The sequence below is a fragment of the Burkholderia sp. YIM B11467 genome (genome assembly GCF_052952715.1).
Window position 1 is genome coordinate 101,340 of record NZ_JBQVSQ010000015.1, and the last position, 54,300, is coordinate 155,639.

Here is a 54,300-nt window from a genome sequence, read left to right on the forward strand (position 1 = left end):
CGATCGATCTGGATGCGGAACCGTGCGCGGTCGACAACGGCGCGCCGTGGCTCGTCGTGCGGCTGACGTCGGCCGACGCCTGCATCGGCCTGTCGCCCGATCCGGCCGCGCTGGAGGCGATCACGCACCGCTACGGCACGGACGGCCTCGCGGTCTACGCGCCGCATGCCGAAGGCGGCCCCGCGACGTTCGAAATCCGCTGCCTGATGACGGGCGGCAAGTTCGGCGTCGGCGAAGATCCCGTCACGGGCAGCGCAAATGCCGCGCTGGCCGGGCTGCTGACGCGCCAGGCGCGCCGCCCGGGCCCGTCTTACACGGCCCGCCAGGGCACCGCGATCGACCGCGACGGCCGCATCTTCGTCAGCTACGACGAAGACGGCACGACCTGGATCGGCGGCCACGCCGTCACGGTCGTCGACGGCACTTTCCGGTCACCTGTCTGACATTTCGCGATGTGCGATGGCGCCGGCCCGTCCGGCGCCCCTACGATTCGCCCAACTATCGCAAAAACCTTCCAGCCAGTAATATCGGGCCTAATCCGTCGTTTCGGAGGTCTGTCGCTGGTTGCGCATCCCGCGAACGAACAGACGCCGGGGCGACTCCAACCATAGCCCGCCATCCCGAAGGATGGCGCACGCGAGCAGGACGCCACCCTCTTCGATGAGCTCCGCCCGGTCCAACCACACGCCGCCGACCCGGCCGCTACGCGCGCCGCGCAAATCGCGCCGGCGTGCGCTGTTCGCGATCCCGCTGCTCGGGATGCTGGCGCTCGCGCTGCTGTGGGCCGTGATCATCGCGCGCCTGTCGGTGGAGAAGGACAGCGCGTACAAGGAGGCCGCGGCGTCCGCGGCGATCCTGTCGTCCGCGCTCGAACAGCACACGGTCAAGGCGATCCACCAGGTCGACCAGATCACCCGCTTCGTCAAGTTCGAGTTCGAGAAGTCGCCCGCGCGCTTCAACCTCGCGAGCGCCGTCGAAAAAGGCGTCGTACCGAGCGACACGCTGATCCAGGTGTCGCTCGTCAACGCGAAGGGCATCCTGTTCGCGAACACGGCCGAACTCCATCCGCAGCCGATCAACCTGTCCGATCGCGAGCACTTCAAGGTTCACCTCGCGAACAACGACGACCGCCTCTTCATCAGCAAGCCCGTGCTCGGCCGCGTCTCGAGCCACTGGACGCTGCAGATGACACGGCGCCTGAACAACCCTGACGGCAGCTTCGCGGGCATCGTCGTCGTGTCGGAAGACCCGAGCTACTTCACGAACGACTTCTACAACAACGCGGCGATCGGCAAGGAAGGCGTGATCGCGGTCGTGTCCGACACGGGCACGGTGCTCGCGCGGCGCACGGGCTCGGTCAGCAACGCGCCGGGCGCGTTTTCGGCCTCGGGTGTTTACCCGATCGCCGAGCGCGTGACGGGCACGATCATCGACCCGATCGACGGCGTGACGCGCATCGTGTCGTACCGCCACCTCGACGGCTACCCGCTCGCGGTGATGGTCGGGCTGTCGCAATCGGAAGAGTTCGCGGACTACTACCACACGCGCAACGTCTACCTGCTGATGACGAGCTTCATCACGCTCGCGATGCTCGCGTTCTTCGGCGTCGCGACGGGCCTGATCGGCAAGCTGCTCGGCCGCGAGCGCGAGATGACGCAGCTCGCGGAGTACGACCTGCTCACCGGCCTCGCGAACCGCTATGCGACGCTGCGCGGGCTGCGCAACGACGTGTCGATGCCCACGAGCCTGTCACGGCTCGGCCTGCTGTTCATCGATCTCGACAACTTCAAGACCGTCAACGACACGCTCGGCCACAACGCCGGCGACATCGTGCTGCAGATGACCGCGTCGCGCCTGTCCGATGCGGTCGGCGACGAAGGCTCGCTCGCGCGCATCGGCGGCGACGAGTTCGTCGTCGTGATGAAGGGCGACGACGTCGAGCGGCGCGCGGTGCGGCTCGCGGAAGCGATCATCCGGATGTTCGGCGAACCCTTCGACGTGCGCGGCAGTTCGTTCGTGCTGCATGCGAGCATCGGCATCGCTCTGCACAGCGTGGCGAACGAAAGCGAGATCGACCTGCTGAAGAAGGCCGACCTCGCGATGTACAGCGCGAAGGACGCCGGCAAGAACTGCTACCAGTTCTATGCGCCGCACCTGTCGCACCGTGCCGACCACCTGATGCGCTGGGAACAGCAATTGCGCGTCGCGCTCGCCGAGGGGCAGCTGTTCCTCGCGTATCAGCCGAAGATCGACCTCACGCACCGCTACATCACCGGCTTCGAGGCGCTCGCGCGCTGGGATCACCCCGAGCACGGGATCATCTCCGCGAACGAATTCATTTCGATCGCCGAATCGACGGGCCTGATCGTGCCGATCGGCGACTTCGTGATCCGCACCGCGTGCGAGCAGATCGCGCGCTGGCGCGACGACGGCCACGACACGCTGACGCTCGCGGTCAACATCTCGCCCGTGCAGTTCTGGCGCGGCGACCTGATCGAGACGATCTCGCGCACGCTGCAGGAAACCGGCATCGACGCGAACCGGCTCGAACTCGAGATCACCGAAACCGCGATGATGGAATACCCGGAACTCGTGTCCGAGAAGATCGTCGCGCTGAAGAAGCTCGGCATCCGGATCGCGCTCGACGATTTCGGCACCGGCTATTCGTCGCTGTCGTACCTGCACCGCTTCTCCGTCGACACGCTGAAGGTGGACCGCTCGTTCGTGCAGGCAATCCCGAACGATCGCAGCGTGTGCGTGATGGTGTCGTCGATCGTGCATCTCGCGCGCTCGCTCGGCCTGACCGTCGTCGTCGAAGGCACGGAAACGGAAGAGCAGATCACCTGGCTGTCCGCGCTCGGCGAGATCGAGGCGCAGGGCTTCCTGTTCTCGCGCCCGGTGCCGGCCGACGCGATTCCCGCGCTGATCGCGCGCTTCGGCGTGCGCGGCGACCATCCGAACGTCATCGCGCATCGCGCCACCGGCAGCACCGGCGCCTGAGCACCTCGCGGCCACGACGCGCGTTGCGCGCCGCCGCAATTGTTTCGTTTTCCGATCCGATTGTTTAGTCCATTAACTAGCGTTTTCGCGCATGGCAGTGTCATCGTGCGCGGCGGACAATCGGGAGGGCCAACGTGTCGGCGGGCCGCCGGCATGTCCACACATGAGAGATCAGGCCCTGCGCCGATAGCACCACCATGACAACCGTAGAAGTCGAAGCGACTGCTCCTATCGAACAGGCACAGGCCTCCCTGTGGACCTTGTTCAAGGTCGTCGCCGGCATTTCGGCGGTCTCATGGGGCGGGCTTTCGATGATGGCGCAGCTCGAACGCCACTACGTGGAACGGCTGCAGCGCATCGAGCCGCACGTGTTCGGCGATCTCGTCGCGCTCGCCTGGCTCGTGCCGGGCCCCGTCGGCTGCAATGTCGCGGTGCAGGTCGGCCAGACGCTGCACGGCCGCGCCGGCGCATGGGTCGCCGGTATCGCGAGCGTGCTGCCATTCTCCATACTGATGACGCTGTTCGCGATGTTCTATCGCACGCCGCTCGTGCGCTCGCTGGCCGATCCGATCCTGATCAATCACTTCGGGATGGTGCTCGCCGCGCTGATCGGCGTCACGTGGGTCAGGCAGTTGCGCTCGCTCGCGCGCACCCGGCTCGAACAGGTAATCGCCGCACTATCGACGATTCTGCTCGCTTTCGCGCATAGTCCGGCCGCTTTCGTCGGGATTCTTTTCGCCGCGTTTGCAGCGGGCTGGCTGACGGGGCCGCCGCAACGCAACGCGGTCGACTTCACGCTGTCGACCCGCGATCGCAACCTGCTCGTACTGCTCGGCGTACTCGTCACACTGTTCGCGGTCCCGCTGCCCGGCGATTACCAGGCGCAGTTGCTGTGGCCGCGCCTCGCGGGCGCCGGCATGACATTGTTCGGCGGCGGCTTTTCCGCGCTGCCCGTGCTCAAGACGCTGTTCGTCACGCCGGCCACCGGCATCTCGGATCACGACTTCACGCTAGCGTTCGCGCTGTCGCCCGTGGCGCCGGGGCCGCTGCTCAATGTCGTGCCGTTTCTCGGCTACCTGACCGACGGCTGGGCCGGCGCGCTGCTCGCCACGGCCGCACTGTTCATTCCGTCGGGCTGCCTCGTCGTGTTTGCGCAAAACCACCTGTTCCGCCTCAAGCGCCATTCGCGCTTCGAACACGGGATGCGCCTGCTGCGCGCGGCGACGACAGGCTTTCTCGTCGTCGCCGTCGTGAAGATCCTGCATCGCGAGCCGGCCGATCCGATTTACTGGCTGACGGGCGCGTTCGCGACGCTGTGCTTCGCGCGCTTCAAGGTGCCCGTTTATGCCGTCTACGGCGCGGTCGCCGTTGCCTGCGGCGTGTGGCTGTGGGCCGCCGCGCGCTAAAGAGCGGCGGCCGCCCCACCTGGCTCAACCGGCATCAACCAACCTCAACCCGCCTGTACCGCGACCCGGCGTGCCATCCAGCGGGCGCGCAGCGCGTCGTACGCGAGGTTGAAGCAGAACGTGTAGGGCAGGAAGAACAGCACGATGCCGAGGTCGAGCAGCAGCGCTTCGACGAGGCTCACGTTCAGCCACCACGCAGCCACCGGCACCACCATCGCGACGAGACCCAGCTCGAACAGGCCCGCGTGCGCGATCCGCATGCCGAGCGTGCGCGACAGCCCCGCGCGCCGCTCGAAGCGATCGAACAGCGTATTGAAGGCCATGTTCCAGGCCATCGCAATCAGCGACACCATCACCGTCAGCACGCCGACGTGCGACACCGGCATGTCGAGCAGCCATGCGCCGATCGGCGCGCACAGCGCGATCGCGACCAGCTCGAACGTCAGCGCATGCAGCAGCCGTTCCGTCACCGTTTTGTTCATCTGTTTCATGATTCCCTCCGATTCGTGTCCTTCATTCATGCCGACCATTTTGATCGGCATAACCGTATGAATCCAGTTTGATATCATCGGTTTTACCGATATAACGCCACCAGGAGTGCCGCATGCGCCACGCCCCCGAAGCCCTGCTCGCGTTCGCCGAAGCCGCGCTGCTCGGCTCGTTCACGGCCGCCGCGCGCAAGCTCGGCAAGCGCCAGTCGACCGTGTCGGAGGCGATCGCGAACCTCGAGATCGATCTCGGCGTGCAGTTGTTCGATCGCTCGACGCGCGCGCCGACGCTGACCGACGCCGGGCGCGCGCTGCTGCCGCAGGTGCAGCGCGCGCTCGAAGCCGGCGCGGCGATCGACCGCACGGCCGCGCGGCTTGCCGGTGGCGAAGAAGCGCGGCTGACGCTCGTCGTGTCCGATACGTACCAGTCGAAGCGCTACGAGGAAACGTTGATGGCGCTCGAGCGGCGCTTTCCGGCGCTCGAGCTCGAATGCCAGATCGCCGAGCACGAGGACGTGCTCGACCTGATCCAGCAAGGCCGTGCGCAGCTCGGGCTGATGGCCGCGCGCGCGGCCTACCCGGCCGATATCGGCGCGGCGACGGTGGCGGAGGAATCGGAGATCGGGCTGTTCGTCGGCCGCACGCATGCGCTCGCGGCGTATGGCGAGACGGAGGTGCCGCACGCGGCGCTGCGCGACGTGCGCGAACTGCGCCTCAACACCTATGTGAAAACGGAAGGCCGCGGCACCGACGACCGGATCGTCGTCGGCACGCAGCACTGGCTGGCGCCGAGCTACCTGATGCTGCTGGAGATGGCCGTGCTGGGGTTCGGTTGGGCCGAGTTGCCGCGCTGGATGGTCGAGCACTTCGCGCGCGATCGCCTGTGCGAACTGCGCGCGCGCGGCTGGCCGCGCCGCGTTCGAGTCGATGCCGTCTGGTCGCGCAACCGGCCGCTCGGCCCGGCCGGCTCATGGCTGCTCGACGCGATGCTGGCCGCGTAGCGGCGCATGCTGCTGCGCCCGCGGCCGGCGCCTGGCGGCGCCGGAAGATCAGAAGCCGCGCGACAGCACGGCCGCGCCGACCGTGACGACACCGAGCACGAGGTTCACGACGACGAGCAGGCGCACCGCGTTCACCGCGCGCGCACCGTCCGGCCAGTTCTGCGCCTGCACCGCACGGCGGATGCGCGGGAACAGCGCGAAGCGGATGTGCCCGAAGATCAGCATCATCACGACGCCAAGCCCGGCCATCGCATGCAGCGACCACGTCGCGTGCGCGCCGCCGAATTCCACGAGCAGGAAGCCGCCGGACAGCAGGATCACGATCACCGAACCCGCCACCCAGTTGAAGAAGCGGCCGAACACGCCTTCGATCAGCGGCAGCCGAAGCTGCGGCGACAGGTCGGACAGCGCCGGCCGCAGGCAAAAGTTCGCGAAGACCATCCCGCCCACCCACACGGCGACGGCCAGCAGATGAAGAAACAGCGCGACGGCAACAGCGTGGGACATGAGGGCAATCCTGTGATGGGTTGGGTGCGGCGAACGGCCGCGTCGCACGCGGCATCGAACATCGTTCGACCCGCTTGGCGCCATGCGGTTCAGACCCCGAACGGGATTTCACAATATTTTGCAAGTTCCGCGTGACGGCGTCACGCTTGCTTACCCGAATCCCGAGGCCAAAAGAAAAGGCCGCAGGCCCGCCGAAGCGGACGTGCGGCCTTCGATCGCGGCCGAACCGGACGTTCGTGCCCGGCGTCAGCCGAGCAGCGGACGCAGCTCGCTGACGACCTTGAGCTTCGACTCCGGCGCGCGGCCCTTGCGTGCGCGCTTGCCGATGTGCGGCGCGAGCCCCGCGTACGACAGCGTGTCGTCCTGCGCCTTGCCGCCGCGGCCGGTGCCGATCAGCACGACACCCGCCGGATCGATCGCAAGCGCCTGCACGAGCGTTTCCTTGTCGTCGAGCGCCATCAGGATCACGCCGCGACCGCCGCCGGACAGCGTCTTCATCTCGTCCATCCCGAACACCAGCAACCGCCCGCCGCTCGACAGGCACGCGATCTGCGTCGCATTCGGCAACACGGGCATCGGTGCGAGCGGCACCGCGCCCGTATCGATCGTCATGAACGCCTTGCCGGCCTTCACGCGGCTCACCATGTCGCCGACCTTCGCGAGGAAGCCGAAGCCGTTGCTCGACGCGAGCAACAACTGCTGGTCGGCCGGCGCCGCATAGTAGTGCATCAGGTGCGAGCCCGATTCGAGCTCGATCAGCGACGTGACCGGCACGCCGTCACCGCGCCCGCCCGGCAGCACCGACACGTCGACCGAGTACACGCGGCCGCTGCTGCCCCATGCGATCAGCCGGTCCGGCGTGCGGCACTGGAACGCCGCGTACAGGTGGTCGCCGGCCTTGAACGTGAAGCCGGCCGGGTCGAGCCCGTGGCCCTTCAGCGCACGCACCCAGCCCTTCTGCGACACGACCACAGTCACCGGCTCGTCGACCACCTTCGCCTCGAACGTCGCGCGCTTTTCCTGCTGGATCAGCGTGCGGCGCTCGTCGCCGTACTGCTTCGCATCGGCCTCGATCTCCTTGATCATCAGCCGCTTCATCGCGCTTTCGTTCGCGAGCAGTTCCTCGAGCTTCGCCTTCTCGTCGCGCAACGCTTCGAGTTCCTTCTCGATCTTGATCTTCTCGAGTCGCGCGAGCTGGCGCAGCCGGATTTCAAGGATGTCCTCGGCCTGCCGGTCGGAGAGGCCGAACGCGCTCATCAGCGCGGCCTTCGGCTCGTCCGATTCGCGGATGATGCGGATCACCTCGTCGATGTTCAGGAAGACGATCATCCGCCCTTCGAGGATGTGGATGCGGTCGTCGACCTTGCCGAGACGGTGGCGCGTGCGCCGCGTCATCGTCAGCTGGCGGAACTTCACCCACTCGTCGAGGATCGTCAGCAGCCCCTTCTGGCCCGGCCGGCCGTCGGCGCCGATCATCACGAGGTTCAGCGTCGCGTTCGATTCGAGGCTCGTGTACGCGAGCAGCGTGTTCACGAATTCCGTCTGGTCGATCGTGCGCGACTTCGGCTCGAACACGAGCCGCACCGCCGCTTCCTTGCCCGACTCGTCGCGCACCGCGTCGAGCAGGTCGAGCATCGCCTTCTTCGTGTTGAGCTGTTCCGGCGTCAGCGTCTTCTTGCCGAGCTTGAGCTTCGGGTTGGTCAGCTCCTCGATTTCCTCGAGCACCTTCTGGCCCGACGTGCTCGGCGGCAGCTCGGTGACGACCAGTTGCCACTGGCCGCGCGCGAGATCCTCGATCTTCCAGCGCGCGCGCACCTTCAGGCTGCCGCGGCCCGTTTCGTAGGCCGCCGCGATTTCCGTGTCGCTCGAGATGATCTGCCCGCCGCCCGGGAAATCCGGGCCCGGGATCAGGTTCATCAGCTCCGCGTGCGTGAGCTTCGGATTGCGGATCAGCGACACCGCCGCGGCCGCGACTTCGCGCAGGTTGTGCGACGGGATCTCCGTCGCGAGGCCGACCGCGATGCCCGACGCGCCGTTCAGCAGCACGAACGGCATGCGGCTCGGCAGCGTCTTCGGTTCCTCGAACGAGCCGTCGTAGTTCGGCATGAAGTCGACCGTGCCCTGGTCGATCTCGTCGAGCAGCAGCTTCGCGATCGGCGTGAGGCGCGCTTCCGTGTAACGCATCGCCGCCGCGCCGTCGCCGTCGCGCGAGCCGAAGTTGCCCTGCCCGTCGATCAGCGGGTAACGCAGCGAGAAATCCTGCGCGAGACGCACGAGCGCGTCGTACGCCGACTGGTCGCCGTGCGGGTGGTATTTACCGAGCACGTCGCCGACGACGCGCGCCGACTTCACCGGCTTCGCGTCCGGGCCGAGGCCCATTTCGTTCATCGCGTAGAGAATCCGGCGCTGCACCGGCTTCTGGCCGTCGCACACGTCGGGCAGCGCGCGGCTCTTCACGACGCTGACCGCGTAGCTGAGATACGCCTGCTCCGCGTAGTTGCCGAGCGTCAGCGCTTCGGCATCCGGTGCGTCGGGCGCGGCGAAGAGATCGGAAGTATTGTCGTCCATCTGAATTCCGTATTCGTAAGTGGCGTAAGGCCGGGCCGGGCGTCCTGCCCGGCCGCGCTCGGGGCGCTTATCGAGTCAAGCCTAGATATCCGCTTCGACGTCGTTGCCCTTTTCCTCGAGCCAGCCGCGCCGCGCGGCTGCCTCGCCCTTGCCCATCAACATCGTCATCCGCGCGACGGTCGCCTCGTAGTCGAGCTCGCCGAGCTTCACGGGCATCAGGCGGCGCGTGTCGGGGTTCATCGTCGTGTCCCACAGCTGCTCGGCGCTCATTTCGCCGAGACCCTTGAAGCGGCTGATGCTCCATTGGGTCTCGCGCACGCCGTCCTTGCGCAGCTTGTCGAGGATCGCTTCCAGTTCGCCGTCGTCGAGCGCATAGAGCTTCTGCGCGGCCTTCTTGCCGCGCGCCGGCGCGTCGACGCGGAACAGCGGCGGTCGTGCGACGCACACGTGGCCGCGCTCGATCAGTTGCGGGAAATGCTTGAAGAACAGCGTGAGCAGCAGCACCTGGATGTGCGAGCCGTCGACGTCCGCGTCCGACAGGATGCAGATCTTGCCGTAGCGCAGGTTCGACAGGTCGACGCTGTCGTCCGGGCTGTGCGGATCGACGCCGATCGCGACCGAGATGTCGTGCACCTCGTTGTTCGCGAACAGCCGGTCGCGCTCGGTTTCCCACGTGTTCAGCACCTTGCCGCGCAGCGGCAGGATCGCCTGGTATTCCTTGTCGCGGCCCATCTTCGCGGAGCCGCCCGCCGAGTCGCCCTCGACGAGGAACAGCTCATTGCGCGCGATGTCCTCGGTCTCGCAGTCGGTCAGCTTGCCGGGCAGCACCGCGACGCCCGAGCTCTTGCGTTTCTCAACCTTCTGGCCGGCGCGCGTGCGCGCCTGCGCCTGCTTGATCACGAGTTCGGCGAGCTTCTTGCCGTGCTCGACGTGCTGGTTCAGCCACAGTTCGAGCGCGGGGCGCGAGAACGACGACACGAGCTTCACCGCGTCGCGGCTGTTCAGGCGTTCCTTGATCTGCCCCTGGAACTGCGGATCGAGCACCTTCGCGGACAGCACGAACGACACACGGGCGAACACGTCTTCCGCGAGCAGCTTCACGCCCTTCGGCTGCAGGTTGTGCAGCTCGACGAAGCTCTTCACGGCCTGGTACAGGCCATCGCGCAGGCCCGACTCGTGCGTGCCGCCGGCCGGCGTCGGGATCAGGTTCACGTACGACTCGCGCACGAGCGAGCCTTCCTCGCTCCATGCGACGACCCACGATGCGCCCTCGCCTTCGGCGAAGGTATCGTCACCCGAGCGCGAATCGGCGAAACGCTCGCCCTCGAACAGCGGGATCAGCAGTTCGCTGCCGTTCATTTCGTCGAGCAGGTAGCCGCGCAGGCCGTCCTCGTATTTCCAGGTCTGGCGCTCGCCCGTCTTTTCGTTGACGAGCACGACCTCGACACCCGGCAGCAGCACGGCCTTCGAGCGCAGCAGGCGCTGCAGCTCGCCGAGCGGCAAATTCGGCGAATCGAAATACTTCGGATTCGGCCAGACCTGCACGCGCGTGCCGGATTTCTTCTCGCCGCGGCCCGCGCCTTGCGTCGTGAGCGGCTTCACCACATCGCCGTCGGCGAAGCCGAGCTCGGCGATCTTGCCTTCGCGCCAGACCGTCACGTCGAGGCGCGTCGCAAGCGCGTTCGTCACCGACACGCCGACGCCGTGCAGGCCGCCCGAGAACGTGTAGGCGCCGCCCGCGGCCTTGTCGAACTTGCCGCCCGCGTGCAGACGCGTGAACACGATCTCGACGACCGGCACGCCTTCCTCGGGATGCATGCCGAACGGGATGCCGCGGCCGTCGTCGTCGACCGATACCGACTGGTCGGCGTGCAGCGTGACGACGATCTGCTTGCCGTAACCGCCGAGCGCCTCGTCGGACGCGTTGTCGATGACTTCCTGGATGATGTGAAGCGGATTCTCGGTACGGGTGTACATGCCGGGCCGCTGCTTGACCGGCTCGAGACCCTTGAGCACCTTGATCGATGCTTCGCTATAGGCCGCGCTGGGTTTCTTCGTTGACATAGGCGCTGAATTTCGTCATTCATCGGGACGTTGTCCACACCTCGTGTGGATAACGTCGTGGACAAAACGTTGAGTTCCGTAAAAAAGCGAATCGAAACAACGGTGTGCTTGGACTGCTCCGAAAGCGGGCGCGCGGCATGCGCTGCGCGGCCCGGGACGCGCGGTATTCTACTGGTTCCGCGTGGCGCGCCAATCGCGAGATGGGTGCACGGCCGCCGCCGGCCGCGCGACGCGTCACGCCGGCTTGCGCTTCGCCTCGAGCGTTTCCCACCGTTCGAGCGCCTCGAGCAATTCGTCGTCGATCGCCGCGAACCGCTCGGTCAGGCGCGTGCCTTCCTGCGGATCCTTCGCAAAAATCGAACCGTCCTCGAGCTGTGCATTGATCGTCTTCTGCTCCTCTTCGAGCGAAGCGATCTTCTCCGGCAGCGAATCCAGTTCGCGCTGCTCGTTGAACGACAGCTTCACCGTGCGCTGCGCGTTGCGGCCCGCGGCGCTCTTCGCCGGCTCGTCCTTGACGGGCGCCGCTTCCTTGACCGCGCGCTTCGCGGCTTCCTGCTGCGCGAGTTGCTGCGAGCGCTCGCTCTGGATCTGCCAGTCGGAGAAACCGCCGACATATTCGCGCCACTTGCCGTCGCCTTCTGCCGCGATCACCGACGTCACGACGTTGTCGAGGAACGCGCGATCGTGGCTGACGAGCAGCACCGTGCCGTCGTAGTCGGCCAGCAGCTCTTCGAGCAGTTCGAGCGTCGGGATGTCGAGGTCGTTGGTCGGTTCGTCAAGCACCAGCACGTTGGCCGGGCGCGCGAACAGGCGCGCGAGCAGCAGCCGGTTGCGCTCGCCGCCCGACAGCGACTTCACCGGTGAGCGCGCGCGTTCCGGCGCGAACAGGAAATCGCCGAGATAGCTCATCACGTGCTTGCGCACGCCGCCGATCTCGACCCATTCGCTGCCGGGGCTGATGGTATCCGCGAGGCTCTTCTCCTGGTCGAGCTGCGCACGCATCTGGTCGAAATACGCGACCTGCAGGTTCGTGCCGGTGCGCACCGTGCCTTCGTCAGGCTTCAGATCGCCGAGAATCAGCTTGAGCAGCGTGGTCTTGCCCGCGCCGTTCGGGCCGACGAAGCCGATCTTGTCGCCGCGCATCACCGTTGTCGAGAAGCAGTCGACGACCGTGCGGCCGCCGTAGCGCTTCGTCACGTCGGTCAGTTCCGCGACGATCTTGCCGGACTTCTCGCCCTGCGCGACGTCGAGCCTCACGTTGCCCTGCGAGTTGCGGCGCTCCGCGCGCTCGTGACGCATCTGCTCGAGCCGCGCGATGCGGCCGACGCTGCGCGTGCGGCGCGCTTCGACGCCCTTGCGGATCCACACTTCTTCCTGCGCGAGCAGCTTGTCGAACTTGTCGTTTTCCACGCGCTCGACTTCGAGTTGCTGCGCCTTGCGCGTCTGGTACGCGGAGAAATTGCCCGGGTACGACAGCAGCCGTCCACGATCGAGCTCGACGATGCGCGTCGCGACGCGGTCGAGGAACGCACGATCGTGGGTAATGAACAGCAGGCCCGCGCGCTGCGCGACGAGCAATTCTTCCAGCCAGCGGATGCCGTCGAAGTCGAGGTGGTTGGTCGGTTCGTCGAGCAGCAGCACGTCGGGCTGCAGCACCAGCGCACGCGCCAGCGCGACGCGCTTCTGCATCCCGCCCGACAGTGCGTCGACGCTCGCGTCGCCGTCCGTCAGACCGATCTGCGCGAGCGTCATCGACACGCGCGTACGCCAGCTCCACGCGTCGTGCGCGTCGAGCGACGACTGCAGTGCATTCATCCGCGCGAGCAGCGCATCGTGCTCGGTGCCTTCGGGCGTGTCCGCGAGGCGATGCGCGATCGAATCGTATTCCTCGAGCAGTTCGCGCGTGTGCGCGAGCCCCGACGCGACCGCGTCGAATACCGTCGCGCCCGGCTCGAATTCGGGCTCCTGCGGCACATAGACGGTCACGAGTTCCTGCTGGCGCGTGACCAGCCCGTCGTCGGGCTTCGCAAGGTCAGCGACGATCTTCAGCAGCGACGACTTGCCCGCGCCGTTGCGGCCGATCAGGCCGACGCGCTCGCCTGCTTCCAGCGAGAAATCCGCGTGATCGAGCAACGCGACGTGACCGAACGCGAGCTGCGCGCCGGTAATGGAGTAGAGCGACATGGGGAGACGGCGGAGAGAGGAATCGGAAGCGCCCATTGTACCGGTCGCGGACGCCGCCACCGGCATGGCCGGATGGATAATGCCGCAAGATCGGCCGCGACGGCCGGTGGGCGGCCGCCGCGCGCGGGTCGCAGGCACCCGGCAGCGGGCGGGCGCATCCCTGTTGCAGGGATGGCCGGGACGCCCGCGCGGGTGTGACCGCTTATTTGACGTTGACGCTGATGGTCTGGCTCAGTTCGGGGCCGTACGACCGATGTGCGCCGTCGCCGAGCTGCAGCGTCAGCGTGTGCTGGCCCGGCGGCAGCTTGATGTCGGTTTCGGTCTGTGCCTTGCCGAAGTGCAGTGAACGTTCGCTCGCGGGAATCACGTCGCCCTTCGGGATCGGCCGGCCGTCGATCAGCAAGTGGTGATGGCCGGTGTTCGGCGTCATGTCGCCGGCCGGCCGAAGCTCCATGCCTTCCAGACCGAACTTCACGTGCACCGGGTTCGACACCGTCGCGCCGTCCGCCGGCTCGACGAAAAACACGCGCGCTTCGGCCCGCGCGACCGTCGACACGGCCATCGCCGCCACGCACATCGCACCCGCGATCCACTTTCTGTTCAGCATCGCATTCTCCTTATGATTGGACAGCCCGGGAAGGATACACCGCACACACGGCATGCGTGTTTCGGTTGCCTTGTTCGCGATGCGTACGTTTAAAACGACGTTGCGCAGGCGTTCGGCGAAATTCCGGTACCATTGCGCCTTTCGTCCGCCGGCGAGGCTGCGGACGGCATCACCTAGTTTCCAATATCCCGAGCACCACATGAGTGAAGTCACCGAATACCAGAGCTGGGTCTGCCTGATTTGCGGGTGGGTCTACAACGAAGCGGAAGGGCTGCCCGACGAGGGCATCGCAGCCGGCACCCGTTTCGCCGACATTCCCGCCGACTGGCGGTGCCCGCTGTGCGACGTGGGCAAGGAAGATTTCGTCGTCGTCGATTTCTGATCGCGGCTGACCGCGCGACAAGCGCGTCGGCGCGCATTCCGCCCGCCGATGCGCCACGCGTTTGTTATACTCTGCGCGCTGTCCACATCGCCGTCCGGTTCGCGATTTTTCGCGCGATCATCCGGGCATGGCTCTCCCCGTAGTTCAGGGGATGGAATGATAAGCGGAAGCCTTGCCCCGCAAGCCTCCACTACAATGCTGTAGCAATTTTGTAGCAACAATACGAACCGACCGGGGCCGCCAGCCAAGCAAACCATTCCGCTTGGCAACCGTGCGCGATATCCTATAAGATATAGAAATTCTGGTAATGGCCTTCCTTGAACTTCACCCGGACGCAAAGGCAAATCTTCGAGAGCTGGCCAAGACCGAGCGTGAGTTCGTGGCCAAGTTGCTGGCCCTTATTCAGCAGCTCAACTGTGACGCAGAACTGCGCGACCGCCTGCTGATGCACGGCTATGGTCAATCTGAAATTGACGTTGTTAACGTTAAGAAGTGGCTCCGACTCTTCAACAAGGAACAGAAAGACCTTTGGCGGTTCAAGCCCCTTGGCCTTGGCCAGGTCGGGCTAGGCCATCGGGTGTTCTACGCCTATCATTGGCGCAGCCGATGTTTCCATGTCTTGGCCATCGTGCCCCGAAAACTGGTAGATTATGATTCCCCCGCTCATCCTTTCGCTCAACGTATTCGGCGGGCTTACGACAGCCTGTAACGATGTCGATCGATTCGCGAGCTACGGCGCGAAGACGTACGTGCTTGGCGAATCGGCTGAGCTGTGCGCGCAATCCTCGAGTGTTGATGACTTCATCGCGGAACTCGAGCAAGACTTCGGCGAAGACTTTTTAGCTGACGGCCGAAAGTGGGTCGCAGACTCCTTCTACACGGACGAACCCCGCTCCATTGCAAAGCTTCGGCTGAGCAAGGGATGGTCACAAGGTCAACTGGCCCAAAAAGTTGGCACTACTCAGGCTCAAATATCCAAGATTGAACGCGGCGTTCAAAATGTCGGGATCGATACCATTGAGCAACTGGCGATCGCATTAGAAGTAGAACCGACCGAAGTGTTCAGACTGATATTCGCTCAACGCACGGTAGCTGGATAAGATGTCACATAGCTCAGATCGTCGACTGCATGTTCTTTGGGCGGACAATATTCAAAGCGGCCCCAACGGGAAAGTCGACTTGTTCGGCGTGTACGGTGTAGAGATGCGCCTTCCGGAGCCGACAACAATCTCGCAAATGTACGCATTTGTCGAGGTGTCAACGCCAGTCGATCGGCCATTTCAATCCATCAGCTTATTGGTCCAGGCTGATGATGAAGAGATGGTTAATTTTAATGTCCCGGCTACGGTAATCGCCCAGGCGAAAGAATCATCTGGTGAAGGCGCTGGTGGCGAAGTGCATCCCGGCGTAATGGACGTCCGCACGGCACTCCGGATCGGACTTCCAATTTCCGGAGTCAAGGTGACCGGTCGCCGCTTCCTAATGGTCCGGGCCACTACCGAAGAAGGCTCAATGGTGGGCGAGTCTCTCATGATCAGCGTCGCGCAATCGGCACGAGCTGACAATGTGCGCGAGTAGTTCAGGGGATGGAAGATAAGCGCAAGGCTTATCCAGCAAGGCCCTCTCCCCGTGCTGTAGCAAATCTGTAGCACATAAAAATGCCCGCACGCAGCGGGCATTTTTGCTTCGCAACGTCAATTCCCTGCGCTCCAGTTGCAAAGCACATTTGTATCTCGGATGATTCAAGGTCTTGAGTGGATGCACGCGACTCACACGATTCGTAGTCTCCGCTCATGTTACGAAGACGCGGATTTAGCATCGCGCCCACAATCACAATGCGACCAAAGCCACCTGACAGCGAATCCTTCGGAATCTTCTTATCCGGTAAGATTAGAGTGATTACCTGACGTCATGGCGTAAACGGAAAGTTTTGCGAATTTTTTCAACCTCGACGCACGCCTTGGCTTTATTTCGATGAGCCCAAAATGACACTTCCAAACGGACCTGACGATTCCGAGTCCCCTCCCATGATGCGGATCGGTCCTACTCACGTGTACAGATATACAGCACCACCGTCCTCCGAGGAGCCCGATTACCCATTGTTTATCCAGCTCAGCGCGGCCCCCGCGTTCCGATGCCGCGCTCAGGGAGTCCAACTCAAGTGCGAACATTGTGGAAACGTACTGGTGGACGGATATGAGCCCAGGCGTTTGATCGCAATAGACATCCAGTGTTACTCGTGCAAGAGAATAACGAGAACTCCATCATGGCCCGACGAGGAGTCTCTTCCTATTCCGTTGCTCACGGTCGGTCGCAATGGAAGCCACGGGGTCGTTACGGTCGACATGACGATGGGGGCGCTAGCGTTCACTTGCGACCAAGAAATTGACCGTGTACGCGCTCTCACTGGAGCAGAGCGAATTCCGCAGCCAGCGCCGTTTCCCCTAGATACGGAGTCACTGGACGCTCTCGCGGAAGAACTCGACCGGCTCACCGCGCAATCCTTCAAACCCGCGATAGCGTCCGTTCAGCGAGCGGCACAAGCAGGAAACCACAACTTCGTCCAGTGCCCACCCGCGTGGGCAATTGTGCGCTTGAAGGAGCGGTTGAAGGCCGGCGAAATTGGTGGTGTAGAGGACAACCACGCATTGGGATATCTGCAACTAGTGCGTCAAATTTGTGCTCGATGGATCCACCATCCTCTTTTTTCCGTCATCGGAAAATCGTTATGCAACGAATTCAACCATGCAATGACCATGCTGAGCATTGCAAGTTACCTAGCTGATCACGGGAACGCAATAGGGATTACTGCCCCGATTCACGAGGGACAGTCGCCCGACCTCTACATCAATACCACGGTAAACGACCGCTTATCCATTGAGGTTAAAGCGCCGAAAGCGCTGTTTTGGCCGTCTGCCGCCCCATCAAAAGATGATATCGAAAGATGCATCAGAAAAGAACTCAACGGAGCACGCGATCAACTCACCGGGTCCGCCGGCGGGCTTGTGGTCATCGGTTGCAGTCATCCCGATCCTGCAGTCGGGCAGGCATTCACAGAATGTATTCGGGAAATCATGGAGGGAAAACGGCACGTTTCATCACGCATAGCAGCGGTCGGCGGTGTTTCTTTTACAAACACCCTGGATAACGGCTCAACGGATGATCGACCGATTTTGCGACATTGGTTCGACGTATCTGTCCAAGCGAATCCACGATTCGAAGGCCCGAACCCTGTCAATTCAACATCGAGTCCGCATCAGGCACCTTTCGAGGGCTATGTCCGTCCGGCGCATGACTAATGTCCAGCGAAAGTCCAGACGCATGGTGTGAAAGTAATAGCGCGATAATTCGGCTAGGAGCGGGCTCACGGCGTCTCAACGCGCCTGCAATTCGTCTTGACCGCTTGCCCGAAGGGCCGTGGTCGGCAAAGACAGCTTGCTAAATCACGGTGTTCATATATGTGCACACTGGCCGCCCCCAATTATTGAGACTTGACGGCTCCATCTTACCGCGAGATAAACTGTATATTCATACAGTATTTTTGCGCACATCATGATTCTGCCCCCATTCGATCCGCCACAGTTCGACACGATGTCGAAGTGGTGGCACAAGTGCACGTATGCCGACGTCCACCGGCTGATCCTCGAAGTGCTACACCTGCGAATCACGCTGCGGGAGATGGGCACCCTCACCGGCAACGCTACTCGTATGATCGCCTACCTCGATCGGGCCGACGAATTGCAATACGCAGCGCCATTGCGCCGCCTGTCGAACAAGATCGACCGAGAGATCACACGTGCTGGCCCTATGGGCAACCCACGCCCCCCCCATTGCACCGTTCTCCGACGAGTGGAGCGCACGCGAAGCCATGAAATGCCGGCTCCATGACACTCCAGACGAGCCAGATCCCGGCTCCGACAAGGCGACGAAGTTGCCCGAGTTCCAACGCCTGACATGGGAAGAGTTACGGGAAGCGTGGAGCGCAGCCAACTTCAGGAAAAATCGTTCACTGACGCTCGAACAACGCTTCGTCCTGGAAGTCGTGCATGTCCGCCGAACACTGCCGACTCATGGAGAAAATGGTCTGCGCGGCCGAGCTGGAATTGAAGAAGAATGGCTATCCCGACTCGTTCGCGCTCGACCAGCTCCGCCGCATGATTGACGGCGCTCGCTTCGATTGATAGCAGTTGACTGAGTGCGAGATAGCCAACGGCCGACCCCTCTCACGGAAATGGTAAATTCATACGAAAATCACACCTACGAGAGAACATATGGCCCGAGCCATGATCTGCGTCGGCGACACGACGACGCATGGCGGCCGCGTGCTGGAGGGCAGCGCGACTGCGACCATTGACGGGAAACCCATTGCAGGCGTCGGGCACAAGGTACTTTGCCCGCAGTGCAAGGGAGTCTTTCCGATCCTGCCCGCGACGGGGCGGCGGTATCCACACACATTTGACGGGCGAGAAACCGCCATCGAGGGCATGAAGACCGCGTGCGGGGCGACACTGATCGCTTCGCAGTCTTCCGCCACGCTCGACGACGTCGGATCTGGCGAAGCGACGACTGGCGGCGCAGTCGCTGCCGTCGCAGCATCTGCAGCAGCGCTTGCCCCCTCGCCCACGCTCTGCCTCGAATGCCTGAAAGCTGCGGCCGAGAACGCCGCGACGATGATCGCGCGCGGGTAGCACATGACCGAAAATTCGATCGAAGCTTTTTTCTTCAAGCGGCAACAGCAGTTGACCATGCGGGTGCATCTCTATGCGCTTGTCGACGGCCTTCTTTACGCCGACGCGGCCAATGGGGCAGCCCCTCAACGATCTAGGTCGGCCATAGCTGTATTCGACGGCACGCAGGACGCGTCACTCGCCGACGCTGGACCGTGGCTTTTTGCCTACGACGCTACGGCCGGCAATACCCGGCGAACTCTCTCCACAATGGCCAGCAGCTCCACCGGCGTGTCCTGGCTGATCAGCGCATATCCGATCGAATCACTCGCTGACGAGCTGCGCAGCCGCCTCGACGTACGCTTGCCGGACGGGAGCACGGCCCTGCTCCGCTTCTACGATGCCCGCATCATGACCGACATGGCGTCGCTGATGGAATTCACGCAGCGCATGCAGTTCTTCGTCTCGACATTCGACTGGCTCGTCGAAATGAATGGAAAACTGAAGGGAGTACACCCGCATGCTTGAGCTGACGAGCGAACAGGTTGCCGGACTTGCCGAGATCGACGCACGCGGATACGTCGAACGCACCCGACAGGATCTCGTCAAAGCGGATCCAAAGTTGGCCGACGACGGCACCCTACCCACGCGCCTTTGGAACGCATACATCGCTGCTCGACGGCTCGGCATTCAGTCCGATGAGAACGTCGCGGCGTTTCTTCGGATCGAGGCATACGCTCCGAAGTTTTACGAGAGGCCTGCGACGCGCGCGTGGCTGACTCGGCCCGGACGCTCGGCCGACGAACGTTTTCACGATTACCTACGCGTCATGCAATGGCGTATCGAACATCAGGACGACAAGGGAGGGGCTGAGCATGGGGGGATTGTTGGTGCCGGCGATCGAAGCGGCGATAGTGGAACTTGGACCAGTCTTGGCTCGCGCTGGAACCGCCTTATTGGGCGGGGCCGCAGTGGCCGGGACGGCTAGTCTGTCGGGAGACACATCGAAAGACGCAAGTAAGGCAGAGCCTGCCGTCCGTGCTATACCGCGCACCGGAGAGAGCTGCAAGAAGTGCCCACCGGAGGCGGGGGGCATGCAGCGCCGCAACTGGAGCATGAGTGACAACTCCCGAGAGTACCAAGGGCGAATTACGGGCTTCCCCTATAGCGTTGAAGAGGCCTGGAGCATGGAGTGGGTCTGGCAGCGCGACTTCGACGGCTTTCGACCGGAAAGCTGTTTGTTGATAGAAGCGAAGGCAAAGTACGATCAGTTCTTGGATAAGGCCAATGTACCGTACACCAAGACCTTTGATGAAATGGAGGAGCAGGCTGCAGGTCAGGCCGCGGTTGTAGAGGATCATCCTCCTGCGAGGTTGAAATGGTATTTTCAAACGGAGCGGACTTGGAACTACATGAGATCGCCGCTTATCCGTCTTAACGTCGAATCAGTATGGGTGCCGTGACAAACATGGAAATAGTTACGCAATTTCGTAGCCCTACCGACTTCGCCCAGCTTGGCGATTTTGCGGCTCATCTTGTCCGTCTATGGCCGGTGGTTGAGGCCATGTCACGCGAGGACGAACGCTTAGGGCAATGGTGGCTGAAGGCGGACACCGAAGAAGAAGCCCGTCTATATCCCATGTATGAAGCGCCCGGCATACCTTCGACAGCCGTTTTGGCGGTGTTGGCGCAACGGTACGAAAAGAAGATGGACCTTCCTAAAGTATTTGGCTTCTGGAATGGTCGGATGGACGCGGCCGACAGCGCGAGGCTGAAGTTAGCCATCGATGCGAAGAGGCGGCCCAGCGAGGTAGAAATTGGGCTACCGGCACAGAGCGCAGTCTCGGCGGCCGAGCGCAGCTATGAGGGTGTGGCGAAGATAGTGTCCGCGATGGTCTCGGTTTATGACCCGATGTATGTCTCTGTTTCGCCACGCGAGTATTTTCCCCGGCAGGTGTTTGATGACAAGCCGGGCGTTGGCTGGATGCTGTATCTCCCGAAGCTCCTCACGGTACAGCAAGTCCCGGAAGCACGCGAATTGATTCCAGTTCCTGAAGCCGGTCGGAAGCAGACCGGGACGATCATTGTGAGCGTCCCAGATGCCGTTTTTTCAGTGGACAACTCCGAACACGTCGAGGTTGCCAACCGTATCGAGATTCGGCTCGTCGACCAGGACCTTCTGCCCAAATTCGCTGACCTGTAAGCACGATGCCGGCGCGAGAGTCCGCGCCGGCATCGTCGGTTAGAACAGCCCCACAGGCTGCGCAGCGTCGTCCCAACTGAAGATGATCAACTCGCTTCGCTCGACGCCCTTCCCACCACCGACCGTGTATTGAATCGGCACGGTCTCGATATGAAATCCGTCGAACACGCGCCGAATGTCGGGATGATCGTTGAGGCTCACGATCGCGTGCCCCTTGATCGACCGCAGACGCTGCGCCATCTTCTCGTACTCCGAGAACGGAAACGCCACGCCGTACCCCTCCGTCTCGTAATACGGCGGGTCCAAGTAGAACAGCGTATGCGGCCGGTCATATCGATCGATACAGGCCACCCAATCTAGACGCTCCACGAACGTATTCGCCAAACGTAGGTGTGCCGCAGACAGTTCCTCCTCGATGCGCAGCAGGTTCAAGGCCCGGCGGGGTTGTCGTCGCCGTGCCGAATATTTGCCCTTCAAGCTTTCTGCCAAAGCAACTTTTCTGCAGGTAGTAGAAACGTGCAGCACGCTGGATATCGGTGGGCGTTTCCGGGACCGTCTGCTTGAGACAAGCGAACACCTGCCGACTAGTCAACGCCCATTTGAACTGCCGCACAAACTCCTCGTCGTACCGTGAAACGGCCGACTGATCAAGGCCGAGGTGCTCGGCGATCTGCTGTTGAGCCGGCATGAATATGCCCCCTATGCAGACTCGCCAGTAGAGAAAAAGCAGGTCTGCAGCCCCGCGTGTCGGCCGCCTCTCAGGGTCTCCGCTGCCCGCACGGACCCAACACCAACAAAGCCGTCGTGAATGGGGCACTTTGTAGCCCGTGCTAGGATCTTCACACCCGGCAAGCGGGCATAACAACGAGGAAGACCTATGAGCTTCATTCATTCGAGAGAGCATCTCAACGAGGGCGACGTCGTCGTAGTCAATTGCGACTACCAATGCAACGTCATGCTGACAACAGATAGCAATTTCCAGCGCTATCGATCCGGACAACGCTTCGAGTATTTCGGCGGGAATTTTAAGAGGTTGCCCGCTCGAATCGCCGCGCCCTCAACGGGCTATTGGAATATCACGATCGACCTCGGCGGAGGTAGCGCCAACATTCGCTACTCCATCAACGTCGTGAAGAACAGCTAATTCGCCAACTGCCTGCTGCCGGGCACCCTCAAGTGCGTTAGCGACGTGCTTGAGGGTTCCATCCGTACGGTAGATCTGACTCGTCACCCCATCACCACATCCAGTGTTCCGTCAAGCGGCCCAAATCAACTTCCCCGAGTCATCACGAATTTCGACACGCATAGCTCGCACCGACGTTAGAAACCGATGTGGACCCACGCATACATACTTGAAAAGTACGGCCCTCGCATGACGCTTGCGCAACTTGCTCAGATACTGTTGATGTCCGAATGGACGATTCGAAACCAGATCAGCGCCGTGACGTTTCCGATCGCAACGTACAACGAGGGCGGCGGACGATTCGCCGCGTACGATGCAGTTGCCGACTACCTCGACGAAAAGTCGGCACAGGCCAGAAAGCTAGCGGCGCAACTACTTTGCAGGGCCGGTCGATCTCGCCGGCTCTGCTGCAATTGCGGTATCGACTTTCGCGGCGGACCCATCACGCTTTTCGATTGCGGCCTTTGCTCCCTCGGGAAGAGTCTTATAGTATCCGGCGATACGCTGCGGCTGCGCGATCTGCTGATCCACAATCACGTTTAGCATCTCGAACAGTACGATGGCCGTCTCCGGCGTCTCGTCGAGATTAATTTCCAAGGGATGGACAGCGTTGTTCCCAATCACGCGGCAGTAGTCGAGAGCCTGCTGTACGAACACAGGCAAGCCTTTCTGGACCAACGCACCGATGTCATCGTTAATATTCTTGCCCTTCTGCCCCAGCTCGACGAGCAACTTTTGTAGACATAGCCGCAGCAACGCACCTGCAGCCTTGGGTGAGCGAGCAAAGATCTCTCGCGCCTCATCATAGTCTCCACGCGCAGCAGCGGGGAACAATTCATGTGCTGGCGCTACAGTTGCAACCGATGGTACTAGCAGTTTGTCCTGATACCAGTACGAAACTCCACTGCAGTGGCCGCAGGAACACACATCCCAATCCTTGTTCTGCGACAAGGCGATTGTCGTCTTCCCCAAGTACCAGAAAAAGCTTGACCAGTGCTGTACCGCGTACACTCCGCAGTGCAAGCAATTGAACTCGTCGCCCCGGTAAACCGCTGGATAATGCTTTCCCATTGTGACCTCTTCGCTTCTGTTATTCGGTCGTCACTTCGGGCGTCGTGCTCGGCCCGAGTATCTACCGCCCTTTCTGCACCCCCTTTCAGGTGACAAGTTAGTGTACCGCTTCAGATTGCGCCAATCTTTGTGGCCAGTTACAGCGACCACCTCCGGGATGTTCCACCCATCCTCAAACGGCGCGCTCGTCGCCTAATGTCGAAGGTCGAAGGTCGAGCAACCGCAGATCATCGATCCCCTTGTCGATACCGCCTTCGATCTCGCGCGCTCATGCTTCAGCCGCGCCCTTGGTTCGAAATGTCTTTGCTATACTCTGTCCCCGCTGGCGGACTTGAGCCCGCCAGCTGTCGCCGATCTTGAGGATCGAAGCCATGAAATTCCCCGTTTGTGGACTGAAGCAATGCGTCATCCACATACGCTGCTACAGGGTCGATTTGTAGCAAGCGGGGCGTTAAACTATGCTTCACAGCCTGTCACTCCGCGTCATGCGCGAGCAGGTAGAAATCCCGGAAACGCACACGGGACAAGACTAAGAGCCTGATTCACAAGGGTTCGTCCTCCCCGCTCAAACTATCCGCCCCCCGTAGTTCAATGGATAGAACAAGCGCCTCCTAAGCGCTAGATACAGGTTCGATTCCTGTCGGGGGGACCAGAAATTCTCCATCGCTTCACCCACTCCCCCACGATCCGCTACCGCGCCGGCGGCAACCACAAGCGCGTGACGTCGAAGCAGATCGGGAAGCGCAAGCATCCAACGTCGACATCCACAATCAAGCCACCGAACCCCGCGAACCCCACGCCCCGTTCAACAAGAATCACGGATTGATTGACTCTGCGCAGCGATGCGAGATACACTTCGCGCCGCGGGGTGGAGCAGTCTGGCAGCTCGTCGGGCTCATAACCCGAAGGTCGTAGGTTCAAATCCTACCCCCGCAACCAATACCGAAGCCCGCTCTGCGAAAGCAAGCGGGCTTTTTGCTGTCTGGGGCCCTGCACGCGTGCACCGTCGCGCACGAGAAGCGCGTGACACCAGCTACGACATGCGACACACAATCGCACCTCACCCGATCACCCCGAACCAGCGCCGCACATTGCGTAGAATTCCGAACCTTCTTCAGCATACGGATTCAGACAATGATTCGAGCGATCGCGGCACTGGCCGCGCTTTCCGCCATGACGGGCACGGCGAACGCCGCCGATGCCGGCACCGCACCCGCCAAGCAGCGCTATGTCAGCCCCGGCATCGCCAACGTCACGGGTGCAGCCGCACCGCGCCCGGAAAACGCATCCTCTGATGCACGCTGCAGGGAACTGGCCGCCGGCATCGATGCGGTAACGCATACCCCCGACCGCGGTCAGAAGGTCGTGCGCGGGATCGGCCCGGACGGCAAACCGCGCAATGAACTGCGCGCTTACGACAAGCGGGCCGACCTCGAAGCCGCGCATCAACAGCTCGGCTGCCGATAACGCACGTCACGCCGCCCGGCCGCATCACGCTGCCGGGCATCGGCCATCACGCATTCGCGCCGCCATCGATCGTCAACCCGGTCCCGTTGATCGACCGCCCTTCCGGCCCGACGACGAACGCCACGAGCGCCGCCACGTCATCTGCCTTGCCGTACTGCGGGATCGCCATCCGCGAACGCTGCGCACTTGCATGGTCGCCGTCGGCCGGATTCATGTCGGTATCCGTCGAACCCGGATGCACGATATTGACCGTGATGCCGCGAGAACCGAGATCGCGCGCGAGCCCCTGCGTCCAGCCGATCAGCGCGGCCTTGCTCGCCGCATAGAGGCTCATCCCCGCATCGGGCACGCGCGTCGCAAGGCAACTGCCGGTCGACACGATGCGCCCGCCCGCCCCGAGATGCCGCGCCGCCGCCTGCGACGCGACGATCACCGCGCGCACGTTCACGTCCAGCGTCGCGTCGATATCGTCGAGCGTCATCGTTTCCAGCGTCCCGGCGCGGAAAATCCCCGCGTTGTTGACCAGGATGTCGAGACCGCCGAGCGCCTCCGCGGCTCGATCGACCGCGGCGCGCACGGCAACCGGATCGGCGCTGTCGGCCTGGATCGCAACCGCGCGACGGCCCAGCGCCTCGATGCCGGCAACGACCGCCTGCGCCCGCTCGGCCGATTTTTCATAAGTGATCGCGACGTCCGCACCGTCGGCCGCCAGCCGTTTCGCAATGGCCGCGCCGATGCCGCGGCTGCCGCCCGTGATGAGTGCACGCTTGCCCTGAAGTCGATTCATGTTCGTTCCTTTCCTCATTTATGTAACGGTCGACACAGAATGTGGCAAGTTGCGCGGCACAGTCAATTGATTTATTTTATCGATCGATACAGATATCGACGAAGGATTGGATGCCATGGCTGAACGGGGCCGACCGAGAAGCTTCGACAAGGAAGCGGCGCTGGATCGCGCGATGGAGGTGTTCTGGCGCCTCGGCTACGAGGGTGCGTCGATGGCGGACCTGACGGCCGCGATGGGCATTGCGTCACCGAGCCTGTATGCGGCGTTCGGCAGCAAGGAAACGCTGTTCCGGCAGGCGCTCGAGCACTACCGCGCTACGGAGGGACGGGAAATCTGGGATGGTGTCGAACAGGCCGGCAGCGCGCACGACGCCGTGCGGAACTACCTGATGGATACCGCGCGCGTGTTCACGCGGCGCTCGAAGCCGGCCGGCTGCCTGATCGTGCTGTCGGCGCTGCATCCGGCCGAGCGTTCCGATACCGTCCGGCAAACGCTAATCGCGATGCGCGAGCGCACGGTCGACGCGCTGCGGGAACGCCTCCGGCAAGGCGTCGCAACCGGCGAGATCGCGGCGCATGCGAACCTCGACGCGATCGCGCGGTACTACGTGACAGTTCAGCAGGGAATGTCGATTCAGGCGCGCGACGGCGCGAACCGTCGCGATCTGGAGGCCATCGCGCAGGCCGCGCTGGCCGCGTGGCCTGCGCTCGTCGGCGCAAGCGGCGCGTAGCAGCCAGACGCCGCCGCGCGCGGCCGCGCCGGCACGTTACTGCTTCGCTGCGTGCTGCACGTCCTTCGACGCGTGCCACACGCGATAGCGCACCTCGAAGCCCTCAGGCACATAGACGACGAGCGGCAGGCGGCTGTTGTAGCGCAGCAGCTGGCCGTCACCGCGCACCTGCACGAAGCGTTGCTGCGGCGCCTGGCCCGGGCACGCCATCAGCGTCGACGCGGGACCCTTCACGTCGGTGAGCTGGTAGTACGTATAACCCCACCCCTTCACATCCTCGGCGGTCAGCTCGCCACCGAACCACTGCTGGTTGCAGTCGGTCTGCAGCGTCTTGCCGATCATCAGCTCGACACGCGCATCGCCTTCGTTCTCGAGCGCGGGCAGCGCGATCACGACGCGCTGCTGGCCGGTCGCTGCTTGCGGAAACATCTTGATCGACTCGGCCGGCACGGCGGGCGCTGACGCCGGCCCGGCCGCATACGCTGCGGCAGTCGTTACGCAGAAGGCGGCCAGCACGGCCCGGATCGCGAATTTCATCGATGTGCTCCTGAAAAACAAATGAGCCCCGGATGCTAACACTTTCGCATCAGGACCTTACGGCGCTGTAATTTGACGACACAATTCCGAACAGCCGGCAATCCCCTTGCGCGGTACTTATAGGGGAACCAACGGAGAACATCATGCTGAAGCTCATCACCGCCGCCGGAGTCGCGACCCTGCTGGCCGGCTGCGTCGTCGCTCCCGACGCCGGATACGGCTACGGGCAGCCCTACTATTCCAGCCCGGGCTACGCGTACGGCCCGTCGCCCGTGTACGGCACGGTCAACATCTGGGGTGGTGGCGGCGGACGCGATTGGGATCGCGGCCGGCGCGACTACCACCACTGGGACAGCGATCGCGGCAATCGCGGCGGCAACGGATGGCACGGCGGCGGACGCGGCGGCGACTGGAACGATGGCGGCGGTCGCGGCGACGGTGGTGGCGGTCATCGCCACTGACGTGCAATTGCAACCGTTTGTATCCACGCACGGCCCGCCGATGGCCGATGCATCACGCAAACAAACGGACGGCCGCGCAAACGACAAAGGCCCTCGCACGAAGCGAGGGCCTTTTGTTGTCCGGTCAGGCGAAGCGAACTCCGATTGGTGCCGGGCGTCCGGCACCGAACCCGCTCAAGCGTCGCGCGCTCGCCTGCTTACCAGCCGGCCGGTTGCGCGTAGCCGCCCGACACCGGCGCACCGCACACATACGCGCGCTGGTAGCGGTCGTAGCAATAGTTCGGGCCGTCGTCCTGGTACTGCGCCTGCTGGTAGGTCGGATAGGCAGGCTGCTGGTACGCGGGCGCCTGGTAGTACGTCGGCGGCTGATAGGCCGGTGCCTGGTACGCGGGTGCCTGATACGCGACGGGCGGATTCATCGCGGACGTCACGATCGCGCCCAGCACCGCGCCGCCGATCAATGCGCCGATGACGGCGCCGCCGTCGTGGCCATGCGCGGACGCCGGGCCCGCCACGGCGAGCGAACCGGCGAGAACACACACTGCGGCAATCTTTTTCATGATGGACTCCCACGCGAAGTGGTACTGGATGCGATGCATTGTGGCGGCACGCGGCCGTAATAGATGCAGCAAGTGGTAACGCGCCATTACGCGTGTCACGCACGCCGAAACGTGGCGTCGCCGTGCTACGATTTTCGGCACACAGGAGACGCCTTCATGCAGCCCGAAACCGCCCGCCGTTTCGATACCGAATTCGCGCCGCGCATCGCGCAGGCCATCGCCGCCTTCTTCGCCGATCACGTGCTGACCGACGTCGTCCCGTACGGCGGGCACGGGCACCCGACACGCGTGCAGATCCGCAGCGCGCCGCACGAGCACGTGAGCGGCTTCGTGCATCCGCTGAATCTCGAGCTGACCTGGGACACCGACGAAATCGAGCGGCTGATGGAATCGGACGGCCTGCAGCGCTTCGAGCATTACCTGGCCGCACTGCCGAAAAAGCTGGGCGCATGGCAGGGCGCACGCGACATCGATCTCGCGTCGCGCACGCAGGCCGACCCGCTCGTGCGGCTCGGCGGCCTCGACTTCGAAGGCTGAGTGTCCGCGCCGGCCGGCAACCGGGCGTGCCGGCGTCGCGCATTGCGGCCCGGTGATACACTCGACCGGCCCCGTCCCGGCGCAGCCGCACCGGCCGGGCCGTTCATCGCCGCCTCCACCCTTCCGCATGGTTGCGCACGCAACCGGCAACCGGGCGTGCGGACAACCACGCTTTCGTTCCCGCCATGAACGCCGATACCGGCCTGCCGCTTCCGCAACGCTACTGGGCGATCGTCTGCGTCGCCCTGGGCATCACGCTTGCCGTGCTCGACGGCGCCATCGCGAACGTCGCGCTGCCGACGATCGCGCGCGACCTGCACGCGTCCGACGCCGCATCGATCTGGATCGTCAACGCGTACCAGCTCGCGGTCACGATCACGCTGCTGCCGCTCGCGTCGCTCGGCGAGCGCATCGGCTATCGCCGCATCTACATCGCCGGGCTCGCGCTGTTCACTGCGGCGTCGCTCGGCTGCGCGCTCGCCGGCTCACTGCCGATGCTGGCCGTGATGCGCGTGATCCAGGGGTTCGGCGCGGCCGGCATCATGAGCGTCAACGCGGCGCTCGTGCGGATGATCTACCCGTCGTCGATGCTCGGGCGCGGGCTGTCGATCAACGCGATGGTGGTCGCGCTGTCGTCGGCGATCGGGCCGACGGTCGCGTCCGCGATCCTGTCGTTTGCTTCGTGGCCGTGGCTGTTCGCGGTCAATGTGCCGATCGGCATCGCCGCGGTACTCGGCAGCCTGCGCGCGCTGCCGGCCAACCCGCTGCACGACGCGCCGTACGATTTCCCGAGCGCGCTGATGAACGCGTGCGTGTTCGGCCTGCTGATCACGGCGGTCGACGGGCTCGGCCACGGCGAAGGCCATGCGTACGTCGCGGCCGAGCTGGGCATCGCGTTCGTCGTCGGTTATTTCTTCGTGAAGCGCCAGCTGTCGCAGCCGGCGCCGCTGCTGCCCGTCGACCTGATGCGCATCCCGATGTTCGCACTGTCGATCTATACGTCGATGGCATCGTTCACGTCGCAGATGCTCGCGTTCGTCGCGCTGCCGTTCTGGCTGCAGAACTCGCTCGGCTTCTCGCAGGTCGAGACGGGCCTCTACATGACGCCGTGGCCGCTCGTGATCGTGTTTGCCGCGCCGCTCGCGGGCGTGCTGTCGGACCGCTATTCGGCCGGCATCCTCGGCGGGATCGGGCTCGCGCTGTTCGCGGCCGGGCTGCTGTCGCTCGCGACGATCGGCGCGCACCCGGGCACCGTCGACATCGTGTGGCGCATGGCGCTGTGCGGCGCGGGCTTCGGGCTGTTCCAGTCGCCGAACAACCGCGCGATGTTGTCGTCCGCGCCGCGCGAGCGCAGCGGTGGCGCCGGCGGCATGCTGAGCACCGCGCGGCTGACCGGCCAGACGCTCGGCGCCGCGCTCGTCGCGCTGATTTTCGGACTCGCGCCCGATCGCGGGCCGACGATCGCGCTTTATGTCGCCACGGCATTCGCGGCGGTGGCCGCCGTCGTGAGCATGCTGCGCATCACATCGCCGCGGCCGGACACCGCAACCTGACGCCGCCTTGCGCCGCACGTCATGCGGCGTCGAGCGCGTCCATCACGAAGCGCACGCGCGCCTTCACGTTCACGCACGGCAACTCGATCAGCCGATAGCCGTATGACGTGTAGCACTCGACCATCGCGTCATAGGTGCGCACGGCTTCCGCGAAATCCTGCCGGCGCTCGGTGTCCTGCGCATAGATGTCGGGCCACGGCGGCGCGATGAACACGCGTCGGTGATAGCGGAAACGGCGGGCCGCGGCTTCCGCGTGCGCGGGCACCGCCAGCCCGGTCAGCCGCAGGTAGCCGACCACGTCCGGCACGCCGCGGTCGAAGAACACCGGCCCGCGCGCGTGCCGCGCGAGATGGTACGAGCGCATCTCCCAACTCAGCATCAGTTCGGCGAACGCGGCCGGGTCGCGCCACGGCAGCGCGTGGCCGTCGACGGCCATCTGGTCGCGGATCACGCCTCGCCCGGCCTCCTGCGAGCGCGCGAAACCGGCACGCTCGAGCGCGTCGAGCAACGTGCTCTTTCCCGAACCCGGGCCGCCCGTCACGACGAAGAAACGGCCGGTTGCGTCGTCGGCCGCGTCGTCCCCGGCACCGGCCCGCTGCGCGGACTCACACATGCGCGGCCCGCCTGCCCGCACGCCGCGTGACCGACGCGGCCGCCGCGACGCTGCGCAAGTCGGCGACGAACGTATCGCGCCAGACCGACAGGTCGTTCTCGCGCAGCCGCGCGAGATTCTCCTCGTGACGCGCCTGCCGCTCCGCGAGCGGCATCGACAGCGCGCGTTCGAGCGCCTCGGCCATCTGAGACAGGTCGTACGGATTGACGAGCAGCGCGCCGGTCAGCTCGGCCGCCGCGCCCGCGAACTCCGACAGCACGAGCACGCCCGGATCGGCCGGATCCTGCGACGCGACATACTCCTTCGCGACCAGATTCATCCCGTCGCGCAACGGCGTCACGAAGCCCACCTGCGACATCCTGAAGAATGCCATCAGCAGGTTGCGTTCGTACTTGCGGTTCAGATACTGGATCGGCGTCCAGTCGAGTTGCGAAAAGCGGCCGTTGATGCGGCCGGCCTCGCCTTCGAGCGTTTCGCGAATGTCCTGGTAGGTCTTCACGTCGGAGCGGGTCGGCGGCGCGATCTGCACGAGCGACACGCGCCCCTGCCAGCCCGGTGCGTTCGCGAGCATCCGCTCGAACGACTGGAAGCGCTCGACGAGCCCCTTCGAATAGTCGAGACGGTCGACGCTCATCACGAGCTTGCGGCCGTCGAGCGCCTCGCGCAGCATCTTCACCGGCTTGCGCGTGCCGTATTGGACGGCCACCTGCGCGATCGCATCGGGATGCACGCCGATCGGATAGGCGGCAACCTTCACGACGCGGCCGTGTGCATGCAGCATCCCGTCGTCGCTCGCCGCGCCGATCCCGCGCCGCTCGATGTAGTCGGTGAACGCCTGCTTGTCGGTCTCGGTCTGGAAGCCCGCGACGTCGTACGCGCACATGAACTTCACGAGTTCCTCGTGCGGCGGCACGAGGCGCAGCATGTCCGGCGACGGAAACGGGATGTGCAGGAAGAAGCCGATCGGGTTCTTCACGCCGAGTTCGCGCAGGTAATGCGCGAACGGCAGCAGGTGGTAGTCGTGCACCCAGATCAGGTCGTCGGGCCGCAGCAGCGCGGCGAGCTGCTTCGCGAGCATCGCGTTCACGCGCAGATAACCCGCGTATTCCTGCCGGTCGAAGCGTGCAAGGTCGCCGCGGTAATGGAACACCGGCCACAGCGTCGCGTTCGAGAAACCGCGGTAGTACTGGTCGTAATCGCGCCGGGTCAGCCCGACCGTCGCGTACGTGACGTTGCCGTCCCGCTGGATCGCCGGTTCGGCGTCGGGCGCACCGACGATCTCGCCATTCCAGCCGAACCAGACGCCGCCGGTTTCCTTCAGCGCGTCCATCACGCCGACGGCGAGGCCGCCCGCGCTGGGGCGCGTGTCCTCTCCGGCCGCGACCCGGTTCGATACCACGATCAATCTGCTCATCCGGCTTCCCCTCCTCGATTCGATTGACTGGCGCGCGACGCACGCCAACGCTGATGCAGCGGCCCGAGGGCAGCCGCGCGGCGATTCAGATCTGAGAAATGCAGTGAAATGCGACGGCGGAATGCGACGACGACGGGATCAAGCGTCCTGCTCCTGACCCAGGTCGCGTTGATAGCCGAGCCCTTCCGGGCGGGCGCCGCCCTGGTTGTGATCGCCGTCGGACGGCGACTCGCCGGGCGCGCCGGCAGGCGGTGCGGTTGGCGCGTCGGTCTGCGGACGCGCACGGTCGGCCTCCGCGTCGGGCGACCGGGGTGACGACCGTTTCGAACGGCGCATGGCTGGGTGTCTCATATTCGGTGCGGCTCGAGGCCGTCGTAGAAACATTCCATAACAAAACAGTCTAGGTCGGTTCCTCGCACGCCGAGGTAACAATTGCCTTCAATTTGTAACGTTTCGACCCTTCGTCAGCCATCTGCCCGAGAATAGCGCCGCGCGCCCGCGCGACAAGCCGTTCGGCGATTTGTCAAAGCTTTGCATTTTTCCTATGACAATTGCGAAACAATGACGCGGCATGGAGGCGCGCATGCGTCGCCGCTCACCCAGACAGGACTTTTACTCAGGGATGAACATTCGTTTCGAATCGACGCGCCGGGCCATGCCGGCGCGCGTCGTGCTGGCCGCGATCGCCACGGCCGCACTGTTGTCCGGCTGTAACTCGCTGTACAGCGAAGGCGCGACAGCCGGCGCCGGTATCGCGGGCGCCGCGATCGCTTCCAAGGTCACTAACAACGCCGCCGTCGCGACGGGCATCGGCCTCGGCGCCGTCGCCGGCGCACGGGCGGGCGTCCAGTACTCGCAGCGCGTCGCGCATCGCTACACGCAGGAACAGATCGCGAAGGCGGCCGGCCCGCTCGACGTCGGCGGGGTCGCGCCGTGGTCGACGCACCACTCGTTCCCGATCGAGGACGACGAGCAGGGTCGCGTGACGGTCAGCCGGATGATCAGCATCGGCCCGCTCGACTGCAAGGAAATCGTGTTCGCGGTCGACACGCCCGCGAAGCCCGACAAGGCCGCGCAAGCGGCGTTCTACGTCGCCACTATCTGCCGCGACGGCCCCGTGTGGAAATGGGCGTCGGCCGAACCCGCGACCGAACGCTGGGGCGCGCTGCAATGAGCGTCGCGATCCGTATCGCGGCGATCGGCGCGCTGTGCGCGGCGGCGGCTTCGCTGTCGGGCTGCGGGTCGGTCGGCGCGGCGAGCGGTGCGCTTGCCGGCGCGGCGACGGGGCTCGTTACCGCGAACCCGGCGGTCGGCGTCGGCGTCGGGATTGCCGTGCAGGCCGCGACCGACGAGGCCGTCAACCGCACGATGAAGCAGCTCCATCAGAACCAGCAGGACGCAATCGCGAAGGTGGCCGGTGGCCTGGCCGTCGGCGAAGTGAAACCGTGGAAGGTGAAGAACACGCTGCCGCTGGAAAACGGCGAGGGCGAAGTGCGCGTCACGCGCGCGTATTCGTCGGCGCTCGCGCTGTGCAAGGAATTCGCGTTCTCGGTGAAGGACGGCGACAAGGCCGACTGGTATTTCGCGAATGCATGCCAGCAAGGCATGCACTGGAAGTGGGCGTCGGCCGAACCGGCCGTGGACCGCTGGGGCAACCTGCAGTAACGGCGCGCTGCGCAGCGCAGCGCGCGCGGATGCCGGGCCTCGCGGCCCGGCGCATCGATCAGGACTCGACGTCCTCGAGGCTGAAGATCTCGGTCTGGTCGTTGTACGAGAAGATCTCGCCGTAACGGCCCCAGTCGATCACCGCGTCGAGCGTTTCCTCGGCCGCGCCGTCCGACAGCGAATCCTCCAGCTCCTGCTCGAAGCGCACGCGCGGCGCGCGATGGCCCGGGCGCTCGTTCAGCACCTTCTTGATCCGCGCGGCGAGCGGCACGTGCTTCAGCAGGTGATCCGCGAACATCAGCTTGCGCTCCTGCGTGCCGAACTCGGCGAACACGCGCCCCGGCGGCGTCAGGAACACGTCGCCTTCCCGCACGTCCGCGAAACCGAGGTACTGCAGCACTTCGGCGATCGGGAACAGGTCGTCGACCTCGAGGTGCAGCGTGCGCGCGATTTCCGGCATGTCGGCGCGGCCGTGGTACGGCGCCATCGCGAGCGTTTCGATCAGGCCGGCCATCAGGTTGGTCGACACCTGCGGCAGCCAGCTGCCGAGTTCGAGCCCCTTCTTCGTCGCCTCGTTGGTCTGGCGCGCGGTCATCTTCGCGTAGATGTCGTCGACCAGCTTGCGGAACGCCGGGTCGAGCCGGTTGCGCGGGTGCTTGAACGGCACCTTGATCTCGGCGATCACGCGGCCCGGATTCGACGACAGCACGAGGATCCGGTCGCACATGAACACGGCTTCTTCAATGTTGTGCGTGACGATCAGCACCGACTTGATCGGCATCCGGCCCTGCGTCCACAGATCGAGCAGGTCGGTACGCAGCGTTTCGGCCGTCAGCACGTCGAGCGCCGAGAACGGTTCGTCCATCAGCAGGATCGTCGGGTCGACGACCAGCGCGCGCGCAAAACCCACGCGCTGGCGCATGCCGCCCGACAGCTCGCGCGGATACGCGTTCTCAAAACCGTCGAGGCCGATCAGGTCGATGGCCGCGAGCGCACGCTCGCGCCGCTCGCGTGCGCCGACACCGAGCGCCTCGAGGCCGGCTTCCACGTTCTGCAGCACGGTGAGCCACGGGAACAGCGCGAAGGTCTGGAACACCATCGCGACGCCTTCGGCCGGGCCGCTCAGCGGCTTGCCGAGATAGCTCACTTCACCGCCGGTCGGCTCGATCAGGCCGGCGATGATCCGCAGCAGCGTGGACTTGCCCGAGCCGGAACGGCCGAGCAGCCCGACGATCTCGCCTTCGCGCAGCGACAGGTTCGCGTCGTCGAGCACGAGCAGCTCGCCTTGCGTCTTGTTGAAGCCGCGGCAGACGTGATCGACGCGCAGGATTTCCTCGCCGAGGCGCGGTGGCTGGGACGTCTGGATGGGGGCGTTTACAGCATTCGGATTGTGCATCGCGTTTCGCTCTCAATCGGTCTCAGTCGAGCCGCAGCTTCGCTTCGGCAAAGGCATACAGCGGGCGCCACAGCAGGCGGTTGAACAGGGTGACGAACAGGGACATCACGGCGATGCCCAGGATGATCTTCGGGAAATCGCCGGCGGCGGTCGTCTGCGCGATGTAGGCGCCGAGGCCGTGCGCCTCGATCTTGGTGTTGCCCCACTGCACGGCTTCCGACACGATGCTCGCGTTCCATGCGCCGCCCGATGCGGTGATCGCGCCGGTCACGTAGTACGGGAAGATGCCGGGCAGGATCGCCTGCCGCCACCACTGCCAGCCACGAATGCGGAAGTTCGTCGCCGCTTCGCGATAGTCGTTCGGGTAGGACGTTGCACCGGCGATCACGTTGAACAGGATATACCACTGCGTGCCGAGCACGATCAGCGGCGACAGCCAGATATCGGCGTTCAGGTGGAAGCGCGCGATCACGATCACGAACACCGGGAACAGCAGGTTGGCCGGGAACGCGGCGAGGAACTGCGCGAGCGGCTGCAGCTTCTCGGCCAGCCTCGGGCGCAGCCCGACCCACACGCCGATCGGCACCCAGATCACCGACGCGATCGCGATCAGCACGACCACGCGCAGCAGCGTGATGAGCCCGAGCACGAACACGTGGCCGACCTCGGCCATCGTCACGCCGGACGACACGAAGGTGACGACGCGCCACACGATATAGGCCGTGCCGATCAGCACGAGGATCGCCCACGCGATGTCGACCGTGCGCGACGCCTTCTTCTCGACGCGCGGCAGCGCGAAGCGCATCGCGCCCGACAGCGGCAGGCGCAGCGGAATCCGCGCGGCCTTCGCGAAGAACCAGCCGGCCGGCACGAGCAGCTGATGGATCAGGCGCGTGCGGCGCACGAGGTCGAGCAGCCACGACTCCGGCGCGTTGCCCGAGCTCGTGTTCTCCATCCGGAATTTGTCGGCCCACGCGACGAGCGGGCGGAACAGGAACTGGTCGTACGCGAGGATCACGACCGTCATCGTGACGATCACCCAGCCGATCGCGCCGAGGTTCTTGTCCGAGATCGCCTGCGCGAGATACGCACCGATCCCCGGCAGCGTGATGGTCTGGTTACCGACGGTGATGGCCTCCGACGCGACGACGAAGAACCAGCCGCCCGACATCGACATCATCATGTTCCAGATCAGCCCCGGCATCGAGAACGGCACCTCGAGCTTCCAGAAGCGCTGCCAGGACGTCAGATGGAAGCTCCGCGACACCTCGTCGAGATCGCGCGGCACCGTGCGCAGCGACTGGTAGAAGCTGAACGTCATGTTCCACGCCTGGCTCGTGAAGATCGCGAAGATCGCCGCGAGCTCGGCGCCGAGCACGCGGCTCGGGAACAGCGCGAGGAAGAACGTGACGGTGAACGAGATGAAGCCGAGCACCGGCACCGACTGCAGGATGTCGAGGATCGGGATCAGCACCATGCCCGCGCGGCGGCTCTTGGCCGCGAGCGTGCCGTAGACGAGCGTGAACACGAGCGACGCGACCATCGCGGCGAGCATCCGCAGCGTGGTGCGCAACGCGTATTCGGGCAGGTTCGACGGGTCGAGCGAGATCTTCTGCGTCTGCAGGACACCGATCGGCGCCATCGTTTCGTGGAAACCGACGATTGCCATCGCCAGCAGGCAGATGATCAGCGGAAACGCGATGAAGTCCCACCGGTTCGGCAAAACGCGCCATGCGGACGCGTTGGCGGTCCGGTTCGGATTGAAGAATCCGACGTCCATCAGGCGCCCTCCCCGGTAAGGCCGAACGAAGCCGGCAGTCGATGTTGATTCATGGCAAAGCGCACGGGCGCGGTAATTCGATTGACTGACGATCTCGCGCAGGCGCGATGCGCCGTGCGTGCAAGCTGCTTCCCGCGCGGTCCCGGTCGAGTCGGCCCGCGACGGCACGACACTACACCAACCTGTATTTCAGGTACAACCGTCCGGGGACGGCCAGCCGGCGCACGGATCGTGCCCGGCGCGCGGGCGGACGGCGGGTGCGCGGTAGGAGCAGCCCGGCCGCAGTCCTTCGGCCGGCATGCAGGCCCGAATTATGCCGTGATCCGGCCCGGCCGTGAACCCGCCAGCCGCACGCGGGCGCAAACCGTGTCGGGCGTCAGCAGCCGGAAACGGCGAAGCGGGTATGATCGGGGCTAGCCCCCTGGGGATCGATCGACGAGCGGGAGGAAGGGAATGGCAGGAAACTTGGTGATCGTCTGCCGCGATCAGGATGCCGACGCGTTCTACGAACTGATGCAGGAGTATGGATCGTTCCAGACGCGGCTGTCGTCGACTGCGTGGTACCTGAACATGAACGTCGTGCCGGAATCGCTGCAGGAGGAAATCCTGGAGCGCCTCGGCCGATATACGACCGTGTACATCTTCGAGGCCACCACCGTGACCTACAACACGATCGACAGCAACGCAGCCGAGACGCTCGGCACGCTGTTCGGCGAATGATGCCGCGCGGCGCCCGTCCGGCCGGGCAGGCGCCGCATGCAACCCTTACGCAGCCTGTGCGTGGGGTTCGTCCTTCGGCACGACCTCGAACGGGAACGTCATCGCGACGCGCAGGCCGCCTTCCGGGCGGTTGCCGATGTCGCACGCCCCGCCCAGCCTGAGCACGAGCCGCTCGACGATCGCGAGCCCGAGCCCGCTGTGGCCATTGCCGCCGCGGGCCGGGTCGAGCCGCACGAACGGCCGCGTGGCGGCCGCGAGGTCGCGCGGCGCAATCCCGCCGCCGCTGTCGCTGACCGACAGCACATAGCCGGTCGGCGTGCGCGCCGTCTCGATCAGCACGGGCGGCGCGCCGTACGCATGCGCGTTGTCCAGCAGGTTCGACAGGATCCGGTCGAGCGTCGCCGTCGGCAGCCGGAAGCCCGGATCGGCATCGAGCCGCGTCTGGACCGTCGGCGCGTTCGGCGCGACCGCACGATAGCTGCGCGCGATCCGCTCGCACGCCTGGTCGACCGGCACCGGCTCGCTGCGGTCGGACCCGCCGTGCGCAAACACCAGAAACTGGTCGACGATGTGCGACATCGAGTCGACGTCGCGCACGACGCCGTCGCGCAACCGCGCGTCGTCCATCATTTCCGCACGCAGCCGCATCCGCGCCAGCGGCGTGCGCAGGTCGTGCGCGACGCCCGCCAGCATCACCGCGCGGTCGCTCTCGGCCTGCGACACCTGTTCCACCATCTGGTTAAAACCATGCGTGAGCTGGCGCAGCTCGCGCGGGCCGCGCTCGCGCAGCGGCGGCACCGGCTGCCCGCGGCCGAAGCGCGCGACCGCGCGCGCCAGCGAGCGCAACGGCTGCTGCAGCTGCCACGCCGCGAACAGCGCGGCGATCACGCCGGCCGAGAAGATCGTGCCGAGCCACAGCAGCATCCGGTCCAGCGAGCGCGGCGGCCGCAGCGGCTGCACGGGCACCACGATCCAGTTGCGGTCGGCCGGCTCCTTGACCCACAGCACGGGCGGATGGCCGGGCGCGCCGATCTCGACGCGCGTGCCGGGCGGCATCCGCTCGCTCACGTCGTCGCGGAACCGCTTGAGCGCCGCCGGCAGGTTCGACACGTCGTTCTTCGGCACGTCGGCGCTGTCCGGCGTCACGAGCCGCACGCGGGACGGCAAAGGCTGGTCGGGCGTGCGCTCGACGTGCTGGCGCACCGCATCGACCAGGAACGCGGCCTCTTCGACCGCGTAACGCGTCTGCATCTGGTTGCGCTCGAGCCGCATCGCGAAAAACCACGCGAAGTGCGACAGGAGCAGCACACCGACGACGAGCAGCGCCAGCCGCCCGAACAGTGAATCAATGGGTTTGCGCATGGGCCTCGCCGTCGGGCACGAATACGTAGCCGCGCCCGCGCACCGTCTGGATGAAACGTGGCGTCGACGGATCCGTTTCGAGGATGCGGCGCAGGCGCCACACCTGGACGTCGATGCCGCGGTCGGTGCCGTCGTACTCGGGCCCGTGCAGCAGCTCGAGCAGCCGCTCGCGCGTGAGCGTGCGCAGCGCATGGTTCACGAAGATCTTCAGCAGCGCGAATTCGCTGCTCGACAGCGTGGCCGGCTTGCCGTCGACCGACAGCGTGCGCGCCTGGAAGTCGAGCACGAAGCGGCCGAACGCAAACGGTTCGCGCTGTTCGGGCGCGGCCGCCGACGGGGTCGCGCGGCGGCGGCGCAGCACGGCCTGCACGCGCGCGAGCAACTCGCGCGGGTTGAACGGCTTGCCGAGGTAATCGTCCGCGCCGAGCTCGAGCCCGACGATCCGGTCGACGTCGTCCGCCCGCGCGGTCAGCATGATCACGGGAATGTCGTCGCCGGCCGCGCGCAACTGGCGCAGCGCGGTCAGGCCGTCCACGCCCGGCATCATCAGGTCCAGCACGATCAGGTCGGGGCGCTCGCGCTCGAGGCGTTTCTCGAGCGTCGCCGCGTCGTGCAGCACGGACACTTCCATCCCCTGGCGCACGAGATAGTCGCGCAGCAGGTCTCGGAGTTCTTGGTCGTCGTCGACGATGAGGATCTGGGTAGTCATGGCTCGAAGTTTACCGCGCGAGGGCGGGGTCAAAGAACGAAACAAAGGGACGAAAGGGTTACTGCGGGTTACCGCGCAAGGGAACTGTAATGCACCGTAACCGGGCCACCTCCCCGCGTAACACCGGCCGGGGCCTGCATCGCTAACCTCCGTCTTACCGGATGCGGTACGCGGCTTTCCAAATACCGCATCGCCGGACCCTTTGGATACAAGGAGTTTCTGAAATGTATAAGAAGACTTCCCGCGTGGCCATCGCGGCCGCCACTGTGCTCGCTCTCGCATTCGGCACCGCGCATGCCGCGCAGCCCAACGACATGCCGCCGCCGGGCGGCCCCGGCGCCCACCAGATGCACGGGCACGACGGCGGCCCGTTCGGCGTGATCATGAAGCTGCACGACCAGTTGAAGCTCAACGCGTCGCAGGAACAGCAATGGCAGACGGCCATCAACACGATGAAGCAGAACCGTGAAGCGATGCGCAAGAGCCACGAGCAGATGGGCGAACAGTTCAAGGCGCAGCAGAACCAGCCGATCCTCGACCTGAACGCGATGCACGCCGCACGCCAGCAGGCCGAGCAGCAGAACGCGCAACTGCGCGAGCAGACGTCCACCGCCTGGCTCGCGTTCTACAACGGGCTGAACGACCAGCAGAAGACCACGGTCAGCACGGCGCTGAAGCAGCAGTTCGCGAAGATGGCACAGCGTCACGAGAAGATGAAGGAACGCTGGGAGCAGCATCGCGCGGCCAAGGCCGCGTCGGCGCCGGCGCAGTAAGCCGGCCGGCCGCTCCCCGGAGCGGCGCCGAAGGGGACGCGGGCGGGTGCTCGCGTCCCTTTTTTTACTTCAGGCGACGTCGAACAGCAGCACCTCGGCCGCACGGCCGCGCGCGAACGCAACCGCGTCCACGCCGCCGATCCGCGCGCCGTCGCCGGCGGCCAGCGCGTGGCCATTGACCTCGACGTCGCCGCGCACCACGTGCACATAGGCGCTGCGCCCGGCCGGCAGGTCGAACGCCGCCGCCTCGCCACCGTCGATCAGCCCCGCGAAAATGCGAGCGTCCGCACGCATCGACAGCGCACCGTCGCCGCCGTCCGGCGCCGCGACCAGCCGCAGCCGGCCGCGTTTCTCGTCGTCGGCGAAGCGCCGTTCCTCATAGCCGGGCCGCCCGCCCCGCTCGGCCGGCTGCAGCCAGATCTGCAGCAGATGCAGCGGCCGGTCGCGCGACGCGTTGGTTTCGCTGTGCATGAGCCCCGTGCCGGCGCTCAACCGCTGGATGCCGCCGGCCCGGACGATCGCGCCGCAGCCAAGGCTGTCGCGGTGCGCGAGCGTGCCGTCCAGCACATAGGTGACGATCTCCACGTCGCGGCGCGGCTGCATTCCGAAGCCGCGCGTCGGCGCGATCAGGTCCTCGCTCAGCACGTGCAGTGCACCGACCGGTGGATGCGCATTTGCGGCGCGGCCGGCGGGCGCAAAGCTGTGACGCGACTCGAGCCAGCCGTGGCGCGTGTGGCAGCGGTCTTCGGCGCGGCGGATCTGGAACATGGGGCGGACACTCCGGGAGGCGGGTTCTCTTTGCGGGTTTACCTCCACTGTAGGGGGGCGCCGATGGCGCCACAATCCGCCACCGGCGCACCGCATCGTTGCAATCACGCGCCCAATTACCGGAATACTCGTTGCGAATACCACGATTGCCGCAACAGCCGAATCGAAGAGTCGAAGAATCGATCGATCGCGCCGGATTGCCGTTTTCCGGGTATCGCGTTCGGGTAAAATACCGCCCTTTTGGCGATCGCCCTTTCGGCGGCCGCCATCGCCAGAGCGCCGATCGGCGAATTTTGGCCGTCTAGAATACGCCGCGGTGCCCGGTCCGACCGGCCGCGCGCGCCCCGGAAAGTCAGCAACAGAAGGATGGAAATGAAGAAGGCCGCCCTGTGCGCCGCCCTCGCCCTCGTGGCGGGCAGCGCCTTCGCGAAGGAGTGGAAGACCGTGCGGATCGGTGTCGATGCCAGCTACCCGCCGTTCGAGTCGACCGCACCGAGCGGCGAGATCGTCGGTTTCGACGTCGATCTCACCAAGGAGATCTGCAAGCGGATCAACGTGAAATGCGTGTGGGTGGCGCAGGATCTCGACGGGATCATTCCGGCGCTGAAGGCGAAGAAGTACGACGTCATCGTGTCGTCGCTGACCGTCACGGACAAGCGCCGCGAGCAGATCGACTTCTCCGACAAGGTGTACGACGCACCGGCGCGGATGATCGCGAAGACCGGCTCGCCGCTGCTGCCGACGGTCGCGTCGCTGAAGGGCAAGCGCGTCGGCGTCGAGCAGGGCTCGACGCAGGAAACCTACGCGAAGGCGTACTGGGAACCGCAGGGCGTGACGATCATTCCTTACCAGAACCAGGATCAGGTCTATGCCGATCTCGGCTCGGGCCGTCTCGACGCGACGCTGCAGGACGAGTTGCAGGCCGACTACGGCTTCCTGCGCACGCCGCGCGGCAAGGGCTTCGCGTTCGCCGGGCCGGAAGTGAAGGATCCGAAGACGATCGGCGACGGCACCGCGATCGGCGTGCGCAAGGACGATACGGACCTGAAGCTCAAGATCAACCAGGCGCTGGCCGACATGCACAAGGACGGCACGTACGACCGGCTGTCGCACAAGTATTTCTCGTTCAGCGTCTATTCGGCCCGCTGAGCGCCGACCTTGAGAAGCAACGGATGCGGGGGCGGCCCCGCGTCCGGGCAGTAAAAGCAGTCAACCACGCGCCGCCCGCCCCCTTGCCCGCCGCTCGCGCGACGGGCTGGCCCGGCATCGTTGCCGGGGCGGACGGTCATGATACGCACGGGGCGTTCCGCGCAGCTTGGCGGGCGCGTCTTTCGCGGCGCACCGCGTGCGCCGTCAAGGACCACATATGTTTCTACAAGGTTACGGCCCGCTGATCCTCGCAGGCACCTGGCAAACCGTCAAACTGGCGGTGCTTTCGCTTGCGCTGTCGTTCCTGCTGGGTCTGCTCGGCGCGGGTGCGAAGCTGTCGCGCAACCGCGTGACGCACGGCATCGGCACCGTCTACACGACGCTGATCCGCGGCGTACCCGACCTCGTGCTGATGCTGCTGCTGTTCTACAGCCTGCAGATCTGGCTGAACATGGCGACCGACGCACTCGGCTGGGACCAGATCGACATCGACCCGTTCCTCGCCGGCGTGCTCGTGCTCGGCTTCATCTACGGCGCGTACTTCACCGAGACGTTCCGCGGCGCGTTCCTGTCGGTGCCGCGCGGCCAGCTCGAGGCCGGCAGTGCATACGGGATGACGAACTGGCAGGTGTTCACGCGGATCATGTTCCCGCAGATGATGCGCTTCGCGCTGCCGGGCATCGGCAACAACTGGCAGGTGCTCGTGAAGTCGACCGCGCTCGTGTCGATCATCGGCCTGGCCGACGTCGTGAAGGCGTCGCAGGACGCCGGCAAGGGCACGCTGCGGTTCTTCTTCTTCACGCTGATCGCGGGAGCGGTCTACCTCGCCATCACGACGATCTCGAACTTCGTGCTGATGTGGCTCGAAAAGCGCTACTCGACCGGTGTCCGCAAGGCTGACCTATGATCGAACTCATCCAAGAATACTGGCGCAACTATCTCTTCACCGACGGCTACCGCATCACCGGCGTCGCGATCACGCTGTGGCTGCTCGTCGTGTCGATCGGCCTCGGCTTCTGCCTGTCGGTGCCGCTCGCGGTCGCGCGCGTGTCGAAGCGGAAGTGGCTGTCGAGCGCCGTGTGGCTCTACACATACGTGTTCCGCGGCACGCCGCTCTACGTGCAGCTGCTGCTCTGCTACACGGGCCTCTACAGCCTCCAGGTCGTGCGCGGCACGCCGCTGCTCGATGCGTTCTTCCGGGACGGGATGCACTGCACGCTGCTCGCGTTCACGCTGAACACCTGCGCGTACACCACCGAGATCTTCGCGGGCGCGATCAAGGCGACGTCGTACGGCGAGATCGAAGCCGCGCGCGCGTACGGGATGACGCCGTTCACGATGTATCGCCGCGTGATCCTGCCGTCGGCGCTGCGCCGCGCGCTGCCGCTGTACAGCAACGAGGTGATCCTGATGCTGCACGCGACGACGGTGGCCTTCACCGCGACCGTGCCGGACATCCTGAAGATCGCCCGCGACGTGAACTCGGCGACCTACATGTCGTTCCACGCGTTCGGCATCGCCGCCCTGCTCTACCTCGTGATCTCGTTCACGCTCGTGTGGCTGTTCCGCCAGGCCGAGCGCCGCTGGCTCGCGTATCTGCGCCCGCAAGGCAAGTAAGTTTTCGCAGGACTATTGATGAATTCCCAGACTCAAAAGCTTTTCGTCGACGATCTGCACAAGCGGTACGGCGACAACGAGGTGCTCAAGGGCGTGTCGCTGAAGGCGAACTCGGGCGACGTGATCAGCGTGATCGGCTCGTCCGGCTCCGGCAAGAGCACGATGCTGCGTTGTATCAACTTCCTCGAGCAGCCGAATGCCGGCCGCATCGTCGTCGACGGCGAGGAAGTGCACACGAAAGCGGACAAGACCGGCGCGCTCCGCGCGGCCGATCCGAAACAGCTTCAGCGCGTGCGCACCAAGCTCTCGATGGTGTTCCAGCACTTCAACCTCTGGTCGCACATGAACGTGATCGAGAACGTGATGGAAGCGCCCGTGAACGTGCTCGGCATCCCGAAGAAGGAAGCCGAGGATCGCGCACGCGAGTATCTCGAGAAAGTCGGCCTCGCACCGCGCGTCGAGAAGCAGTATCCGTCGCACCTGTCGGGCGGCCAGCAGCAGCGCGTGGCGATTGCGCGCGCGCTCGCGATGCATCCGGACGTGATGCTGTTCGACGAGCCGACGTCGGCGCTCGACCCGGAACTGGTGGGCGAAGTGCTGAAGGTGATGCAGAAGCTCGCCGAGGAAGGCCGTACGATGATCGTCGTCACGCACGAGATGGGCTTTGCGCGCAACGTGTCGAACCACGTGATGTTCCTGCACCAGGGGCGCGTCGAGGAAGAAGGCGTGCCGGCCGAGGTGTTTGCCAACCCGAAGAGCGAACGCCTGCGCGGGTTCCTGTCGGGCAGCCTCAAGTAACGCACGACACGCACGACGTGCGAACGGGCGCCCCGCGGCGCCCGTTTTGCGTTTACGCGGCGCTCGCCGGCACGCTGTCGGCGAACGCGCGCAACGCGTCGCCCGTGAGCCGGTAACGCACCCACTCGCTCTGCGGCGCGGCGCCGACGCTCTCGTAGAAGCGGATTGCCGGCTCGTTCCAGTCGAGCACGCTCCATTCGAACCGCCCGCAACCCGACTCGACCGCGATCCGCGCGAGCGTCTTCAGCAGCCGCAGCCCGGCGCCCGCGCCACGAAAGCGCGGCGACACGTACAGATCCTCGAGATACAGCCCCTGCCGGGCGAGCCAGGTCGAATACGAGAAGAAATACACAGCGAAGCCGGCCGGCTCGCCGTCGACCTCGCACACCAGCGCACGTGCCGGCGATCCCTCGCCGAACAGGCTGCGCTCGAGCGACGCGGGCGTCGCGACCACTTCATGCTCCGCCTTCTCGTAGACGGCCAGCTCGGTAATGAAACGCAGGATCAGCGGCACGTCGGCGACGGTGGCGGAACGGATGTCGATTTGCACGGGTTGAGCCCTCCTCCGGCCCGGATTCGAAACGGCAGGCGCCGCCGCGCAACCGCGCTGGCGCCCATCAGACCGTCATGCTACGTTCACGCGGTGCCTGCAGGAAGTGCAGTTTCTTCATCCAGACCTGAACATGATGCATCCCGACCTGCGCCGTCTCGACCTGAACCTGCTGCTCGTGTTCGACGCGCTGTACCGCCACCGGTCGGTCGCCGCGGCCGCGCACGAGCTCGCGATGAGCCCGTCCGCGCTGAGCCACGCGCTTGCGCGGCTGCGCGACGCGATCGGCGACGCGCTGTTCGTGCGGCTCGGCAACGAGATGCAGCCGACCGTGCGCGCCGACGATATCGCCACGTGGGCCGGCGACGCGCTCGACGCGATGTCGAAGGGGCTCGCCCGCGCGCGGCGCTTCGATCCCGCGCAAAGCGACCGCACGTTCGTGTTCGCCGCGACCGACTACACGGCGTTCGCCGTGCTGCCGGCGTTCGTTGCGCGCATTCAGCACGTCGCGCCGCGGCTGCGGATTCGCGTCGTCCATTCCGACCGGAAGATTTCCGTCGACGAGCTCGCGGCCGGCCGCATCGATTTTGCGCTCGGCTATCACGAGGAATCGGCAGCCGACGCGCCGGGGATCGAGGATTTCGACTGGTTCTCCGACGACTACGTCGTGATCGCGAGCGCCGCGCATCCCGACATCCGCCGGCGACTGACGCTCGACCAGTACCTGGCGGCACGCCACGTGGTCGTCACGCCGTGGAACGAATCGCGCGGCGTCGTCGACTACGTGCTCGACCGGCTCGGCCTCGCCCGGCAGGTCGCCGTGCAGCTGCCGACCGTGCTCGCCGCCCCGTTCGTGATCGCGGAATCCGCACTCCTGATGACCGTGCCGAACCGGGCCGCGCAGGCGCTGCGGCACGCGGCGCCGATCCGCATCTTCCCCGCGCCGTTCGAGATCCCGCGCTACACGGTGAAGGTCTACTCGCACGCGAAGCATGCGCGCACCGATGCGCACCGCTGGATTCGCGCGCAGTTGCTCGACGCACGGCCGAGCCCCGGCTGAAACCCGGCGCGCGTTGCAGGACGGGCGTTGCAGGCCTTGGAAAGCGGCCGCAACCGGCCGCCGATTCATTACGAATTACTTACCAATTTCGCATCTTTCGCGCTTACGCCCACGCTTTTGCAACGTCAATAGTGGCAATCCTTGACCCATGCTCGAAAAATTCGTGTCTCCCTTATGGGACAAGGGTTTTCCGGTAGTTGCGAACCCTAGGCGCACCTGTTGCGCACTGTGTTGCATGGCAATTTGGCGACAGGTGTTAGTCAAACAACGATTTCCGTCGCCACAAAATTGTATTTTTGCTAAATTAGTAACCAAAGTAGCAAAACGAAGTTCGTGAAATGTAGTTTAGCTTCACGACACTACAAGGAGACCCCGCAGGCCGACCCGGCTGTGCGCGGGACCGCTCAACGGCATTTCCGTCCGCTTGCCCGCGTGCTGCGCTTACCGGCCCTGCACGAGGTCTCCCTGGTTATCCCGCTTTTGCCCGGCGCTCGTCGCTCCGGGCATCTCGTGCAGTTCTGGGTTGACTTTTTGACAGGGTATGGAGGAGACGATGAAGAAAGCTTTGGTCGCGGCCGCGCTGATGGCTGCTGGGGTGGTGACGGCGCACGCGCAGAGCAGCGTCACGCTGTATGGCCGCCTGGATGCAGGCATCGAGTACATGAACGGCCTGCAGAACGGCCACCAAGTGCGCGCGGAAAGCGGCGACTGGGGCACGAGCCTGTGGGGCTTGAAGGGTAGCGAGGACATCGGCGGCGGCAACAAGGTCCTGTTCCACCTCGAAGGCGCGTTCAACACGATGACCGGCGGCTTCAGCGGCTCGATCTGGGATCGTTTTGCGACGGTCGGCATCTCGAACGACCACTACGGTACGCTGCTGTTGGGTCGTGAGCTCGCGATCGCCAACGGCGTGTGGGACTTCGACCCGTTCGGCCAGTCGGCCTGGTCGACCGCATCGCTCGTCCGCGGCCGCAACTGGAACAAGACCAGCAACAACGTGTCGTACCAGTCGCCGCAGTTTTACGGCCTCGACTTCTACGGCCAGTTCTCGTTCTCGAACTCGACCAGCTTCAACGGCAACACGACGGCCGGCCAACCGGGCCGCGCAATGGGCGGTCAGGTCACCTATACGAACTCGCTGTTCCAGTTGCGCGGCATCTACGACGAAACGCGCGACAGCAACGGCCGCTTCTCGGACGTGTTCAACTACTCGCGTGAATACTTCGCGGGCGTGAACGTGTTCCTGGGCCAGTTCAAGGTGCAGGCGGCCTACCAGGCATCGCGCGCGGACGGCAGCGGCGGCCCGGCAGTGAACGCCGGCGTCACCGGCACCCAGCAGGTCTGGGGCGGCGTGACGTGGCAGGCAACGCCGGCAGCGGCGCTGATCGCAGCCGTGTATCACGTGAACGCGAACCATGGCGGCGGCAACGCGAACATCTACACGATCGGCGGCTCGTACAACATCTCGAAGCGCACGCTGTTCGACCTGCAGGCTGCGACGGTGCGCAACAGCTCGTCGGCCAACTTCGGCCTGAACGCGAACGGCGCAGGCACGGCCGTGTCGACGGGCAACCCGCATCCGGGCGGCAGCCAGACCGGCGTCTACGCCGGCATCCAGCACCTGTTCTGATCGGGCGCTGCCGGACAACGATTCGACAACACTTTCCACGCTGCTGCGAGAGGCGCGTATCGGTGCGGTACCCAACCGGGTATCGCACCGTTTTTTATTGGCGGGCGGGCTTGGTGCTCAGGGCCCGCTGCCGAATGCGGCGCTCAGACGGCCGCTTCGTTCTCTTCGCCGGTGCGGATGCGGATCACGCGCTCGACGTCCGACACGAAGATCTTGCCGTCGCCGATCTTGCCGGTGCGTGCCGCGCCGATCACCGCGTCGATCACCTGGTCGACCTGCGCTTCCGCGACAACGACCTCGATCTTCATCTTCGGCAGGAAGTCGACGACATACTCGGCGCCGCGATACAGCTCGGTATGCCCCTTCTGGCGGCCGAAGCCCTTCACTTCCGTCACGGTCAGGCCCGTGAGACCCACTTCGGCGAGCGCTTCGCGGACTTCGTCCAGCTTGAACGGCTTGATGATGGCGGTGATGCGTTTCATGGTGGTTGTCCCCCAATGCTCGTATGGATGAAAAATCGCGATCCCGATTGTAAGCCTGCGAGCCGCGTACGGCTCGACACGGCTCAATCGAGACGCTCGGTAAAACGTGACGTGATCGGGTAGCGCCAGTCGCGCCCGAATGCGCGATGCGTGACGCGAATGCCGATCGGCGCCTGACGGCGCTTGTATTCGTTGATCTTGATGAGCCGCGTCACGCGTTCGACGTCGGCTTGCGCATAACCGGCCGCGACGATCTCGGCGAGCGGCCGGTCTTCTTCCATGTACATCCGCATGATCGCGTCGAGCACGTCGTACGGCGGCAGGCTGTCCTGGTCGGTCTGGTTCTCGCGCAGCTCGGCCGACGGCGCGCGCGTCAGGATCCGCTCGGGAATCACGTCGCGCAGCGTGTAGTCGGCCGTTTCGTTGCGATAGCGGCAGAGCCGGTACACGAGCGTCTTCGCGATGTCCTTGATCACCGCGAAACCGCCGGCCATGTCGCCGTACAGCGTGCAGTAGCCGACCGCCATCTCGCTCTTGTTGCCGGTCGTCAGCACGATCGAACCGAACTTGTTCGACAGCGCCATCAGCAGCGTGCCGCGGATGCGCGCCTGGATATTCTCCTCGGTCGCGTCTTCCGCACGGCCCGCGAACTCGCCCGCGAGCGACGCGCGGAACACGTCGAACATCGGCGCGATCGCGATCTCGTCGTAGCGCACGCCGACGCGCCGCGCCATCTCCGCCGCGTCGGTGGTCGAGATGTCGGCCGTGAAGCGCGACGGCATCATCACCGCGCGCACGCGCTCGGGCCCGAGCGCATCGCACGCGACGGCCAGCACCAGCGCCGAATCGACGCCGCCCGACAGCCCGATCAGCGCGCCGGGAAAACCGTTCTTGCCGATGTAGTCGCGCACGCCCGTGACGAGCGCGCGGTACACCTGTGCATCCGTCGACAGCTCGCGCGCGATCGTGCCGGGCAACGGCCGCGCGCCGTCGAACTCGACGATCGCGTGCCCTTCGTCGAACTGCGGCATCTTCGCGACGAGCGCACCCTGCGCGTCGAGCACGAACGAGCCGCCGTCGAACACGAGCTCGTCCTGGCCGCCGACGAGGTTCACGTACACCATCGGCAACCCGGTCTCGCGGATCCGCGCGCGCAGGATGTCGAAGCGCACCGCTTCCTTGTTCATGTGATACGGCGAGCCGTTCGGGATCAGCAGCACCTGCGCGCCGGCCGCCTTCGCGATCTGCGCGGCCGATGCATGCCACGCGTCCTCGCAGATGATCACGCCGTATTTCACGCCGTTCAGCTCGAACACGAGTGGCTCGGCGTCCGTCGCGAAATAACGCTTCTCGTCGAACACCTCGGCGTTGGGCAGATCCTGCTTGCGGTAGGTGCCGACGATCTCGCCGCCGACGATCAGCGACACCGCGTTGAAGGTGTCGGTGGGCGGCACGCCGCGCTCGATCGGGCGGTTTGCATTACCATCGACGGCTGGCGCGCGGGAAGCGTCGCCCGGCGGATCGCCGCCCGCGCCGCGCAACGGATGGCCGACCAGCACCGCGAGCCCGTCGAACGCCTTCAGCGCATCGGCGAGCGCGTCGAGCGCGGCGGCCGCCGCCGCGTAGAACGCGGGCCGCAGCAGCAGGTCTTCCGGCGGATAGCCGGACAGCGCGAGTTCCGGCGCGACCATCAGCTGCGCACCATCGTTGTGCGCGGCGCGCGCGGCCGCGACGATCCGTGCGACGTTGCCGGCGAAATCGCCGACGGTGACGTTGATCTGGGCGAGAGCGAGTCGGGTCTTCATGACGGGATCGGCGCAGCCCGGCGGCGCGCCCTGAACGGCTGACGAAATCGTCCCGGGCGCGGGCCACGGCGGCACGCGTCCGGCAACATCCAACGTACGGATTCACGCTTGAAACACGAACGCATCGATTATCGCACGGGCATCCTGTCGTCCCCCGCGGAGGTGCCGGCCGACGAATGGAACGCGCTGCTCGCGCGCGACGCGCAGCCGACGCCGTTCCTGCGCCACGAATTCCTCGACGCGCTGCACGTCGCGCGCTGCGCGGTCGACGACACCGGCTGGTCGCCGCACTTCGTCACGCTGACCGACGCGCGCACAGGCCGCCTCGCGGCCGCCGCGCCCGTCTACGCGAAGCAGCATTCGTACGGCGAATACGTGTTCGACTGGGCGTGGGCCGACGCGTACCAGCGCAACGACCTGCCCTACTACCCGAAGCTGCTGTGCGCGGTGCCGTTCACGCCCGTGCAGGGCACGCGCCTGCTCGCGGCCGACGACGACGCGCGCCGCCGGCTCGCGGCCACGCTGCTCGCGTTCGCCGAGCAGAGCGACGTGTCGTCGCTGCACGTGCTGTTCCCCACCGGCGACGAAGCGCGGCTCCTCGAATCGATGGGGATGATGCTGCGCGAAGGCGTGCAGTTCCACTGGATCAACGACGGTTACCGCCACTTCGACGATTTCCTCGCCACGCTCGAGCAGAAGAAGCGCAAGAACATCCGTGCGGAACGGCGCAAGGTGCACGACGCGGGCGTGACGTTCCGGCGGCTCACCGGCGACCGGATCAGCGACGCCGACTGGCGCTTCTTCTCGCGCTGCTACCGGCAGACCTACCGCGAACACTTTTCGAGCCCGTACCTGAACCTCGACTTCTTCCGCGCGATCGGCGCGACGATGCCCGAGAACCTGCTGCTCGTGATCGCGGAAGCCGACGGAAAGCCGATCGCGAGCGCGCTCGCCGTCTACCGGCGCGGCGAGCACGGCGGCGGCACGCTGTACGGCCGCTACTGGGGGGCGATCGAGCACGTGCCCTGCCTTCATTTCGAAACGGCCTACTACCAGTTGCTCGAATTCTGCATCGAGGCCGGGCTCGACACGTTCGAAGGCGGCGCGCAAGGCGAGCACAAGCTCGCGCGCGGTTTCCTGCCGACCGTCACGCACTCCGCGCACTGGCTCGCGCACCCGGCGTTCTCGGACGCGGTCGCGCGCTTTCTCGAGCGCGAGACCGAGCATATCCACGCGTACGTCGACGAATTGCGCGAACACGATCCGTTCCGGCGCGGCACCGAGTAGTGGCCGACGCCGCGCCGCTTCTGCGACGGACACGGCGCCGGTGGCGTTGACGCACGCGTTTTCTGAGACACTGGCGGCTTCGCATCCCGCCGCCCTGCCATGTCCTGGTTTCTGTATCTGATCGAATGCGCCGACGACAGCGTCTACACGGGCATCACGACCGACGTTGCCGCGCGCTTCGACGAGCACGCCGCCGGCAAGGGCGCGCGCTACACGCGCTCGCGCAAGCCGCGCGCGGTGCTCGCATCGTTTCCGCTGCCCGACCGGTCGAGCGCGTCGCGCGCCGAATACTGGGTGAAGCGACTCACGCCCGTGCAGAAGCGTGAGCTGGCGGCCGGGTTGCGTACGCTGGAATCGGTGCTGCCGGTCGTGGTGACGCTCGACGAGAGCGGCGAAGCAGCGGGTTTGCAGGCGGGCACGCGTGGGCGGAAGAAGGCGAAAGCAAAGACGGAGAACGCTGAGAGCGCGACGAAGACGGCGGAAACGGAAAAGACTGCCGGGAAGAGCGCGAAGACCGGCAACGCCAAGAAAGCCGTCAAACCCGCGAAGACCGCGAAAACCAAACAAGCCGACAAAGCGCCCAAGGCGGCCAAAGCCGCGCCGGTCGCGAAACGCGCAAAGACCGACGGAGGGGATGCGGTCGCGAAAAAGACCGCGTCGCGCGGCACACCGGCAAAAAAAGACAAGCAGTCCGCATCCCCTGCGTCGAAAAGGAAAGCACCGGCCGTTGCCGGAAAGCCCGTCGCAAACGGGCGCGACAACGACGCTTCCGCGCCGGCCCGCGATCGTCCGTCGACCAGGAAAGCCGACGAAGCCACCGCGATCTCCGCTGCTCCTCGCCGCGCCAAACGCACGCAGGGCGCTAAGGACGCGCCAACCACTACCGCCCCACCCGCTTCCACTTCCGCACGCAAGAAAACCGCGCGCGCAAAACAAAACCGCGCGGCCTCCTGAGGAGACACGCGCGGTTTGCGTTTCGCACGAACCGGCCGTCGGGCCGGCACGCTGCTTACTTCTTGTAGTTCGCGGCGCCGTCGGTGATTTCCTTGTGCGCGGCTTCGATGCCGGCCCAGCCTTCGACCTTCACCCACTTGCCCTTCTCGAGCGCCTTGTATTGCTCGAAGAAGTGCTTGATCTGGTCCTTCAGGTACTCGGGCACGTCGTCGATCGACTTCAGGTTCGCCGTCATCGGGCAGACCTTGTCGTGCGGCACCGCGACCAGCTTCGCATCGACGCCCGACTCATCGGTCATCTGCAGCATGCCCAGCACGCGCGAACGCACGATCGAGCCGGCCAGCAGCGGGAACGGCGTGATCACCAGCACGTCGACCGGATCGCCGTCGCCCGACAGCGTCTGCGGGATGTAGCCGTAGTTCACCGGATAGCGCATGCCCGTGCCGATGAAGCGGTCGACGACGAGGAGACCCAGCTCCTTGTCCGCCTCATACTTCACCGGATCGCTTTGGGCGGGAATCTCGATGATCACGTTGAAATCTTGCGGCAGGTCCTTGCCGGCCGGAACATGATTGAAGCTCATGAGCGCTCTCTGTAGGTCGATGGGAATTCGGGACAGGGCGCCGCGACCGATGCAGCGCCGCGGGCGTCCCCCAAGGGAATGCGCCATTATAGCCAATCGACCGGTGGCATCCGGGTGACGATCGGCGCGATAATCGGTTCCGGATGTCCGGCCGTCGAACGACAGGCGGCGTTGCATGACGACAGGAGCAGGCATGGAAGAAGCTAAGCACTTCATCGCAGGCGAATGGACGTTGCCCGCGCAACTGGAAACGATCGCGGTCGTCGATCCGTCCGACGGCCAGCCGTTCGCGACGATCGCGCGCGGCACCGCGCCCGACATCGAGCGCGCGGTCGCCGCGGCCCGCGACGCATTCGCGGGCGCATGGGGCGCCGCGAGCGCCGCCGAGCGCGGCCGCGTGCTGATGCGGCTATCCGCGCGCGTGACCGATTCGCTGGAGGAACTCGCGGCGATCGAGGCGCGCGACACCGGCAAGCCGCTGAAGCAGGCGCGCGCCGACGCAGCCGCGCTCGCGCGCTACTTCGAGTTCTACGCGGGCGCCGCCGACAAGCTGCACGGCGAAACCCTTCCCTATCAAGCCGGCTACACGGTGCTGACGGTGCGCGAACCGCACGGCGTCACCGGTCACATCGTGCCGTGGAACTACCCGATGCAGATCTTCGGGCGCAGCGTCGGCGCGGCGCTCGCGGCCGGCAACGCGTGCGTCGTCAAGCCGGCCGAGGATGCGTGCCTGTCGGTGCTGCGCGTCGCCGAGCTGGCCGCCGAGGCCGGGCTGCCGGCCGGCGCGCTCAACATCGTCACCGGCTACGGCCATGAAGCCGGCGCCGCGCTCGCGCGCCATCCGGGCATCGACCACATCTCGTTTACGGGCTCGCCGGCCACCGGCAAGCTGGTCACGCAGATGGCAGCCGAGAACCACGTGCCCGTCACGCTCGAACTCGGCGGCAAGTCGCCGCAGATCGTGTTCGCCGATGCCGATCTCGAAGCGGCGCTGCCGGTGCTCGTATCGGCGATCGTGCAGAACGGCGGGCAGACCTGCTCGGCCGGCAGCCGCGTGCTGATCGAGCGCGCGGTCTACGAGCCGCTCGTCGAACGGCTCGCCACCGCGTTCAACGGGCTGCGCGTCGGCCCGAGCCGCGCCGATCTCGACTGCGGCCCGCTGATCAACGCGAAACAGCAGCAGCGCGTGTGGGATTTCCTGTCCGACGCGCAGCACGACGGC

At 65.2% G+C, this 54,300-nt stretch carries 57 protein-coding genes, 2 tRNA genes and 2 pseudogenes (2 of these 61 running past the window's edge); 38 read left to right on the forward strand and 23 right to left on the reverse strand.

The genetic code is table 11. The features are described 5' to 3' along the window. From ACTRWB_RS34350 to ACTRWB_RS34360, 3 genes are all read left to right on the forward strand, one after another. Positions 1-443, forward strand: partial view of a PhzF family phenazine biosynthesis protein gene (locus tag ACTRWB_RS34350; protein WP_446904489.1) — the 3' portion only. The gene continues 439 nt to the left of window position 1, outside the view; the window shows 443 of its 882 coding nt (coding positions 440-882); its start codon lies off the left edge, out of view; it ends in the stop codon at positions 441-443. Positions 444-660: 217 nt separating this feature from the next. Then, positions 661-3,000, forward strand: coding sequence for a bifunctional diguanylate cyclase/phosphodiesterase (locus ACTRWB_RS34355; protein ID WP_193098815.1), 2,340 nt, complete (start codon positions 661-663; stop codon positions 2,998-3,000). 197 nt (positions 3,001-3,197) lie between these two features. Beyond that, positions 3,198-4,406 (forward strand): chromate transporter, encoded by a 1,209-nt coding sequence (locus ACTRWB_RS34360; RefSeq protein ID WP_446904490.1) that lies wholly within the window; start codon positions 3,198-3,200, stop codon positions 4,404-4,406. A 44-nt stretch (positions 4,407-4,450) separates the two neighbouring features. Here ACTRWB_RS34360 and ACTRWB_RS34365 read toward each other — a convergent pair whose 3' ends face one another. Beyond that, on the reverse strand, positions 4,451-4,897 hold the full coding sequence (locus ACTRWB_RS34365; protein WP_048249421.1) for a multidrug/biocide efflux PACE transporter: 447 nt from the start codon (positions 4,895-4,897) through the stop codon (positions 4,451-4,453). A 113-nt stretch (positions 4,898-5,010) separates the two neighbouring features. Here ACTRWB_RS34365 and ACTRWB_RS34370 point away from each other — a divergent pair, with 113 nt between their 5' ends. After that, positions 5,011-5,895, forward strand: a complete 885-nt coding sequence (locus ACTRWB_RS34370; RefSeq protein WP_048249217.1) for a LysR family transcriptional regulator — start codon at positions 5,011-5,013, stop codon at positions 5,893-5,895. A 48-nt stretch (positions 5,896-5,943) separates the two neighbouring features. On the opposite strand, the gene ACTRWB_RS34375 is transcribed toward ACTRWB_RS34370, so the two are convergent. The 5 genes from ACTRWB_RS34375 to ACTRWB_RS34395 form a co-directional block, all read right to left on the reverse strand. Continuing rightward, positions 5,944-6,402 (reverse strand): CopD family protein, encoded by a 459-nt coding sequence (locus ACTRWB_RS34375; RefSeq protein WP_047898700.1) that lies wholly within the window; start codon positions 6,400-6,402, stop codon positions 5,944-5,946. Between the two features lie 246 nt (positions 6,403-6,648). Further along, complete coding sequence (gene parC, locus ACTRWB_RS34380) at positions 6,649-8,970, reverse strand: DNA topoisomerase IV subunit A (RefSeq protein WP_412023289.1); 2,322 nt, start codon at positions 8,968-8,970, stop codon at positions 6,649-6,651. A gap of 81 nt (positions 8,971-9,051) precedes the next feature. Beyond that, complete coding sequence (locus tag ACTRWB_RS34385; protein WP_129512683.1) at positions 9,052-11,034, reverse strand: DNA topoisomerase IV subunit B; 1,983 nt, start codon at positions 11,032-11,034, stop codon at positions 9,052-9,054. A gap of 234 nt (positions 11,035-11,268) precedes the next feature. Continuing rightward, entirely contained in the window at positions 11,269-13,218 is a 1,950-nt protein-coding gene (locus ACTRWB_RS34390) for an ATP-binding cassette domain-containing protein (RefSeq protein WP_446904491.1), read from the reverse strand. 202 nt (positions 13,219-13,420) lie between these two features. Next, on the reverse strand, positions 13,421-13,825 hold the full coding sequence (locus ACTRWB_RS34395) for a DUF4399 domain-containing protein (protein ID WP_193098819.1): 405 nt from the start codon (positions 13,823-13,825) through the stop codon (positions 13,421-13,423). Between the two features lie 199 nt (positions 13,826-14,024). Here ACTRWB_RS34395 and ACTRWB_RS34400 point away from each other — a divergent pair, with 199 nt between their 5' ends. The 12 genes from ACTRWB_RS34400 (at position 14,025) to ACTRWB_RS34455 (ending at position 21,077) form a co-directional block, all read left to right on the forward strand. Beyond that, the gene (locus ACTRWB_RS34400) at positions 14,025-14,207 is read left to right on the forward strand and encodes a rubredoxin (protein WP_034190709.1); all 183 of its coding nucleotides are present in this window, start codon (positions 14,025-14,027) and stop codon (positions 14,205-14,207) included. A 307-nt stretch (positions 14,208-14,514) separates the two neighbouring features. Beyond that, positions 14,515-14,916, forward strand: a complete 402-nt coding sequence (locus ACTRWB_RS34405; RefSeq protein WP_446904492.1) for a hypothetical protein — start codon at positions 14,515-14,517, stop codon at positions 14,914-14,916. Then, a complete protein-coding gene (locus ACTRWB_RS34410) occupies positions 14,858-15,307 on the forward strand; it encodes a helix-turn-helix domain-containing protein (RefSeq protein ID WP_446904493.1) in 450 nt (149 codons plus the stop codon). The genes ACTRWB_RS34405 and ACTRWB_RS34410 overlap by 59 nt, the downstream gene beginning before the upstream one ends. Before the next feature lies 1 nt (position 15,308). Then, positions 15,309-15,785 (forward strand): hypothetical protein, encoded by a 477-nt coding sequence (locus tag ACTRWB_RS34415; protein WP_446904494.1) that lies wholly within the window; start codon positions 15,309-15,311, stop codon positions 15,783-15,785. Positions 15,786-16,552: 767 nt separating this feature from the next. After that, complete coding sequence (locus tag ACTRWB_RS34420; RefSeq protein WP_446904495.1) at positions 16,553-17,506, forward strand: hypothetical protein; 954 nt, start codon at positions 16,553-16,555, stop codon at positions 17,504-17,506. A gap of 253 nt (positions 17,507-17,759) precedes the next feature. Then, positions 17,760-18,095, forward strand: a complete 336-nt coding sequence (locus ACTRWB_RS34425; protein WP_446904496.1) for a hypothetical protein — start codon at positions 17,760-17,762, stop codon at positions 18,093-18,095. A 158-nt stretch (positions 18,096-18,253) separates the two neighbouring features. After that, the gene (locus tag ACTRWB_RS34430; protein ID WP_446904497.1) at positions 18,254-18,388 is read left to right on the forward strand and encodes a hypothetical protein; all 135 of its coding nucleotides are present in this window, start codon (positions 18,254-18,256) and stop codon (positions 18,386-18,388) included. A gap of 90 nt (positions 18,389-18,478) precedes the next feature. Continuing rightward, entirely contained in the window at positions 18,479-18,895 is a 417-nt protein-coding gene (locus ACTRWB_RS34435) for a PAAR domain-containing protein (RefSeq protein WP_446904498.1), read from the forward strand. Between the two features lie 3 nt (positions 18,896-18,898). Then, the gene (locus ACTRWB_RS34440) at positions 18,899-19,402 is read left to right on the forward strand and encodes a DUF4123 domain-containing protein (RefSeq protein ID WP_446904499.1); all 504 of its coding nucleotides are present in this window, start codon (positions 18,899-18,901) and stop codon (positions 19,400-19,402) included. Beyond that, positions 19,395-19,862 (forward strand): hypothetical protein, encoded by a 468-nt coding sequence (locus ACTRWB_RS34445; RefSeq protein ID WP_446904500.1) that lies wholly within the window; start codon positions 19,395-19,397, stop codon positions 19,860-19,862. Before ACTRWB_RS34440 ends, ACTRWB_RS34445 begins: the two co-directional genes overlap by 8 nt. 106 nt (positions 19,863-19,968) lie before the next feature. Next, complete coding sequence (locus tag ACTRWB_RS34450; RefSeq protein ID WP_446904501.1) at positions 19,969-20,337, forward strand: Tox-REase-5 domain-containing protein; 369 nt, start codon at positions 19,969-19,971, stop codon at positions 20,335-20,337. Between the two features lie 5 nt (positions 20,338-20,342). After that, complete coding sequence (locus tag ACTRWB_RS34455) at positions 20,343-21,077, forward strand: immunity 52 family protein (protein ID WP_446904502.1); 735 nt, start codon at positions 20,343-20,345, stop codon at positions 21,075-21,077. A gap of 39 nt (positions 21,078-21,116) precedes the next feature. On the opposite strand, the pseudogene ACTRWB_RS34460 reads toward ACTRWB_RS34455, so the two are convergent. Further along, positions 21,117-21,714, reverse strand: a pseudogene (locus ACTRWB_RS34460) (DNA adenine methylase); the annotation flags it as partial. Positions 21,715-21,954: 240 nt separating this feature from the next. Here ACTRWB_RS34460 and ACTRWB_RS34465 point away from each other — a divergent pair. After that, positions 21,955-22,221 carry a DUF1883 domain-containing protein gene (locus ACTRWB_RS34465; protein ID WP_446904503.1) on the forward strand — a complete coding sequence of 89 codons (267 nt, stop codon included), beginning with the start codon at positions 21,955-21,957 and terminating at the stop codon, positions 22,219-22,221. Between the two features lie 186 nt (positions 22,222-22,407). Then, a pseudogene (locus ACTRWB_RS34470) lies at positions 22,408-22,629 on the forward strand (hypothetical protein); the annotation flags it as partial. Between the two features lie 3 nt (positions 22,630-22,632). Here the strand turns inward: ACTRWB_RS34470 and ACTRWB_RS34475 are convergent. Further along, entirely contained in the window at positions 22,633-23,211 is a 579-nt protein-coding gene (locus tag ACTRWB_RS34475; RefSeq protein ID WP_446904519.1) for a DUF4145 domain-containing protein, read from the reverse strand. Positions 23,212-23,908: 697 nt separating this feature from the next. Between ACTRWB_RS34475 and ACTRWB_RS34480 the strand changes: the two genes are divergently transcribed. The 3 genes from ACTRWB_RS34480 to ACTRWB_RS34490 all read left to right on the forward strand — a co-directional run bounded on the left by ACTRWB_RS34480 (position 23,909) and on the right by ACTRWB_RS34490 (position 24,798). Then, positions 23,909-23,983, forward strand: a tRNA-Arg gene (locus tag ACTRWB_RS34480). 210 nt (positions 23,984-24,193) lie between these two features. Next, positions 24,194-24,270, forward strand: a tRNA-Met gene (locus ACTRWB_RS34485). A gap of 195 nt (positions 24,271-24,465) precedes the next feature. Beyond that, entirely contained in the window at positions 24,466-24,798 is a 333-nt protein-coding gene (locus tag ACTRWB_RS34490; protein WP_446904504.1) for a hypothetical protein, read from the forward strand. 46 nt (positions 24,799-24,844) lie between these two features. Here ACTRWB_RS34490 and ACTRWB_RS34495 read toward each other — a convergent pair whose 3' ends face one another. Continuing rightward, positions 24,845-25,585, reverse strand: a complete 741-nt coding sequence (locus ACTRWB_RS34495) for an SDR family NAD(P)-dependent oxidoreductase (protein WP_446904505.1) — start codon at positions 25,583-25,585, stop codon at positions 24,845-24,847. Between the two features lie 115 nt (positions 25,586-25,700). Between ACTRWB_RS34495 and ACTRWB_RS34500 the strand changes: the two genes are divergently transcribed. Beyond that, positions 25,701-26,315: a TetR/AcrR family transcriptional regulator gene (locus ACTRWB_RS34500; RefSeq protein ID WP_048249205.1), complete on the forward strand. Its 615-nt coding sequence runs from the start codon at positions 25,701-25,703 to the stop codon at positions 26,313-26,315. Positions 26,316-26,351: 36 nt separating this feature from the next. On the opposite strand, the gene eco is transcribed toward ACTRWB_RS34500, so the two are convergent. Further along, positions 26,352-26,852, reverse strand: a complete 501-nt coding sequence (eco, locus tag ACTRWB_RS34505) for a serine protease inhibitor ecotin (RefSeq protein WP_193098824.1) — start codon at positions 26,850-26,852, stop codon at positions 26,352-26,354. A 143-nt stretch (positions 26,853-26,995) separates the two neighbouring features. On the opposite strand from eco, the gene ACTRWB_RS34510 reads away from it, so the two are divergent. Next, entirely contained in the window at positions 26,996-27,313 is a 318-nt protein-coding gene (locus tag ACTRWB_RS34510) for a hypothetical protein (protein ID WP_446904506.1), read from the forward strand. A gap of 197 nt (positions 27,314-27,510) precedes the next feature. Here the strand turns inward: ACTRWB_RS34510 and ACTRWB_RS34515 are convergent, their stop codons facing one another. Beyond that, positions 27,511-27,912, reverse strand: a complete 402-nt coding sequence (locus ACTRWB_RS34515) for a hypothetical protein (protein WP_129512691.1) — start codon at positions 27,910-27,912, stop codon at positions 27,511-27,513. Between the two features lie 117 nt (positions 27,913-28,029). On the opposite strand from ACTRWB_RS34515, the gene ACTRWB_RS34520 reads away from it, so the two are divergent. Both ACTRWB_RS34520 and ACTRWB_RS34525 read left to right on the forward strand, forming a co-directional pair. Further along, positions 28,030-28,410 (forward strand): DUF5594 family protein, encoded by a 381-nt coding sequence (locus tag ACTRWB_RS34520; protein ID WP_446904507.1) that lies wholly within the window; start codon positions 28,030-28,032, stop codon positions 28,408-28,410. A gap of 185 nt (positions 28,411-28,595) precedes the next feature. After that, positions 28,596-29,963 carry an MFS transporter gene (locus ACTRWB_RS34525; protein ID WP_129512693.1) on the forward strand — a complete coding sequence of 456 codons (1,368 nt, stop codon included), beginning with the start codon at positions 28,596-28,598 and terminating at the stop codon, positions 29,961-29,963. Between the two features lie 19 nt (positions 29,964-29,982). Here the strand turns inward: ACTRWB_RS34525 and ACTRWB_RS34530 are convergent, their stop codons facing one another. From ACTRWB_RS34530 to ACTRWB_RS34540, 3 genes are all read right to left on the reverse strand, one after another. Next, positions 29,983-30,576 (reverse strand): AAA family ATPase, encoded by a 594-nt coding sequence (locus tag ACTRWB_RS34530; RefSeq protein ID WP_446904508.1) that lies wholly within the window; start codon positions 30,574-30,576, stop codon positions 29,983-29,985. After that, positions 30,569-31,990 carry an alpha,alpha-trehalose-phosphate synthase (UDP-forming) gene (gene otsA / locus ACTRWB_RS34535; protein ID WP_343493644.1) on the reverse strand — a complete coding sequence of 474 codons (1,422 nt, stop codon included), beginning with the start codon at positions 31,988-31,990 and terminating at the stop codon, positions 30,569-30,571. The genes ACTRWB_RS34530 and otsA overlap by 8 nt, the downstream gene beginning before the upstream one ends. A gap of 138 nt (positions 31,991-32,128) precedes the next feature. Beyond that, positions 32,129-32,326, reverse strand: a complete 198-nt coding sequence (locus ACTRWB_RS34540) for a hypothetical protein (protein WP_446904509.1) — start codon at positions 32,324-32,326, stop codon at positions 32,129-32,131. Between the two features lie 286 nt (positions 32,327-32,612). On the opposite strand from ACTRWB_RS34540, the gene ACTRWB_RS34545 reads away from it, so the two are divergent. Together ACTRWB_RS34545 and ACTRWB_RS34550 are read left to right on the forward strand one after the other, a co-directional pair. Continuing rightward, complete coding sequence (locus tag ACTRWB_RS34545; RefSeq protein WP_048249196.1) at positions 32,613-33,164, forward strand: hypothetical protein; 552 nt, start codon at positions 32,613-32,615, stop codon at positions 33,162-33,164. Next, on the forward strand, positions 33,161-33,655 hold the full coding sequence (locus ACTRWB_RS34550) for a hypothetical protein (RefSeq protein ID WP_129512697.1): 495 nt from the start codon (positions 33,161-33,163) through the stop codon (positions 33,653-33,655). The genes ACTRWB_RS34545 and ACTRWB_RS34550 overlap by 4 nt, the downstream gene beginning before the upstream one ends. A 58-nt stretch (positions 33,656-33,713) precedes the next feature. Here the strand turns inward: ACTRWB_RS34550 and ACTRWB_RS34555 are convergent, their stop codons facing one another. Together ACTRWB_RS34555 and ACTRWB_RS34560 are read right to left on the reverse strand one after the other, a co-directional pair. Then, the gene (locus ACTRWB_RS34555) at positions 33,714-35,051 is read right to left on the reverse strand and encodes an ABC transporter ATP-binding protein (RefSeq protein ID WP_048249194.1); all 1,338 of its coding nucleotides are present in this window, start codon (positions 35,049-35,051) and stop codon (positions 33,714-33,716) included. A gap of 22 nt (positions 35,052-35,073) precedes the next feature. Further along, a complete protein-coding gene (locus ACTRWB_RS34560; RefSeq protein WP_129512698.1) occupies positions 35,074-36,831 on the reverse strand; it encodes an ABC transporter permease in 1,758 nt (585 codons plus the stop codon). 453 nt (positions 36,832-37,284) lie between these two features. Between ACTRWB_RS34560 and ACTRWB_RS34565 the strand changes: the two genes are divergently transcribed. Continuing rightward, positions 37,285-37,551 carry a double-stranded DNA-specific endonuclease gene (locus ACTRWB_RS34565; RefSeq protein ID WP_011545926.1) on the forward strand — a complete coding sequence of 89 codons (267 nt, stop codon included), beginning with the start codon at positions 37,285-37,287 and terminating at the stop codon, positions 37,549-37,551. Between the two features lie 45 nt (positions 37,552-37,596). Here the strand turns inward: ACTRWB_RS34565 and ACTRWB_RS34570 are convergent, their stop codons facing one another. Further along, positions 37,597-38,913, reverse strand: coding sequence for an ATP-binding protein (locus tag ACTRWB_RS34570; protein ID WP_446904510.1), 1,317 nt, complete (start codon positions 38,911-38,913; stop codon positions 37,597-37,599). Next, the gene (locus tag ACTRWB_RS34575; protein WP_009693256.1) at positions 38,897-39,622 is read right to left on the reverse strand and encodes a response regulator; all 726 of its coding nucleotides are present in this window, start codon (positions 39,620-39,622) and stop codon (positions 38,897-38,899) included. Before ACTRWB_RS34575 ends, ACTRWB_RS34570 begins: the two co-directional genes overlap by 17 nt. A gap of 224 nt (positions 39,623-39,846) precedes the next feature. On the opposite strand from ACTRWB_RS34575, the gene ACTRWB_RS34580 reads away from it, so the two are divergent. Then, positions 39,847-40,395 (forward strand): periplasmic heavy metal sensor, encoded by a 549-nt coding sequence (locus ACTRWB_RS34580; protein ID WP_343493642.1) that lies wholly within the window; start codon positions 39,847-39,849, stop codon positions 40,393-40,395. 69 nt (positions 40,396-40,464) lie between these two features. Here the strand turns inward: ACTRWB_RS34580 and ACTRWB_RS34585 are convergent, their stop codons facing one another. Next, positions 40,465-41,163: a pirin family protein gene (locus tag ACTRWB_RS34585; protein WP_193098833.1), complete on the reverse strand. Its 699-nt coding sequence runs from the start codon at positions 41,161-41,163 to the stop codon at positions 40,465-40,467. 372 nt (positions 41,164-41,535) lie between these two features. Between ACTRWB_RS34585 and ACTRWB_RS34590 the strand changes: the two genes are divergently transcribed. From ACTRWB_RS34590 to ACTRWB_RS34605, 4 genes are all read left to right on the forward strand, one after another. Beyond that, positions 41,536-42,312 (forward strand): ABC transporter substrate-binding protein, encoded by a 777-nt coding sequence (locus ACTRWB_RS34590; RefSeq protein WP_048249409.1) that lies wholly within the window; start codon positions 41,536-41,538, stop codon positions 42,310-42,312. A gap of 217 nt (positions 42,313-42,529) precedes the next feature. Continuing rightward, positions 42,530-43,219 (forward strand): ABC transporter permease, encoded by a 690-nt coding sequence (locus ACTRWB_RS34595; protein ID WP_129512701.1) that lies wholly within the window; start codon positions 42,530-42,532, stop codon positions 43,217-43,219. Then, on the forward strand, positions 43,216-43,929 hold the full coding sequence (locus ACTRWB_RS34600) for an ABC transporter permease (protein WP_129512702.1): 714 nt from the start codon (positions 43,216-43,218) through the stop codon (positions 43,927-43,929). The genes ACTRWB_RS34595 and ACTRWB_RS34600 overlap by 4 nt, the downstream gene beginning before the upstream one ends. A gap of 18 nt (positions 43,930-43,947) precedes the next feature. Beyond that, positions 43,948-44,727, forward strand: coding sequence for an ABC transporter ATP-binding protein (locus ACTRWB_RS34605; protein ID WP_129512703.1), 780 nt, complete (start codon positions 43,948-43,950; stop codon positions 44,725-44,727). 52 nt (positions 44,728-44,779) lie between these two features. Here ACTRWB_RS34605 and ACTRWB_RS34610 read toward each other — a convergent pair whose 3' ends face one another. Then, positions 44,780-45,277 (reverse strand): N-acetyltransferase family protein, encoded by a 498-nt coding sequence (locus ACTRWB_RS34610; protein WP_446904511.1) that lies wholly within the window; start codon positions 45,275-45,277, stop codon positions 44,780-44,782. 133 nt (positions 45,278-45,410) lie between these two features. Here ACTRWB_RS34610 and ACTRWB_RS34615 point away from each other — a divergent pair, with 133 nt between their 5' ends. Both ACTRWB_RS34615 and ACTRWB_RS34620 read left to right on the forward strand, forming a co-directional pair. Next, positions 45,411-46,337, forward strand: a complete 927-nt coding sequence (locus ACTRWB_RS34615; RefSeq protein WP_446904512.1) for a LysR family transcriptional regulator — start codon at positions 45,411-45,413, stop codon at positions 46,335-46,337. Positions 46,338-46,890: 553 nt separating this feature from the next. Further along, positions 46,891-47,967 (forward strand): porin, encoded by a 1,077-nt coding sequence (locus ACTRWB_RS34620; protein ID WP_446904513.1) that lies wholly within the window; start codon positions 46,891-46,893, stop codon positions 47,965-47,967. Between the two features lie 143 nt (positions 47,968-48,110). Here the strand turns inward: ACTRWB_RS34620 and ACTRWB_RS34625 are convergent, their stop codons facing one another. Together ACTRWB_RS34625 and ACTRWB_RS34630 are read right to left on the reverse strand one after the other, a co-directional pair. Beyond that, entirely contained in the window at positions 48,111-48,449 is a 339-nt protein-coding gene (locus ACTRWB_RS34625) for a P-II family nitrogen regulator (protein WP_006398637.1), read from the reverse strand. Positions 48,450-48,532: 83 nt separating this feature from the next. Continuing rightward, positions 48,533-50,254, reverse strand: a complete 1,722-nt coding sequence (locus tag ACTRWB_RS34630) for an NAD+ synthase (RefSeq protein ID WP_446904514.1) — start codon at positions 50,252-50,254, stop codon at positions 48,533-48,535. 108 nt (positions 50,255-50,362) lie between these two features. On the opposite strand from ACTRWB_RS34630, the gene ACTRWB_RS34635 reads away from it, so the two are divergent. Next, positions 50,363-51,541 (forward strand): GNAT family N-acetyltransferase, encoded by a 1,179-nt coding sequence (locus ACTRWB_RS34635; RefSeq protein ID WP_446904515.1) that lies wholly within the window; start codon positions 50,363-50,365, stop codon positions 51,539-51,541. Positions 51,542-51,640: 99 nt separating this feature from the next. Then, a complete protein-coding gene (locus ACTRWB_RS34640) occupies positions 51,641-52,495 on the forward strand; it encodes a GIY-YIG nuclease family protein (RefSeq protein ID WP_446904516.1) in 855 nt (284 codons plus the stop codon). Between the two features lie 55 nt (positions 52,496-52,550). Here the strand turns inward: ACTRWB_RS34640 and ppa are convergent, their stop codons facing one another. Then, on the reverse strand, positions 52,551-53,078 hold the full coding sequence (ppa, locus tag ACTRWB_RS34645; protein ID WP_011352863.1) for an inorganic diphosphatase: 528 nt from the start codon (positions 53,076-53,078) through the stop codon (positions 52,551-52,553). Positions 53,079-53,271: 193 nt separating this feature from the next. On the opposite strand from ppa, the gene ACTRWB_RS34650 reads away from it, so the two are divergent. Continuing rightward, positions 53,272-54,300: the 5' portion of an aldehyde dehydrogenase family protein gene (locus ACTRWB_RS34650; protein ID WP_412023217.1), read on the forward strand. Its footprint extends 411 nt past the window's final position; only the first 1,029 of its 1,440 coding nucleotides appear in the window; its start codon is at positions 53,272-53,274; its stop codon lies beyond the right edge, outside the window.

What these genes read in the sequence shown, in the direction of transcription:
- ACTRWB_RS34365 (WP_048249421.1), bottom strand. Translation starts at nt 4,897, where the DNA reads ATGAAACAGATGAACAAAACGGTGACGGAACGGCTGCTGCATGCGCTG.
- ACTRWB_RS34450 (WP_446904501.1), top strand. Translation starts at nt 19,969, where the DNA reads ATGCAGCGCCGCAACTGGAGCATGAGTGACAACTCCCGAGAGTACCAA.
- ACTRWB_RS34530 (WP_446904508.1), bottom strand. Translation starts at nt 30,576, where the DNA reads ATGTGTGAGTCCGCGCAGCGGGCCGGTGCCGGGGACGACGCGGCCGAC.
- ACTRWB_RS34410 (WP_446904493.1), top strand. Translation starts at nt 14,858, where the DNA reads ATGATTCCCCCGCTCATCCTTTCGCTCAACGTATTCGGCGGGCTTACG.
- ACTRWB_RS34630 (WP_446904514.1), bottom strand. Translation starts at nt 50,254, where the DNA reads ATGAAGACCCGACTCGCTCTCGCCCAGATCAACGTCACCGTCGGCGAT.
- ACTRWB_RS34555 (WP_048249194.1), bottom strand. Translation starts at nt 35,051, where the DNA reads ATGCACAATCCGAATGCTGTAAACGCCCCCATCCAGACGTCCCAGCCA.
- ACTRWB_RS34590 (WP_048249409.1), top strand. Translation starts at nt 41,536, where the DNA reads ATGAAGAAGGCCGCCCTGTGCGCCGCCCTCGCCCTCGTGGCGGGCAGC.
- parC (WP_412023289.1), bottom strand. Translation starts at nt 8,970, where the DNA reads ATGGACGACAATACTTCCGATCTCTTCGCCGCGCCCGACGCACCGGAT.
- ppa (WP_011352863.1), bottom strand. Translation starts at nt 53,078, where the DNA reads ATGAGCTTCAATCATGTTCCGGCCGGCAAGGACCTGCCGCAAGATTTC.
- ACTRWB_RS34415 (WP_446904494.1), top strand. Translation starts at nt 15,309, where the DNA reads ATGTCACATAGCTCAGATCGTCGACTGCATGTTCTTTGGGCGGACAAT.
- ACTRWB_RS34605 (WP_129512703.1), top strand. Translation starts at nt 43,948, where the DNA reads ATGAATTCCCAGACTCAAAAGCTTTTCGTCGACGATCTGCACAAGCGG.
- ACTRWB_RS34640 (WP_446904516.1), top strand. Translation starts at nt 51,641, where the DNA reads ATGTCCTGGTTTCTGTATCTGATCGAATGCGCCGACGACAGCGTCTAC.
- ACTRWB_RS34585 (WP_193098833.1), bottom strand. Translation starts at nt 41,163, where the DNA reads ATGTTCCAGATCCGCCGCGCCGAAGACCGCTGCCACACGCGCCACGGC.
- ACTRWB_RS34540 (WP_446904509.1), bottom strand. Translation starts at nt 32,326, where the DNA reads ATGCGCCGTTCGAAACGGTCGTCACCCCGGTCGCCCGACGCGGAGGCC.
- ACTRWB_RS34570 (WP_446904510.1), bottom strand. Translation starts at nt 38,913, where the DNA reads ATGCGCAAACCCATTGATTCACTGTTCGGGCGGCTGGCGCTGCTCGTC.
- ACTRWB_RS34515 (WP_129512691.1), bottom strand. Translation starts at nt 27,912, where the DNA reads ATGCATCGCATCCAGTACCACTTCGCGTGGGAGTCCATCATGAAAAAG.
- ACTRWB_RS34525 (WP_129512693.1), top strand. Translation starts at nt 28,596, where the DNA reads ATGAACGCCGATACCGGCCTGCCGCTTCCGCAACGCTACTGGGCGATC.
- ACTRWB_RS34405 (WP_446904492.1), top strand. Translation starts at nt 14,515, where the DNA reads ATGGCCTTCCTTGAACTTCACCCGGACGCAAAGGCAAATCTTCGAGAG.
- ACTRWB_RS34595 (WP_129512701.1), top strand. Translation starts at nt 42,530, where the DNA reads ATGTTTCTACAAGGTTACGGCCCGCTGATCCTCGCAGGCACCTGGCAA.
- ACTRWB_RS34520 (WP_446904507.1), top strand. Translation starts at nt 28,030, where the DNA reads ATGCAGCCCGAAACCGCCCGCCGTTTCGATACCGAATTCGCGCCGCGC.
- ACTRWB_RS34500 (WP_048249205.1), top strand. Translation starts at nt 25,701, where the DNA reads ATGGCTGAACGGGGCCGACCGAGAAGCTTCGACAAGGAAGCGGCGCTG.
- eco (WP_193098824.1), bottom strand. Translation starts at nt 26,852, where the DNA reads ATGAAATTCGCGATCCGGGCCGTGCTGGCCGCCTTCTGCGTAACGACT.
- ACTRWB_RS34560 (WP_129512698.1), bottom strand. Translation starts at nt 36,831, where the DNA reads ATGGACGTCGGATTCTTCAATCCGAACCGGACCGCCAACGCGTCCGCA.
- ACTRWB_RS34440 (WP_446904499.1), top strand. Translation starts at nt 18,899, where the DNA reads ATGACCGAAAATTCGATCGAAGCTTTTTTCTTCAAGCGGCAACAGCAG.
- ACTRWB_RS34495 (WP_446904505.1), bottom strand. Translation starts at nt 25,585, where the DNA reads ATGAATCGACTTCAGGGCAAGCGTGCACTCATCACGGGCGGCAGCCGC.
- ACTRWB_RS34465 (WP_446904503.1), top strand. Translation starts at nt 21,955, where the DNA reads ATGAGCTTCATTCATTCGAGAGAGCATCTCAACGAGGGCGACGTCGTC.
- ACTRWB_RS34375 (WP_047898700.1), bottom strand. Translation starts at nt 6,402, where the DNA reads ATGTCCCACGCTGTTGCCGTCGCGCTGTTTCTTCATCTGCTGGCCGTC.
- ACTRWB_RS34395 (WP_193098819.1), bottom strand. Translation starts at nt 13,825, where the DNA reads ATGCTGAACAGAAAGTGGATCGCGGGTGCGATGTGCGTGGCGGCGATG.
- otsA (WP_343493644.1), bottom strand. Translation starts at nt 31,990, where the DNA reads ATGAGCAGATTGATCGTGGTATCGAACCGGGTCGCGGCCGGAGAGGAC.
- ACTRWB_RS34455 (WP_446904502.1), top strand. Translation starts at nt 20,343, where the DNA reads ATGGAAATAGTTACGCAATTTCGTAGCCCTACCGACTTCGCCCAGCTT.
- ACTRWB_RS34360 (WP_446904490.1), top strand. Translation starts at nt 3,198, where the DNA reads ATGACAACCGTAGAAGTCGAAGCGACTGCTCCTATCGAACAGGCACAG.
- ACTRWB_RS34625 (WP_006398637.1), bottom strand. Translation starts at nt 48,449, where the DNA reads ATGAAACGCATCACCGCCATCATCAAGCCGTTCAAGCTGGACGAAGTC.
- ACTRWB_RS34600 (WP_129512702.1), top strand. Translation starts at nt 43,216, where the DNA reads ATGATCGAACTCATCCAAGAATACTGGCGCAACTATCTCTTCACCGAC.
- ACTRWB_RS34615 (WP_446904512.1), top strand. Translation starts at nt 45,411, where the DNA reads ATGATGCATCCCGACCTGCGCCGTCTCGACCTGAACCTGCTGCTCGTG.
- ACTRWB_RS34385 (WP_129512683.1), bottom strand. Translation starts at nt 11,034, where the DNA reads ATGTCAACGAAGAAACCCAGCGCGGCCTATAGCGAAGCATCGATCAAG.
- ACTRWB_RS34620 (WP_446904513.1), top strand. Translation starts at nt 46,891, where the DNA reads ATGAAGAAAGCTTTGGTCGCGGCCGCGCTGATGGCTGCTGGGGTGGTG.
- ACTRWB_RS34400 (WP_034190709.1), top strand. Translation starts at nt 14,025, where the DNA reads ATGAGTGAAGTCACCGAATACCAGAGCTGGGTCTGCCTGATTTGCGGG.
- ACTRWB_RS34420 (WP_446904495.1), top strand. Translation starts at nt 16,553, where the DNA reads ATGACGATGGGGGCGCTAGCGTTCACTTGCGACCAAGAAATTGACCGT.
- ACTRWB_RS34430 (WP_446904497.1), top strand. Translation starts at nt 18,254, where the DNA reads ATGTCCGCCGAACACTGCCGACTCATGGAGAAAATGGTCTGCGCGGCC.
- ACTRWB_RS34580 (WP_343493642.1), top strand. Translation starts at nt 39,847, where the DNA reads ATGTATAAGAAGACTTCCCGCGTGGCCATCGCGGCCGCCACTGTGCTC.
- ACTRWB_RS34435 (WP_446904498.1), top strand. Translation starts at nt 18,479, where the DNA reads ATGGCCCGAGCCATGATCTGCGTCGGCGACACGACGACGCATGGCGGC.
- ACTRWB_RS34370 (WP_048249217.1), top strand. Translation starts at nt 5,011, where the DNA reads ATGCGCCACGCCCCCGAAGCCCTGCTCGCGTTCGCCGAAGCCGCGCTG.
- ACTRWB_RS34490 (WP_446904504.1), top strand. Translation starts at nt 24,466, where the DNA reads ATGATTCGAGCGATCGCGGCACTGGCCGCGCTTTCCGCCATGACGGGC.
- ACTRWB_RS34565 (WP_011545926.1), top strand. Translation starts at nt 37,285, where the DNA reads ATGGCAGGAAACTTGGTGATCGTCTGCCGCGATCAGGATGCCGACGCG.
- ACTRWB_RS34445 (WP_446904500.1), top strand. Translation starts at nt 19,395, where the DNA reads ATGCTTGAGCTGACGAGCGAACAGGTTGCCGGACTTGCCGAGATCGAC.
- ACTRWB_RS34510 (WP_446904506.1), top strand. Translation starts at nt 26,996, where the DNA reads ATGCTGAAGCTCATCACCGCCGCCGGAGTCGCGACCCTGCTGGCCGGC.
- ACTRWB_RS34550 (WP_129512697.1), top strand. Translation starts at nt 33,161, where the DNA reads ATGAGCGTCGCGATCCGTATCGCGGCGATCGGCGCGCTGTGCGCGGCG.
- ACTRWB_RS34545 (WP_048249196.1), top strand. Translation starts at nt 32,613, where the DNA reads ATGAACATTCGTTTCGAATCGACGCGCCGGGCCATGCCGGCGCGCGTC.
- ACTRWB_RS34355 (WP_193098815.1), top strand. Translation starts at nt 661, where the DNA reads ATGAGCTCCGCCCGGTCCAACCACACGCCGCCGACCCGGCCGCTACGC.
- ACTRWB_RS34425 (WP_446904496.1), top strand. Translation starts at nt 17,760, where the DNA reads ATGATTCTGCCCCCATTCGATCCGCCACAGTTCGACACGATGTCGAAG.
- ACTRWB_RS34390 (WP_446904491.1), bottom strand. Translation starts at nt 13,218, where the DNA reads ATGTCGCTCTACTCCATTACCGGCGCGCAGCTCGCGTTCGGTCACGTC.
- ACTRWB_RS34575 (WP_009693256.1), bottom strand. Translation starts at nt 39,622, where the DNA reads ATGACTACCCAGATCCTCATCGTCGACGACGACCAAGAACTCCGAGAC.